Origin of the sequence: Thermococcus chitonophagus, assembly GCF_002214605.1 — an archaeon.
Classification (GTDB): domain Archaea; phylum Methanobacteriota_B; class Thermococci; order Thermococcales; family Thermococcaceae; genus Pyrococcus; species Pyrococcus chitonophagus.
In genome coordinates, this window is sequence record NZ_CP015193.1 from 1,330,892 (window position 1) to 1,386,752 (window position 55,861).

At 45.2% G+C, this 55,861-nt stretch carries 63 protein-coding genes and 1 riboswitch (3 of these 64 running past the window's edge); of the genes, 25 read left to right on the top strand and 38 right to left on the bottom strand.

The genetic code is table 11. From position 1 onward, the window contains the following. Positions 1–1,418: the 3' portion of an MGH1-like glycoside hydrolase domain-containing protein gene (locus A3L04_RS07505; RefSeq protein WP_068578397.1), read on the top strand. The gene continues 223 nt to the left of window position 1, outside the view; 1,418 of the gene's 1,641 nt are visible here — the last part of the coding sequence; its start codon lies beyond the left edge, outside the window; it ends in the stop codon at positions 1,416–1,418. On the opposite strand, the gene A3L04_RS07510 is transcribed toward A3L04_RS07505, so the two are convergent. Then, positions 1,399–2,841 (bottom strand): L-fucose/L-arabinose isomerase family protein, encoded by a 1,443-nt coding sequence (locus tag A3L04_RS07510; RefSeq protein ID WP_068578399.1) that lies wholly within the window; start codon positions 2,839–2,841, stop codon positions 1,399–1,401. The genes A3L04_RS07505 and A3L04_RS07510 overlap by 20 nt on opposite strands. 49 nt (positions 2,842–2,890) lie before the next feature. On the opposite strand from A3L04_RS07510, the gene A3L04_RS07515 reads away from it, so the two are divergent. Beyond that, a complete protein-coding gene (locus A3L04_RS07515) occupies positions 2,891–3,820 on the top strand; it encodes a carbohydrate kinase family protein (RefSeq protein WP_068578400.1) in 930 nt (309 codons plus the stop codon). Here the strand turns inward: A3L04_RS07515 and A3L04_RS07520 are convergent. Then, positions 3,807–4,082, bottom strand: coding sequence for a DUF3213 domain-containing protein (locus A3L04_RS07520; protein WP_068578402.1), 276 nt, complete (start codon positions 4,080–4,082; stop codon positions 3,807–3,809). The two genes, A3L04_RS07515 and A3L04_RS07520, sit on opposite strands and share 14 nt — an antisense overlap. Before the next feature lie 5 nt (positions 4,083–4,087). Continuing rightward, positions 4,088–5,851 carry a tetraether lipid synthase Tes gene (gene tes, locus A3L04_RS07525; protein WP_068578404.1) on the bottom strand — a complete coding sequence of 588 codons (1,764 nt, stop codon included), beginning with the start codon at positions 5,849–5,851 and terminating at the stop codon, positions 4,088–4,090. A gap of 204 nt (positions 5,852–6,055) precedes the next feature. Here tes and A3L04_RS07530 point away from each other — a divergent pair, with 204 nt between their 5' ends. The 13 genes from A3L04_RS07530 to nuoI are packed head-to-tail and all read left to right on the top strand — an operon-like array spanning position 6,056 to position 15,706. Further along, entirely contained in the window at positions 6,056–6,562 is a 507-nt protein-coding gene (locus tag A3L04_RS07530) for a Na+/H+ antiporter subunit E (protein ID WP_068578406.1), read from the top strand. Continuing rightward, entirely contained in the window at positions 6,559–6,813 is a 255-nt protein-coding gene (locus A3L04_RS07535; RefSeq protein ID WP_068578408.1) for a monovalent cation/H+ antiporter complex subunit F, read from the top strand. The genes A3L04_RS07530 and A3L04_RS07535 overlap by 4 nt, the downstream gene beginning before the upstream one ends. Continuing rightward, positions 6,810–7,196, top strand: a complete 387-nt coding sequence (mnhG, locus tag A3L04_RS07540; RefSeq protein WP_068578410.1) for a monovalent cation/H(+) antiporter subunit G — start codon at positions 6,810–6,812, stop codon at positions 7,194–7,196. Before A3L04_RS07535 ends, mnhG (A3L04_RS07540) begins: the two co-directional genes overlap by 4 nt. Continuing rightward, on the top strand, positions 7,193–7,477 hold the full coding sequence (locus A3L04_RS07545) for a DUF4040 domain-containing protein (RefSeq protein WP_068578412.1): 285 nt from the start codon (positions 7,193–7,195) through the stop codon (positions 7,475–7,477). Before mnhG (A3L04_RS07540) ends, A3L04_RS07545 begins: the two co-directional genes overlap by 4 nt. Before the next feature lie 3 nt (positions 7,478–7,480). Further along, positions 7,481–8,188, top strand: a complete 708-nt coding sequence (locus A3L04_RS07550) for a Na(+)/H(+) antiporter subunit B (RefSeq protein WP_068578414.1) — start codon at positions 7,481–7,483, stop codon at positions 8,186–8,188. After that, positions 8,185–8,529, top strand: coding sequence for an NADH-quinone oxidoreductase subunit K (locus tag A3L04_RS07555; RefSeq protein ID WP_068578417.1), 345 nt, complete (start codon positions 8,185–8,187; stop codon positions 8,527–8,529). The genes A3L04_RS07550 and A3L04_RS07555 overlap by 4 nt, the downstream gene beginning before the upstream one ends. After that, on the top strand, positions 8,526–10,007 hold the full coding sequence (locus tag A3L04_RS07560; RefSeq protein ID WP_068578419.1) for a proton-conducting transporter transmembrane domain-containing protein: 1,482 nt from the start codon (positions 8,526–8,528) through the stop codon (positions 10,005–10,007). Before A3L04_RS07555 ends, A3L04_RS07560 begins: the two co-directional genes overlap by 4 nt. Further along, the gene (locus A3L04_RS07565; protein ID WP_068578421.1) at positions 10,004–11,857 is read left to right on the top strand and encodes a proton-conducting transporter transmembrane domain-containing protein; all 1,854 of its coding nucleotides are present in this window, start codon (positions 10,004–10,006) and stop codon (positions 11,855–11,857) included. The genes A3L04_RS07560 and A3L04_RS07565 overlap by 4 nt, the downstream gene beginning before the upstream one ends. Before the next feature lie 3 nt (positions 11,858–11,860). Further along, on the top strand, positions 11,861–12,790 hold the full coding sequence (locus A3L04_RS07570) for a respiratory chain complex I subunit 1 family protein (RefSeq protein WP_068578423.1): 930 nt from the start codon (positions 11,861–11,863) through the stop codon (positions 12,788–12,790). A gap of 10 nt (positions 12,791–12,800) precedes the next feature. Beyond that, positions 12,801–13,379: a NuoB/complex I 20 kDa subunit family protein gene (locus tag A3L04_RS07575; protein ID WP_068578425.1), complete on the top strand. Its 579-nt coding sequence runs from the start codon at positions 12,801–12,803 to the stop codon at positions 13,377–13,379. Beyond that, the gene (locus A3L04_RS07580) at positions 13,376–13,900 is read left to right on the top strand and encodes an NADH-quinone oxidoreductase subunit C (protein ID WP_068578427.1); all 525 of its coding nucleotides are present in this window, start codon (positions 13,376–13,378) and stop codon (positions 13,898–13,900) included. The genes A3L04_RS07575 and A3L04_RS07580 overlap by 4 nt, the downstream gene beginning before the upstream one ends. A 10-nt stretch (positions 13,901–13,910) precedes the next feature. Then, positions 13,911–15,086, top strand: a complete 1,176-nt coding sequence (locus tag A3L04_RS07585; protein ID WP_068578429.1) for an NADH-quinone oxidoreductase subunit D — start codon at positions 13,911–13,913, stop codon at positions 15,084–15,086. A 5-nt stretch (positions 15,087–15,091) separates the two neighbouring features. Continuing rightward, entirely contained in the window at positions 15,092–15,706 is a 615-nt protein-coding gene (nuoI, locus tag A3L04_RS07590; protein WP_084448894.1) for an NADH-quinone oxidoreductase subunit NuoI, read from the top strand. Here the strand turns inward: nuoI and coaBC are convergent. Further along, on the bottom strand, positions 15,698–16,903 hold the full coding sequence (gene coaBC / locus A3L04_RS07595) for a bifunctional phosphopantothenoylcysteine decarboxylase/phosphopantothenate--cysteine ligase CoaBC (RefSeq protein WP_068578432.1): 1,206 nt from the start codon (positions 16,901–16,903) through the stop codon (positions 15,698–15,700). The two genes, nuoI and coaBC, sit on opposite strands and share 9 nt — an antisense overlap. Positions 16,904–16,970: 67 nt before the next feature. Between coaBC and A3L04_RS07600 the strand changes: the two genes are divergently transcribed. Together A3L04_RS07600 and A3L04_RS07605 are read left to right on the top strand one after the other, a co-directional pair. Beyond that, positions 16,971–17,312, top strand: coding sequence for a DUF4870 domain-containing protein (locus tag A3L04_RS07600; protein ID WP_068578434.1), 342 nt, complete (start codon positions 16,971–16,973; stop codon positions 17,310–17,312). Between the two features lie 51 nt (positions 17,313–17,363). Then, entirely contained in the window at positions 17,364–19,274 is a 1,911-nt protein-coding gene (locus A3L04_RS07605) for a S16 family serine protease (protein ID WP_068578436.1), read from the top strand. Here A3L04_RS07605 and A3L04_RS07610 read toward each other — a convergent pair. The 15 genes from A3L04_RS07610 to A3L04_RS07680 all read right to left on the bottom strand — a co-directional run bounded on the left by A3L04_RS07610 (position 19,261) and on the right by A3L04_RS07680 (position 28,671). Continuing rightward, positions 19,261–20,544: a phosphoadenosine phosphosulfate reductase domain-containing protein gene (locus tag A3L04_RS07610; protein WP_068578438.1), complete on the bottom strand. Its 1,284-nt coding sequence runs from the start codon at positions 20,542–20,544 to the stop codon at positions 19,261–19,263. The genes A3L04_RS07605 and A3L04_RS07610 overlap by 14 nt on opposite strands. A gap of 80 nt (positions 20,545–20,624) precedes the next feature. Next, the gene (locus tag A3L04_RS07615; RefSeq protein WP_068578442.1) at positions 20,625–21,050 is read right to left on the bottom strand and encodes a 4Fe-4S dicluster domain-containing protein; all 426 of its coding nucleotides are present in this window, start codon (positions 21,048–21,050) and stop codon (positions 20,625–20,627) included. Continuing rightward, positions 21,047–22,012, bottom strand: a complete 966-nt coding sequence (locus A3L04_RS07620; protein WP_068578444.1) for a respiratory chain complex I subunit 1 family protein — start codon at positions 22,010–22,012, stop codon at positions 21,047–21,049. Before A3L04_RS07620 ends, A3L04_RS07615 begins: the two co-directional genes overlap by 4 nt. Then, positions 22,009–23,301: a hydrogenase large subunit gene (locus A3L04_RS07625; protein ID WP_068578446.1), complete on the bottom strand. Its 1,293-nt coding sequence runs from the start codon at positions 23,299–23,301 to the stop codon at positions 22,009–22,011. Before A3L04_RS07625 ends, A3L04_RS07620 begins: the two co-directional genes overlap by 4 nt. After that, complete coding sequence (locus A3L04_RS07630) at positions 23,301–23,819, bottom strand: NADH-quinone oxidoreductase subunit C (protein ID WP_068578448.1); 519 nt, start codon at positions 23,817–23,819, stop codon at positions 23,301–23,303. Before A3L04_RS07630 ends, A3L04_RS07625 begins: the two co-directional genes overlap by 1 nt. Beyond that, complete coding sequence (locus A3L04_RS07635; RefSeq protein ID WP_068578450.1) at positions 23,816–24,337, bottom strand: NADH-quinone oxidoreductase subunit B family protein; 522 nt, start codon at positions 24,335–24,337, stop codon at positions 23,816–23,818. The genes A3L04_RS07630 and A3L04_RS07635 overlap by 4 nt, the downstream gene beginning before the upstream one ends. A 4-nt stretch (positions 24,338–24,341) precedes the next feature. After that, positions 24,342–24,689 (bottom strand): hydrogenase, encoded by a 348-nt coding sequence (locus A3L04_RS07640; RefSeq protein WP_068578452.1) that lies wholly within the window; start codon positions 24,687–24,689, stop codon positions 24,342–24,344. A gap of 1 nt (position 24,690) precedes the next feature. Beyond that, positions 24,691–26,223, bottom strand: a complete 1,533-nt coding sequence (locus tag A3L04_RS07645; RefSeq protein ID WP_068578454.1) for a proton-conducting transporter transmembrane domain-containing protein — start codon at positions 26,221–26,223, stop codon at positions 24,691–24,693. Further along, on the bottom strand, positions 26,220–26,573 hold the full coding sequence (locus A3L04_RS07650; protein ID WP_068578457.1) for an NADH-quinone oxidoreductase subunit K: 354 nt from the start codon (positions 26,571–26,573) through the stop codon (positions 26,220–26,222). The genes A3L04_RS07645 and A3L04_RS07650 overlap by 4 nt, the downstream gene beginning before the upstream one ends. Next, entirely contained in the window at positions 26,570–27,016 is a 447-nt protein-coding gene (locus tag A3L04_RS07655; protein ID WP_068578459.1) for a Na(+)/H(+) antiporter subunit B, read from the bottom strand. Before A3L04_RS07655 ends, A3L04_RS07650 begins: the two co-directional genes overlap by 4 nt. Continuing rightward, on the bottom strand, positions 27,009–27,308 hold the full coding sequence (gene mbhE / locus A3L04_RS07660; protein ID WP_068578461.1) for a hydrogen gas-evolving membrane-bound hydrogenase subunit E: 300 nt from the start codon (positions 27,306–27,308) through the stop codon (positions 27,009–27,011). Before mbhE ends, A3L04_RS07655 begins: the two co-directional genes overlap by 8 nt. Continuing rightward, positions 27,305–27,562 (bottom strand): DUF4040 domain-containing protein, encoded by a 258-nt coding sequence (locus A3L04_RS07665; RefSeq protein WP_068578462.1) that lies wholly within the window; start codon positions 27,560–27,562, stop codon positions 27,305–27,307. Before A3L04_RS07665 ends, mbhE begins: the two co-directional genes overlap by 4 nt. After that, on the bottom strand, positions 27,552–27,920 hold the full coding sequence (mnhG, locus tag A3L04_RS07670) for a monovalent cation/H(+) antiporter subunit G (protein WP_068578464.1): 369 nt from the start codon (positions 27,918–27,920) through the stop codon (positions 27,552–27,554). Before mnhG (A3L04_RS07670) ends, A3L04_RS07665 begins: the two co-directional genes overlap by 11 nt. After that, positions 27,917–28,171, bottom strand: coding sequence for a cation:proton antiporter (locus A3L04_RS07675; RefSeq protein WP_014734422.1), 255 nt, complete (start codon positions 28,169–28,171; stop codon positions 27,917–27,919). Before A3L04_RS07675 ends, mnhG (A3L04_RS07670) begins: the two co-directional genes overlap by 4 nt. Next, a complete protein-coding gene (locus tag A3L04_RS07680; RefSeq protein ID WP_068578466.1) occupies positions 28,168–28,671 on the bottom strand; it encodes a monovalent cation/H+ antiporter subunit E in 504 nt (167 codons plus the stop codon). Before A3L04_RS07680 ends, A3L04_RS07675 begins: the two co-directional genes overlap by 4 nt. A 240-nt stretch (positions 28,672–28,911) precedes the next feature. Here A3L04_RS07680 and trxB point away from each other — a divergent pair, with 240 nt between their 5' ends. Further along, complete coding sequence (gene trxB / locus A3L04_RS07685) at positions 28,912–29,904, top strand: thioredoxin-disulfide reductase (RefSeq protein WP_068578469.1); 993 nt, start codon at positions 28,912–28,914, stop codon at positions 29,902–29,904. 95 nt (positions 29,905–29,999) lie between these two features. Next, entirely contained in the window at positions 30,000–31,364 is a 1,365-nt protein-coding gene (locus A3L04_RS07690) for an acetyl ornithine aminotransferase family protein (protein ID WP_068578471.1), read from the top strand. On the opposite strand, the gene A3L04_RS07695 is transcribed toward A3L04_RS07690, so the two are convergent. Next, a complete protein-coding gene (locus A3L04_RS07695) occupies positions 31,358–32,047 on the bottom strand; it encodes a phosphoglycolate phosphatase (protein WP_068578473.1) in 690 nt (229 codons plus the stop codon). The genes A3L04_RS07690 and A3L04_RS07695 overlap by 7 nt on opposite strands. Positions 32,048–32,162: 115 nt before the next feature. Then, positions 32,163–32,243: riboswitch (Fluoride riboswitch) on the top strand. A 21-nt stretch (positions 32,244–32,264) separates the two neighbouring features. On the opposite strand from A3L04_RS07695, the gene A3L04_RS07700 reads away from it, so the two are divergent. Genes A3L04_RS07700 through trm5b form a run of 4 tightly spaced genes read left to right on the top strand, consistent with a single transcriptional unit; the run spans position 32,265 to position 34,794 of the window. Beyond that, entirely contained in the window at positions 32,265–33,119 is an 855-nt protein-coding gene (locus A3L04_RS07700) for a prenyltransferase/squalene oxidase repeat-containing protein (RefSeq protein ID WP_068578475.1), read from the top strand. Next, positions 33,119–33,430, top strand: coding sequence for a hypothetical protein (locus A3L04_RS07705; protein WP_084448895.1), 312 nt, complete (start codon positions 33,119–33,121; stop codon positions 33,428–33,430). The genes A3L04_RS07700 and A3L04_RS07705 overlap by 1 nt, the downstream gene beginning before the upstream one ends. After that, the gene (locus tag A3L04_RS07710; RefSeq protein WP_068578479.1) at positions 33,405–33,824 is read left to right on the top strand and encodes a hypothetical protein; all 420 of its coding nucleotides are present in this window, start codon (positions 33,405–33,407) and stop codon (positions 33,822–33,824) included. The genes A3L04_RS07705 and A3L04_RS07710 overlap by 26 nt, the downstream gene beginning before the upstream one ends. Beyond that, complete coding sequence (gene trm5b, locus A3L04_RS07715; protein ID WP_068578481.1) at positions 33,793–34,794, top strand: tRNA (guanine(37)-N1)-methyltransferase Trm5b; 1,002 nt, start codon at positions 33,793–33,795, stop codon at positions 34,792–34,794. Before A3L04_RS07710 ends, trm5b begins: the two co-directional genes overlap by 32 nt. On the opposite strand, the gene fen is transcribed toward trm5b, so the two are convergent. The 18 genes from fen to amrS all read right to left on the bottom strand — a co-directional run bounded on the left by fen (position 34,781) and on the right by amrS (position 54,882). Further along, entirely contained in the window at positions 34,781–35,806 is a 1,026-nt protein-coding gene (gene fen, locus A3L04_RS07720) for a flap endonuclease-1 (protein WP_068578482.1), read from the bottom strand. The two genes, trm5b and fen, sit on opposite strands and share 14 nt — an antisense overlap. A 93-nt stretch (positions 35,807–35,899) precedes the next feature. Next, positions 35,900–36,277: a phosphate-starvation-inducible PsiE family protein gene (locus A3L04_RS07725; protein ID WP_068578484.1), complete on the bottom strand. Its 378-nt coding sequence runs from the start codon at positions 36,275–36,277 to the stop codon at positions 35,900–35,902. Between the two features lie 27 nt (positions 36,278–36,304). Then, complete coding sequence (locus tag A3L04_RS07730; RefSeq protein ID WP_068578486.1) at positions 36,305–37,285, bottom strand: ABC transporter ATP-binding protein; 981 nt, start codon at positions 37,283–37,285, stop codon at positions 36,305–36,307. 10 nt (positions 37,286–37,295) lie between these two features. Continuing rightward, entirely contained in the window at positions 37,296–38,276 is a 981-nt protein-coding gene (locus tag A3L04_RS07735) for an ABC transporter ATP-binding protein (protein WP_068578488.1), read from the bottom strand. Then, complete coding sequence (locus tag A3L04_RS07740; protein ID WP_068578490.1) at positions 38,269–39,426, bottom strand: ABC transporter permease; 1,158 nt, start codon at positions 39,424–39,426, stop codon at positions 38,269–38,271. The genes A3L04_RS07735 and A3L04_RS07740 overlap by 8 nt, the downstream gene beginning before the upstream one ends. A 13-nt stretch (positions 39,427–39,439) precedes the next feature. Continuing rightward, positions 39,440–40,438, bottom strand: a complete 999-nt coding sequence (locus A3L04_RS07745) for an ABC transporter permease (RefSeq protein ID WP_068578492.1) — start codon at positions 40,436–40,438, stop codon at positions 39,440–39,442. 168 nt (positions 40,439–40,606) lie between these two features. Beyond that, positions 40,607–42,727 carry an ABC transporter substrate-binding protein gene (locus A3L04_RS07750; protein ID WP_068578494.1) on the bottom strand — a complete coding sequence of 707 codons (2,121 nt, stop codon included), beginning with the start codon at positions 42,725–42,727 and terminating at the stop codon, positions 40,607–40,609. A gap of 229 nt (positions 42,728–42,956) precedes the next feature. Next, on the bottom strand, positions 42,957–43,634 hold the full coding sequence (gene pyrH, locus A3L04_RS07755; protein WP_068578496.1) for a UMP kinase: 678 nt from the start codon (positions 43,632–43,634) through the stop codon (positions 42,957–42,959). Between the two features lie 127 nt (positions 43,635–43,761). Then, positions 43,762–45,087 (bottom strand): pyridoxal-phosphate dependent enzyme, encoded by a 1,326-nt coding sequence (locus A3L04_RS07760; protein ID WP_068578498.1) that lies wholly within the window; start codon positions 45,085–45,087, stop codon positions 43,762–43,764. Positions 45,088–45,091: 4 nt separating this feature from the next. After that, complete coding sequence (locus tag A3L04_RS07765; protein WP_088859122.1) at positions 45,092–47,038, bottom strand: beta-CASP ribonuclease aCPSF1; 1,947 nt, start codon at positions 47,036–47,038, stop codon at positions 45,092–45,094. 12 nt (positions 47,039–47,050) lie between these two features. Then, a complete protein-coding gene (gene psmB, locus A3L04_RS07770; protein ID WP_068578502.1) occupies positions 47,051–47,674 on the bottom strand; it encodes an archaeal proteasome endopeptidase complex subunit beta in 624 nt (207 codons plus the stop codon). Positions 47,675–47,750: 76 nt separating this feature from the next. Further along, entirely contained in the window at positions 47,751–48,359 is a 609-nt protein-coding gene (gene trmY / locus A3L04_RS07775) for a tRNA (pseudouridine(54)-N(1))-methyltransferase TrmY (RefSeq protein ID WP_068578504.1), read from the bottom strand. 4 nt (positions 48,360–48,363) lie between these two features. Further along, positions 48,364–49,260, bottom strand: a complete 897-nt coding sequence (locus A3L04_RS11480) for a hypothetical protein (protein ID WP_068578506.1) — start codon at positions 49,258–49,260, stop codon at positions 48,364–48,366. Positions 49,261–49,326: 66 nt separating this feature from the next. Continuing rightward, positions 49,327–50,121 (bottom strand): FKBP-type peptidyl-prolyl cis-trans isomerase, encoded by a 795-nt coding sequence (locus A3L04_RS07785; protein ID WP_068578508.1) that lies wholly within the window; start codon positions 50,119–50,121, stop codon positions 49,327–49,329. A gap of 55 nt (positions 50,122–50,176) precedes the next feature. After that, positions 50,177–50,950, bottom strand: a complete 774-nt coding sequence (locus A3L04_RS07790) for a hypothetical protein (RefSeq protein ID WP_068578510.1) — start codon at positions 50,948–50,950, stop codon at positions 50,177–50,179. A gap of 42 nt (positions 50,951–50,992) precedes the next feature. Next, positions 50,993–52,846: an S-layer protein gene (locus A3L04_RS07795; RefSeq protein ID WP_068578511.1), complete on the bottom strand. Its 1,854-nt coding sequence runs from the start codon at positions 52,844–52,846 to the stop codon at positions 50,993–50,995. Between the two features lie 187 nt (positions 52,847–53,033). Further along, positions 53,034–53,834 (bottom strand): hypothetical protein, encoded by an 801-nt coding sequence (locus tag A3L04_RS07800; RefSeq protein ID WP_068578513.1) that lies wholly within the window; start codon positions 53,832–53,834, stop codon positions 53,034–53,036. Between the two features lies 1 nt (position 53,835). Then, positions 53,836–54,882, bottom strand: coding sequence for an AmmeMemoRadiSam system radical SAM enzyme (gene amrS / locus A3L04_RS07805; RefSeq protein ID WP_068579612.1), 1,047 nt, complete (start codon positions 54,880–54,882; stop codon positions 53,836–53,838). 67 nt (positions 54,883–54,949) lie between these two features. Here amrS and A3L04_RS07810 point away from each other — a divergent pair, with 67 nt between their 5' ends. Beyond that, positions 54,950–55,861 carry the 5' portion of a 2-dehydropantoate 2-reductase gene (locus A3L04_RS07810; protein WP_068578515.1) on the top strand. Its footprint extends 6 nt past the window's final position, so only the first 912 of its 918 coding nucleotides appear in the window; it begins with the start codon at positions 54,950–54,952; its stop codon lies off the right edge, out of view. After that, on the top strand, positions 55,845–55,861 hold the 5' end (the start) of the coding sequence (locus tag A3L04_RS07815) for a TIGR00153 family protein (protein WP_068578517.1). It continues 622 nt past the right edge of the window; 17 of the gene's 639 nt are visible here — the first part of the coding sequence; its start codon is at positions 55,845–55,847; its stop codon lies beyond the right edge, outside the window. The genes A3L04_RS07810 and A3L04_RS07815 overlap by 23 nt, the downstream gene beginning before the upstream one ends.

Below are 55,861 nucleotides of genomic sequence, written 5' to 3' on the forward strand. Positions count from 1 at the left end.
ATATATTTGAGGTCCGGGGAATAGCAACCCCACTTAAGAGGAAAATCGAGGTTTCTGAGAGAAGGTATACCTACAGAGGTGTCGACGGATTTGAGAGATGGTTCAAACTCTCCATGGAGGGAGATGCAGAGGTTAGGCCAAAGTCCTTTGGAGAGGTCAAGGTAAGGGTGACCTTCGAGACAAATCTCCCAATAAAAATGAGGAAGTATAAGCCCAAGATCAAGGGAAGAGGGCTAAATGGACTACTAGAAAAAGCAATCACTCACATTTCAATGTTGAGCGTCCAAGTTGATGGAAATCCAATACTGCTCGCTGGAATCCCCGACTATTACTGCATCTTCGGAAGGGATTCCATAATCTCCTCCCTCTTCCTCCTGCCATACGCCCCAGAGTACGCCAAAGGCACCCTCAAGGTGCTAGCAAGGCTCCAAGGAAAAGATGTCAATGAAAAAACATTGGAGGAGCCGGGCAAAATACCTCACGAGTTCAGGTTAGGAGAGTTGTCGCTCTCGGGAAAAATGCCCTTCTCTCCCTACTACGGCTCGATAGATGCAACACCCCTCTATATAATCCTCGCATGGGAGTACTTCAAAGCAACTGGCAACGAAAAGCTAATCAGAGAGATAAAGTGTGCGATTCTTGGGGCTTACGAGTGGATTCTAGCAAAGCTTAAGGAGGACTTTGTTCAGTACGAGTACGCAAATCCCTTTAAGCCTATGAATCAGGGATGGAAGGATTCTAAAGAGGGAGTTCCTGGAGCAAAACCTCCAATAGCACTTGTGGAAGTGCAGGGATATGCATATGGGGCCCTCATGGGAGTATATAACCTGTTAGGAATAGGAGAAGCCAGGGAAAAAGCGAAAAAGCTGAAACGAAGATTCAAGAGGGAATTCAAGGGGAAGAAGGGCTACAAGCTTACCCCAGACTCAGATGTCCTGGCGTCAAATCAAGGCCATCTACTGCTCACGGGGATAGCAGATGACACAGATAGTGTAGTTAAGGGCCTATTTTCACGAGAGTTGATGACCAGATGGGGGATAAGGACCCTGGGTGAGAATGAAGAAGCCTACGATCCCTTCAGCTATCACAATGGGAGCATATGGCCGCACGACAATGCAATAATAGCCCTGGGCCTTTCTAGGGCGGGGGAAAAGGAGAGGGCAGATGAAATCGGGAAGAGAGTTATGGATGCACTTTGTAGCCTCAACAAGATCCCAGAGCTGTACGCAGGCCTTGACTCACCCGTTCCCTTCGAAGTCGAGAGGGCAAATGAGCCACAAGCCTGGGCTGCAGCGGCAATATTCGCCTTCATAACGGTGGCCGTGGAAAATGGAAAAACATCGCTTCCAGACTTAAAGCTGAAGTCTAGGGTAAACGTTGAAGTTAAAGATGGAGAAGTTAAAGTAAAAACTCCCTGACGTCAAGGGGATCAGCAAGGTCAACGGCTTTAATCCCCCAAATCTTTGCAACTAACTTCAGCTCCTCGGTGTAGTCTCCAGGAACGAGGCTTAAGTGGTTTGCACCCATAACATTTATGAATTCTTGGGCATCGAGGGGGTTCTTTATTGCAGTGTGTGGCCACTGCTTGCCCCACTTGAGTTTCTTCTCAATCTCCTCTGTTATCTCAACTCCCTCAGCTAGGAAGTACAGCAGGTAGTATTCGCCGTTCCTCCTTATAAGCCTCGCAACAGTAAACTCAGCGGGAGGTGTTCTGTACGTTAAGGCCCCTCCGCTCTTCCCCTGACACTGACCCTGTATAGTTACGGCCCTGAGGTTTTCCTCCGGATCCTCACTGAGCTTAGCGTAGTAGAGGGAGGAGGCACCACAGTTGGCTATTATCACTATCTCGTCATCCACGTACTTTATATCGCCGAACAGAGGAGGCTTTCCGCTCAGGTAGTACAGAAGAGAGGAGCTTATTGTTCCCTTGACATCACCCTCGCAGGTGGCCGGGACTATCGGCTTCTCCCCGAATGCATCGGCATTGAACGGGAAGAGAGCCGGGATTAGACAGGCCGTGGTTCCATAAATCTCGCTTAGCTCCGGCTGGCACTTTATCGAGACCCCCGCAACTTCACCCTTATACCTCTCCCAGACTTTTTTGGCGCCTAGATAAATCCTTATCTGCCTCTTTAGTGAATCAGGAGTGAGCATTTTTTCATCGAACTTAACATTTGTCTTCTCAAGCAGCCAGCCGTAGAACCTCTCGACGTCCTCTTCACTCACATCCTGGTGGAGTATTACGTACTGATCAAGCATTATGAAGTCCCCGATGAATTCCTTAAGCCTTGGAAGATCGTCCATTAAATGCTCCATTCCGAGCGTGTATGGACTCCCAAAGAGCAGAAGCCTCTTCCTTGAAAGCTCACTCACCGCCTCAACTGCCCTAGCCCAGGATTTAACTAGCTCGACATCCCCAATAACTCTAGAGTGCCTCAAAGCGTGCTCATTAACACTGCTCTCCCAGAGGGAAGCTCCAACGGATGTAACGCAGGTTGCCCCGGCCCAAGCTGGATCCCCATCCGAATAAAGGAGAACTGGCAAGTTCGCTTCCTTAAGGAAGTACGTGACTAAGTTACTCTCGGTCCAGTGCCACAGCCCCAGGATAACTCCAGAAATGTCCTTGGATTTAGCTATCCTCCCAGCCTTTATAGCTTCTTCAATGCTGTTTATTCCAAATATATCCCTTTCGTATTTCCCGAGCACGGCGTTTATATCAAGGACTTCAAACTCATTAGATAATTCTTTAATTAAGGAATTATGTTTTTGTTTAATTGCTTCCTCTCTTTCCTTGGATAGGGCCGTTGGTCTTGGGTCAGTAAATGTGACTATTCCAATCATGGCAATCCCCTTTAATAGTTGGGAGGGAAGATAAATAAATGGTGGTACCATGATAACCTCGGTCGGAGAAGTTCTCATAGATATGATAGCAGCTGAGGAAGGAGATTTAAAGGATGTTGGAAGGTTTGAAAAGTATCCTGGAGGCGCGCCGGCTAACGTTGCCGTTGGGGTTTCTAGACTAGGCGTGGAGGCCTCTCTGATAAGCAAAGTAGGAGATGATCCCTTTGGAAGATTCCTGATCGAAAGGTTGAAAGAGGAGGGTGTAAGCATAAATGGCATTGCCATCGATACTGAAAAGCATACAGGAGTTGTATTCGTCCAGCTTAAAGGTGCTAAGCCGTCCTTCATACTCTACGATGGCGTTGCATACTTCAACCTGAAGAGGGAGGATATAGATCTGAAGATCCTTGATGAGTCGAGAATAGTTCACTTTGGTTCCGTTCTACTGGCGAGAAGCCCAAGCAGGGAAACAATGCTATGGGTAATGGGAGAGCTCAGAGACAGGGCAGTTATCAGCTTCGACGTTAACATAAGGAGGGATCTATGGAGAAATAGAGAGGAGGAGATGTTCAAAACAATTGAAAAGGCCATAAAACTCACCGATATACTTAAGGTCAGCGATGAGGAGCTAAAACTATTGGAAGGAGAAGGAATAAAAGCAGAGGGGAGGTTACTGACCGCAATAACACTCGGAAAAAAAGGATGCATTTTAAGGACTCAAGAACATGAAGTTGAAATCCCAGGATATCCAGTGAAACCCATCGATACAACAGGTGCAGGAGATGCCTTCACATCAGCACTTCTTGTAGGTATCATTGCATTTAGGGAGTACTTTACTGAAAGCACTTTAATGAAAATCGGAAGGTTTGCAAACCTAGTCGCTGGCCTATCAACAACTAAAAGAGGCGCATGGAGCGTTCCAAGAAAAGAGGAATTAATGAAATATAGTGAGGCAAGAGATATAGTCAATAGGCTTTAAGCTTGTGGTTCCAACTCATGCTCTCCTCTATAACTTTTTCTAGGCTAACTTCCTCCATCCCTGTGACGTTTGGCTGGAAGTCCTTAAGCTTTTCAAGTATTTCCTCGAGCTTTATCTTTGAGTCATCAAAAGTTATCCTAGCCTCCCTGAGGTACGGATTTATGAATACCCTGTAGATTGCATCGTTGAGGGAAAGCTCGTATTGAAGCCTCATAGCATCTTCCTCGCTGATCTTAGCAAGCTTTATCGTGATTCTCTTCATATAAATCACCTCGCGAAGTAGTTTTCGATGTCGATGTACGTCTTCCTGTAGAGCTCACTCTTCTTCATTTTCTCAACAAACTCCTTAGTTCTCACGTACTTGTCCTTCCTGTACTCCCACTCTGGATGTAGCTTCTTCCACTCCTCCCATGAGTAGCTAAACTGTCTCTGAACCTTATCCCTGTATATCTCAGGGATAACGTTGAACGTACAGAACGGAACTATCCTCCCGTCGGGCATTGCATAGTGAATGACACACCTCTCGACTCTCTCAACGTCATAGTTGTACTCGTCCATGAAGTGCATCATTCCAAGGAACAATGTTCTAGTGTGGAACTTACCGAGAGCATCGTAGTTTCCGTACATGAATGCATTCTTGATTAGCCCTAGGACATCGAGACCCTTGGGAGCGTACTTTTCATCGTAGAACTGCTTGAACTTAAGGAATACTGTCTCCCCTATTGCTTTAAGCTTTGCAAGTCCCTTAAACCTAGCCTTTTCGATTTCATCGGCCTTCTCTAGTAGGAACTCAACGAAGCCCTCTACATCTAAGAACCTTGGAATTGGGATTACCTTCTTCTCTTCTTTGTCAAGGAATACATAAGTTGCAGCACCGCACGCAAAGTGGCTTGTCATATAATACTTTCTTTCAGTAAATATCTCAAAGAACCTAGCTATGTGGCCAGCAATTGGAATCGGATACCAGTCTTCCTTTGCTATTGCACCGTTGGTTTGCTCCTCTATCTTCTTTATTGCTCCTGCTATCGTAATCCTGAACCTCTGCCTCTCCTTCTTTGGAACTCTACCAACGAGAGATATTGGCTGGAAGTTAACTCCCCTGACTATGTCGAGATGGTTAAGACCGAAGTTAATTATGGCCCCCGCCTCGTGGTCGTTTACGTTCCTTATAAGAGTTGGAACGAGAACTATTCCAGGTCCTCCAGCCTTTCTCACGTTCTCAAATATCAAAGGTATCTCCCAGTGGTTCTTCCAGTTAGTTTGGGGCGTCATTCCATCGTAGCTGAGATAGAGCGTGTTCACGCCAGCTTCCCTTATCTTTTTCACGAGCTCTGGCTCAAAGGCAAGCCTTATTCCATCGGTGTTTAGCTGAACATGGTCATAGCCTTCCTCCTTTGCTATCTTAATTATCTCAATTAAATCATCCCTAAGGGTTGGCTCCCCACCAGTGAATTGAACTGCATTAGCTCCTATTGGATGCTCCTTCTTCGCATTTCTAAGCATCATTCTAATCTGGTCAAGAGTTGGCTCATAAATTGGTTCTCCTTCACGGGCATAGAAGAAACAATACCAGCAATTTAAGTTACATCTGTTCGTTAGGACAATGTTCAAAAGGCTAGTATGGGAGCGGTGTCTTGCACAAAGACCACAGTCAAAGGGGCAGTTGACACCTGTATTCTCAACGTTCACGGAGAACAACTTTTTCTCTTCAAACTTCCATCTTGAGAATCTGTAATATAACTCCACATCTTCGTAATATAGATCAGTTATCATGCCCTCTGGACACTTTTTGGTTATCCAAACCATGCCATCTTTTTCCCATACAACAGCTGGAACAACCCTTCTACTTTCGGGGCATAGCGAGTATGTCCTGTGAGGTAGAGAGCTACCATAACCCCTGCTTGCACTCTTTAGCATTTTTTCAAACTCTTCTTCGGTTATCTCCGGGAATTCAATTATCTCACGCATTCTTCTGGTGAGAGTTTCGAATTCTTTTTCACCGCTAGGGATCTCTCCCACGTTTTCAGCCATACCACCACCTGCCGAGTTTTCTAGCCCAAAGTATAAAAAGTTTTGCGCATATATGAAAAATTAGCTTCATAGGTCTGCATTAGTACATAACTCATGGTTTTAAACTTCAATATTCGGGGCAAACATTTATAAAAGTTTGTTCTAAACCAATGGTGTATTTAATGGAAAAAATTTTCATGCAATGACCATTTTGGAGGGTCAAAAATGACAGAGGCAAGCCGAGTTAGCAAGTACTTGTACACATTCATCGTTTTATTCGTAATATGGCTTTTCTTAACGGCAAGCCTTGATCCCCAAGAACTCCTCATTGGGGCAATATTTTCTGCAATCGTTGCATTGCTCACGTATGACATCTTTACAACCAGAGGACTTGCAAACCTTCACCCAAGAAGAGTTGCCTACTTCATAGCGTATATCCCCTACTTCCTATGGGCCATGATCCTTGCAAACCTTGACGTAGCGTACAGGGTTCTGCACCCAAAGAGGCCGATAAACCCAGGAATCGTCGAGTGCAGGACAGAGCTTAAGAACAACGTAGGCAAGTTAGCGTTAGCCAATTCAATCACGCTGACCCCAGGAACGATAACCCTTGATGTCGATGGCGACAAGTACTTCATACACTGGATAGACGTAAAGGATGCCTCAGTTGAAGGGGCATCGGAGAACATTACGAAGCCTTTTGAAAAGTTTCTAAAGGTGATCTTCGAATGATGGGGATTAATATTTACCTTGCTTTGATAGCGATAGCAACCCTCCTAAGCATGTATAGGGTCTTTAGAGGGCCAACAACAGTCGACAGGCTCGTTGCTGTAGATATCATGACTACTATAACTGTCGGCCTTATGGTACTATTCTCCCTGTACTACAAGAGGGCAATCTTTCTCGATGTGGCACTGGTCTACGCGATCCTATCGTTCGCGGGAGTCATAGCGTTCGCGAGGTATCTGGAGGGAGGCCTATGAGCGTTTTGGCTTGGATTGGGGAATTTTTGGTACTGTTTGGAACGATATTCTACTTCCTCTCAACTTTAGGTCTCATCAGGATGCCAGACGTTTACAACAGAATGCAGACTGCTACGAAGAGTGCAACGCTTGGTTCCTTGGGCGTTATAGTGGGAACAGGCCTCTGGGCCGTGGGGAAGGGATTAAGCATTGCATGGCTAACTAAGGCAATAGTGATTGGGGTATTCCTCCTTCTCACGAACCCAATAAGCGCCCATGCCCTAATCAGGGGAGCTTACAAGTCAGGAATCCCCCTATGGGAAGGTAGCGTTGTTGACAAGTACAGAGAGCACCTCGAAAAGAAGGCTTCCGAAAAGAAGGAAGTTGAGGAGGGAGAGGAATGAACTGTATAGCGTGTATAGAGTACGTTATAATAGGCCTCATGATTATTTCAGCAATTCTCGCAGTTGAATGGAGGGATTTGCTAGCTGCAGCAGTTGGTATGGCAGCTGTAAGCCTGTTCGCATCGATACTGTTCTTCTTCCTCCAAGCCCCTGACGTCGCAATGACTGAGGCAGCCATCGGAGCAGCACTCAGCGGAGCGGTGTTCATCTTCGCAATCAAGAGAACGTATAGGTATGAGACCGAGGAAGAAGAGAAGCCCGGCTGGTGGGTGAGGTGGTGAGCTATGCTGAAAAGGGCACTTGCCATAGTTGTCATTCTCATCATAGGGTACTGGCTCGCCCAAGGATTATCCCAGGTTCCCTTCGGTCAAGATAAGATGCTCGTAGGAAAGTACTACTTGGAGCATGTAAAGGAGCAAACTGGAGCGGTAAACGCGGTAACTGCCGTTGTAGTTAACTACAGAGGTTTCGATACTCTCGGTGAAGTCACAGTTTTGTTCATAGCTTCCACCGGAGTTGGCGCCCTTCTCTGGAGGAAGAAGAGGAAGAGGACCGCAAAGACCGAGGGATCTGTCGTGCTTACTACGGGCTCAAAGCTACTGTTCCCGTTCATAATGCTGTTTGGAATGTACATATTCATCCACGGTCACCTCACCCCGGGAGGAGGTTTCCCAGGAGGAGCAACGATAGCTACAGCGTTCCTCCTAATGTACATGGCGTTCACCATCTACGAGATCCCACACAAAGGCTTCGAGGTTACGGAGGGGTTCGCAGGAATGGGCTACGTTGTCGTTGGCCTTATAGGATTAGCAATTGGTGGGTACTTCCTCTTCGATTGGATATGGCAGACGTGGCACCTTGGAACTAGCAACATAGGAAGGCTGTTCAGCGGAGGCTTCATCCCCGTAATCTACACGATCATTGGAATTAAGGTTGGAACGGAGCTCAGCGGGATTATAGACAACATGCTCAAGGAGGAGGTGAAAGAATGATTTCAGCGTATTACTTTGGAGCAATAGCTCTAATACTCATAGGGCTCTACGCTGTCCTAGTAAAGAAGAACCTCCTAAAGATACTCGTCGGGCTGAGCATAATGGAGACCGGTGTAAACCTGCTCTTAATAAGTATTGGTTACATTTCCGGAAAATCCGCCCCAATTCTTAGCGAAGGCATAACTCCTTCTCAAGCTGTAGATCCAATTCCACAGGCCCTAGTTCTCACCGCGATAGTTATAGGAGTTGCTACAACCGCAATGGCGCTTAGCGTTGCCATAATCCTGTATGAGAAGTATGGAACCCTCAACATAGAAGAGATAAGGAGGTTGAGAGGATGAGCCAGGTTGCATCACTATTAATAGCTCTCCCTCTCATCAGTGCATTCTTCGTCCCCGTGCTAAAGCAGATAAGCAAGTCGCTGATAAAGCCATACCTCGTTCTCATCACGTTAATTCAGGCTGGAATAGCCGGATGGGTGTTCAAAGAGGTGTATACAACCGGTAAACCAATAATAATCTACGCCGGTGGCTGGAGACCCCCAATAGGGATCAACCTCTACATAGGGCACTTTGCGGCGCTGTTCGTCCTGATAATAGCGGTCGTTAGTTTCATCATGGCTATCTTCAGCCTTAAAGCAGTAACAGTTGAACCAATAGACAAGTACGCAATGCTCTTCCTCCTGCTGATGCTTGGAGCAACTGGAATGATTGCCACGGGAGATATATTCAACCTATTCGTCTTCATGGAGATCACTGCAATAACGGCCTATGCCTTAACCGCCTACAATAAGACCGGAGAGGCAGCAGAGGCCTCAATGAAATACATAGTTCTAGGGGGAATAGGATCAAGCTTCTTCCTCATAGGTGTGGCTCTCCTCTATGGAGCCACAGGAACGCTCAACATGGCTCAACTAGCTGAACTTGCAAGCTCAATCAACCCAATAGTGGCCCAAGTAGGGTTAGCCCTCATAATGTTCGGGCTTGCAGTTGAGGCTGAGCTGTTTCCACTAAACGCCTGGGCACCTGATGCCTATCAGGCAGCCCCACATCCTGTAACTGCAATGTTCTCCGCCTTCGTAGTCAAGGCCGGAATATATGCCTTGGCAAGACTACTCTACCTCCTACAAAAGGCCAGCGGCTGGAGTTCACTTCTCAGGCTGCTCGTAATAATGGCGACTCTAACGGTCGTGTTTGCCGAACTCTCGGCGTTAAGACAGAAAGACGTTAAGAGGATGATAGCATACTCAAGTATAGGCCAGATAGGCCTAATAGCATTGGCATTCTCCCTGGGAACACAGGCTGGAGTTGATGCCGGAGTTTTCCACATGGTCAACCATGCAATAGTGAAGGCCCTTCTCTTCCTGGCCATAGGGTACGTTGGGATTACAGTAGGTGGAACGACCATGGAGAACTTTGAGGGACTAGGCAAGAGGATGCCGCTTACAGCACTAGCTATAACCGTGGCGGGAGTAGCAACGGTTGGGGTGCCACTATTCAACGTATTCTGGAGCAAGCTCAAAATTATCCTAGCAACCCTTCAGGCAGGATTCTTCTGGGCTGCAGTGCTAGTGCTGTTCGCGAGTGTGGTTGAAGCCGTCTATTACTTCAGGCTTATCCACAGAATGTGGTTCATGGGTGGAGGAACTAGAATCAAAGAAGGAACTATAGCAGGTATTCTGATCATACTGGCAGCAATCATAATCATCATAGGAATTAACCCAGCGCCTGTATGGAATATCGTCGTTAAGGCGGGAAGCGACATATTCAACGTGGCCAACTACGTTAAGAACGTTCCTCTCATGGGGGTGGGAGCATGAATGAGTTGCCAATCATTGTTGTTTCACCCCTAATTGCTGGATTCCTAGCCTGGCTTCTAAGAGTTAGGGGGATAAGAGAGATAATTGGCGTTGCAGGCTCACTGGTTCCTTTAGCATTACTCATCAAGCTGTACCCCTCACTTGGAGGGAGGCTTGAGTTCACGATAAACGTTGCAGGGTTTAAGCTTGGTCTAATGCTCTCCCACTTGACATGGGTATTTTCAATGATAGCCGCCGTTGTTGGCTTCACCGCTATCCTGGGAATGGTATCAACTGCGAGGGACAACTGGGAGTGGCTCTTCGCCCTGATGAGCCTTACCGGAGTCCTTGGAGTATTCATGGCTTATGATTTAGTAACGTTCTTCATATCTTGGGAAGTCATGACGTTCGCAAGTTTCATGATGGTTCTGAGGTACAATAGGCACGCCTCATTGAAGTACTTCATACTCAGCATAGTTGGAGCTTACGCGATGCTGATTGCGATAGGCCTAATATACGCCAAGACCGGAACGCTGACATTCCCCGAGGTCTCAGCGATATTCTCCCAGGATGCCATGACGAAGATGATGGGAGGCCCCGGACTGTTCACAAAGACCGAGACAATGCTAATCTACGGCCTGTTCCTCTTGGCCTTTGGTGTTAAAGCGGGAATGTTCCCGCTTCACGTCTGGGCACCAGATGCCTACAGCGAAACCAACCAGAGCTATACAGCAATGTTCAGCGGAGTCTTGAGTAAAGCTGGTGTTTACGGGTTCATACTCCTCTACATTCTCATGTATGGGAAGCTCATAGTTGAGTTCGGCCACTTCAGAAGCGCACCAACGTTCGGCTACATAATAGCATTCCTAGGCGGTCTAACTATCATCGTAGGGGGAATTCTAGCAGCACTACAGGAGGACATAAGAAAGCTCTTTGCCTACTCGAGTATAAGCCAGATAGGGTACATACTAGTTGGTCTAGGCGTTGGAACGGCATTAAGCATCGAGGCTGCAATATACCACGCTATAAGCCACGCTCTCTTCAAGGGACTGTTCTTCCTGATAGTGGCAACCTTAATCTACAGGACAGGAAAGACCGAGTTCAAGGACTTTGGTGGATTGGCGGAGAAGATGCCCTACACGTTCGCTATGGCGTTCATAGCGATCCTCAGCTTAGCCGGAATTCCACCGCTAGTTGGATTCACGAGCAAGTGGCTCATATTTGAAGCCGTAATCCATGAAAATCTCCCAATACTCGGTGGAATGGTGTTCTTTGGTAGTGCAATAGGTTTCGTCTACCTGATTAGGTTTACCTACGCAGTGTGGTTTGGTCAGAGACCAAGCGATATCGAGAACACGAAAGATGCCCCCCTGCCGTTGGCAATTGCCATGGGGATTCTTGGAGCCCTTAATGTAATATTCGGCGTTGCCCCAGGATTAGTCGCCCAAGAACTGAACAAGATATTTGGCAAAACGATAATTGCTGGCAATATATGGGAGCTCGATCTGGGCTTTGGTAGATACAATGGGCTTCTCCTCACGATATGGATGACCATTGGGCTGCTAATTGCCGCGATAATCTACTTCATGGGAGCTAGGGTTAGAAGAGTTCCAGTTACCGACACGTACCAGTCAGGTAACCCAGTAACAATGGAGTACAACCTCACGATAAGGAGGAACTTCTTCCTTCCGCTTAAGGAAGCCATGGCATTCTGGCTGAGAATCAGCTTTGACAAGCTTTACCACGACATATGGCAGAGCATTGAGGACTTCGCCGAGACCGCGAGGAATTATATTTACAACGGGAATGTTCAGGCCTATGCGTGGTACCTTGCTATAATATTGATAATACTCGCCGCGATGGGGGTGTGAAAGATGCTTGAGGCGTTCCTTAAGGCCCTCCTCATAATTTTATACGCAACCTTTGTAGGGTTCATGTTCATGGGAATAATCAGGAAGGTCACCGCAAGGATACACAGGAGAATTGGACCTCCAATATACCAGCCCATAATCGATACCATCAAGTTCTTCAGTAAGAAGGAGAACATTACCCACGGCGTCATCTACGACTTCGGAATAATCTTTGCGCTTGGAGCCACGATACTCGCTCTGATGTTCATTCCCCTTGGCGGAGTTAGCATACTAAGGGCTTATGGAGATCTCATATTGATCACGTTCCTCCTCGAGATACCAATGTTAGGAATCATGTTTGCGGCCATGAGCTCAGGAAACCCCTATGCAGGAATCGGTGCACAGAGAGCCTTGTTAACCCTGCTCGCAATTCAAGTCCCCCTGGGATTTGCGATAGTTGCGCTGGCAGAGTACTACGGAACGTTCAGCACGTACGAGATAGTTATGGCCCAGCAGATCCACGGATGGAGTATATTCCACCTACCGTTACTGCTTGCGGCCATAGCCTACGATATAGTCCTCCAAGCCATGTTCGGAAAGGAGCCCTTCGACATCATGATAGCCCCAGGTGAAATATCCCTAGGTCCAATGGTTGAGTTTGGAGGAAAGCACATGGGTATCCTCCAGATACAGCATGCCATTGGCCTATTTGCAGAAACACTGTTCTTCTCGAACATATTCCTGGGAGGAGCAGTGGTTATGACATTCGCCAGCCCAATACTCAACACACTCGCAACTCTTGTCATTCTGCTGATTAAGCAGCTTGCGGTACTCCTGATAGCGATATTCATAAGCACGATATTCCCCAGGTTCACCATCGATCAGGCTGCGAGGTTCTACTGGAAGTGGCCAACGATAATTGCAGCTTTGGGTGCAATACTAGCGAGCTTGTGAGGTGAGGAAAATGGTGGATTGGAGGTTGTTTGAGCCACTGTTCAACTGGGCGAGAAAGAAGAGCCTTTGGATTGTGTCATTCTGTACAGGATGCGGTGGAATAGAGATGCCTCCGCTCATGACGTCAAGGTACGATATCGAGAGGTTTGGAATAATCCCGGATCCAAGTCCAAGACAGTATGATTTGTTCCTCATAACAGGTTACGTAACCCCAAAGACCCTCAAAAGGATAATAATAACCTACGAGATGGCCCCAGATCCAAAGTGGGTCCTAGCTCACGGTTCCTGTCCATTGAATGGTGGAGTGTACTGGGACTCCTATAACGCGATAAAGCACCTTGACAAGTACATCCCAGTTGACGTGTTCATAGCGGGTTGTATGCCAAGGCCAGAGGCAGTTCTTGACGGAATACACAAGCTGATGGAGATGATAGAGAGCGGAGAAGCCGATGGATGGAAGAGGTACAGGGAGAACTATGAATGGTACAGGAAGAACCAAGACGAACTCTTAGGTGAAGGGTGGAGGGAGAAAGAGGCAAGAAAGTGGATACCTTGGCTAATGGACAAGAGAAAGGAGGTTAAAGAATGACCTGGGAAATCGGCGAAGAGATCATAAAGAAAATCCTAGAGAAGGCACCGTACGCAGAAGGTAAGGTTAGAAGGGAGAGAAGGCTTGAATTCAAGATTCCGGCAGAGAGAATAAGAGAGTTCCTGATGATCATGAAAGAAAATGGATTCCCCCTAATGTTGCAGATATCAGCCGTGGACTGGATAAAGGAAGGGGAGATAGAGCTGGTGTACCACCTAATGAATATCGAGCTAGGAACCCATGCAATGGTTAAAGTTAGAATCCCCAGGGATCTAGATAAGGCGAAAATGCCAACTGTTAGGGATATTTATCCAGCGGCTGAAACCTACGAGAGAGATGTCCACGACTTCTTCGGCGTTTACTTTGAGGGCAACGACAAAATGGAGATGCCATGGATTCTCGATGATCCAGAGAGAGGGCTTTATCCCCACAGGAAGGACTTTGACATGCTCGGCTACGTGAAGAAGAAGTATAAGATCCTCGATAGGTTCGACGAGAATAAGGACAAGTACGTGATCTGAGGTGATATTAATGGTCACTCAAGAGGAGTTAATTAGGGAAGCGAGAGAGAACGGGATGGAGCTCTATCCAATAGAGAAGGACACTTACGAGCTGTTCTTTGGTCCACAGCACATGGCCACAGAGAACTTCAGCATAATCCTGAAGATGGATGGTAACAGAGTCGTGAAGGCCATAGCAAACCCAGGATTCCTTCACAGAGGTTTCGAAAAGCTTGCAGAATTCAGGCCATGGTACACGAACATAGCCCTCCTTCTCAGAATCTGTGTTCCAGAAGCCGACGTTCCTGAGGCCATATACTCAATGGCCGTTGATGAAATAATCGGCTGGGAAGTTCCTGAGAGGGCCCAGTGGATAAGGACTGTGGTCTTGGAGATGGCCAGAGTTTCAGCTTATCTCTTCTGGATAATGGGATTAAGCTTTAAGTTGGGTGTATACACAGCAGGACAGTGGGCTGCTGCGTACAGAGAGAGGTTTATGAGACTGTTTGAAGAGCTTACGGGAGGAAGGGTCTATCACATCTACACGATCCCAGGAGGAGTTAGAAGGGACATTCCCGGAGACAAGTGGCTGAGGCAACTTAAAGATACTGTAGAGTACATAAAGTCAAAGCTACCAGACTTCGACAACCTGGTCTTTGAGAACTACATAACTTACAAGAGAATGGAAGGAATAGGAGTCATGGACAGGAAGTTCGCATTGGCCGAGGGAGTTACTGGACCAAATTTGAGGGCAACTGGAGTTGCCTACGATGTGAGAAAAGATGATCCTTACCTTCTATATCCAGAGCTGGACTTTGAAGTTCCAACGCTCAAAGAGGGGGATGCACTGGCTAGGGCCCTAGTTAGAAGGTACGAGCTTGAGCAGGATCTCTACATCCTAGAGCAACTCCTTGAAATGGGCCCACCAAGTGGACCATATAAAGTCGAGGATCCCAGATTGAAGAATCTACCTAGGTTCAAGGTTCCAGCTGGAGATGCTTTTGCTCACGTAGAATCGACAAAAGGAGACTTTGGAGCTTACGTTGTTAGCGATGGAGGGAACAAACCCTACAGAGTCCATGTGAGAGGTCCTAGCATTGCTCACGGAATTAGGGTATTAGAACAGTTATTAGTTGGAGCAAGAATAGCGGATGTTCCTGTAATATTGATGAGTCTTGATAACTGTCCACCCGACATAGACAGGTGATGAGTATGCCAGCAAAAGTTGTTGGTGAGGATAAAGTCAAAAAGAGCCCTTCCTATGTGAAGCCCTGGCTTGGCCTTAAATATCTCTTTAAGAAGCCTGTCACGATAAAGATACCTTATGAAAAAATTGAACCAGCTCCAAAGTACAGAGGATTCCATACTTTAGACTGGAAGAAGTGCGTTGGCTGTAACTTCTGCGGCCAGATATGCCCGGCTAGAGCAATAGAGATGACATGGATAGAAATCGATGGTAAAATGGAGAAGAGGCCACATCCAAAGATAGATTACGGAAGGTGCACATTCTGCCAGTTCTGTGTTGATGTATGTCCAACCGGAGCACTAGGATTCATAGAGAGTTATATACTAACGACCACAGGGGAAGAGGAGGAGCTCGTCCTTTACGATTGGGTTCCAATACATCCGGACAAGTTCAAGGAGATCCAGGAGGAGTTTAAGGACTGGAGATATCCCGTAGAAAAAATAGATGTCAATGAAGAGACTGGCGAGGTAACTTACTATCTCAGAAACGGGGAAATATTCAAGTTCAAAATAGTAGGGTATGGTATAAGACCTCCAAAACCCCAAACCCAACCCAAGAAAGAAGAAAAGAAATCAGAGTAGCCTCTCTATTTCATTCCATATTTTTTCTGCAAGTTCCCTCTTCTTCATCTTTGGCAGATCCTTAACTCTACCCTTCGTTACGATAACGACCTTGTTTTCCTCGCTTCCAAAGGCCTCCAGCGTGTTTCCAACAACCATGTCGCTCTTGGCTCTCTCTATCTGCCTCTTTGCTTCATCTACTAGCTTGTCCATGGATGTCTCGGCCTTAAAACCAACTAGGAATACATCTGGCTGAATCTCTTTTATCCTGTCTATTATCTTCGGAGTAGGCTCAAGCTCCAGTAAAATCCTCTGACCGCTCTTTATCTTTTCCTGAGCCTTTACTTTAGGCCTGAAATCACTCACGGCTGCAGCCATTATCACAACATCATACTTCTTCCTCGATAATTCCTCTTCTATTGCGGCGAGCATCTCCTCGACGGTTTCAACTTCCACCTGATTCTCCACGAAGCTGGGGGCGCTACCCTTTGTTTTTATCAACGTAACTTCAGCTCCCCTGAAGTCTGCTTCTTCAGCTAAAGCAACACCCATCTTCCCACTACTGGCATTTGTTATGAACCTTATTGGATCGATGTACTCGCGGGTGGCTCCAGCTGTAACAAGAACACGCTTTCCCTTTAACGTCTTGGGATGCAATTTCCTTATCACCCTATATACTATCTCATCGATAGTCGCTACCTTCGCCTTCCCCTCCTCTATTCTGGGCCCTATAAACTCCACGCCAAGTTTTTTTAGCTTTTCAATGTTTTCTCTAACTATTGGATGCTTGTACATGCTCTCGTGCATTGCTGGAGCTATCATTATTGGGGTATGGGGGAACGCGGTCGTGACAACCGTGGTTACAGGGGTATCATCTATTCCGCAAGCAATTTTACTGATAGTGTTAGCTGTCGCAGGACACACCAAAATTAGGTCAGCCTTGTTCTCATGCTCACCTGCAAGCTCGACATGCTCTATAAAACCCGTAATCTCGGTCACAACGGGATTGCCTGTTGCAAATTCCATCGCGTAGGGGTGAATTATCTTTGTGGCGCTCTCGCTCATCACTGCATGAACCTCAGCTCCATGCCTTATTAGTTCTCTAGCGAGTTTTACACATTCAACTGCAGCTATGCTCCCAGGAATCGCAAGTACGATTTTTTTCCCAACTAGTTTTCTACTCTTCGTTGCGTATATGAGCTTAACATGATGGAGCATTTTATCACCATAAAAAATTCGCAGAAGTATTTTTAAGTAAATCTGAAACCAATAAGGGGGAAGAACCATGAGTGGCAGAACATCACTGGGTTTAGAAGAGAACGTTGAAGCAGCTCTAAGTTACGTTGGGATCTTCGTTACCGGCATAATAATCTTGGCCTTAGAAAAGGAAAGTGAGTTCGTGAGGTTCCATGCTCTCCAGTCAACGATAACGTTCCTAGGTTTGATAATCCTAGGTGCAATTTTCAGTGTGATCCCGATTATCGGATGGGTATTCAATACGATAATAACGGTCATTGCCGTAATAGCATGGATACTTGGAATAATAAAGGCTTATCAAGGAGAGAAGTTTAAATTTCCAATAGTTGGGGATTTGGCCGAATCTTGGCTTCCAAAGATTAACATCTGAAGCGAAACCCGTATATATCTTATACCCATTTCTATTTTTGGTGGGCTGAAAATGAAAAAAGAAGCTATAATATCGCTTTTTATTGCGATAGCCTTTCTTCTTGAGCCAGCTCTTGCCCAGTGTCCATGTGAAGGAAGAACAGTAATCCTAAAGGCGCCTGCAGTTTCAATGACATCTACAGGTGAGATGATAGGTGTCCCAACAGAATTCGTGATCACAGTAGCTCCAGGAAGCGGACATGTATATGTTGAAACATGGCCCCTAACGGAGGTTGATATGCAAGCATCAGCAAGACTTGCAGCAGAGGTTGCAGGTAGGGTTCTTGGCATAGACATGAGCAAATATGATGTCTTCATTCAAGTAAAAGCAGATTCCCCAATAATTGGTGGACCTTCAGCGGGAGGGACAATGACAGTAGGAATAATCGCAGCATTAATGGGATGGAAAGTCAGGAGCGACGTCATGATGACGGGAATGATAAATCCCGATGGTAGCATAGGCCCGGTAGGGGGAATCTTAGAAAAAGCTTCGGCTGCCCATCAGGCGGGAGCCAAAATCTTCCTAATTCCAGAGGGACAAAGGATCCAGGTGGTTACTGAAACCCAGAGAAAGCAGATTGGTCCAATAACACAAATTACAACCACACAGAGAAGAGTTGATGTTGCAAAGTATGCTGAGGAGAGATGGGGATTAAAAGTAATAGAGGTTAGGGACATATACGATGCTGTCTACTACTTCACGGGGCACAAGCTTGAAAGACCCAAACCTAAAGGGAAAGTTATAATAAGTACAAGCTTTCTTGAAAGCGATGCAAAGCAAGACTACCAAATGACACTTAACTATTACAAGAATATTAGTGAGAAACTCAAAAACAGTGATGTAAGTTACTCTACATACAGCTACCTTAAGGCAGCTCTGGATGATGCCTACAAAACACTTCAAGAAGCAAAACAGGCTTTAGATAACGGTAAGTACTACACGGCCATGAGCCTTGACTTCCAAGCAAGAATAATCATAAGGCACGTGGATTGGTATATTGACGTTTATGAAGGAAGAGATCTTGAGGATATATTCCTCGAAGTTAAGAAAGAGATTGATAGTGTTGAAAGTTACGTTTCAAACTTAACGATTAAAGGCGTCACAATGTTACAAGCAGTTGCTGCAAGTGAAACAAGAATAGAAGATGCAAAAGAGTACCTAAAGGAGGCTCAAGCCTCATACTACAAACAGGACTATTGGGATGCTGTAAGTAATGCTGCATACGCATATGAGAGGGCAAAAACTGCCAAGCTTTGGGCAGAGCTCGGGGAGAGATATGCAAGGGGAGAAGTCATCTCACGTGAAGCTATTAAGAGAGCAGCAAGAAATCAGCTCGATAATGCAAGGCTCATAGTTACCTATATAACCTCAATGTTCGGCCAGCAAAACCTGCAGGACTTGATAAACACTCTCAACAAAGGAGAACAGTATTATGAGGATGGTAAATACTCGGCAGCGCTCTTCTCCGCTATGGAGGCTAGGATTAGGGGAGAGGTAATACTGGACACTATAGGAATTGACAATGTAACAGTACTTAAAGACAAGCTAAAGATGATGAAAGAAGAAGCCAAGACAGCAATTGGACTTGCGGAGGAGGGGGGAACAGTCCCCCTGCTCTCGATGGCTTATTATGAGTTTGCAGAGAGCTACGAAGCTAAAGGAGATCCTCAAGATATAATAACTGCAATGATATTCTACCAGTATGCAAAGGAAACGGCGATGGTGTTCCTGGGTTGGAAGTCTAGTAGTGAAAGCACAAAAACTACAACGATATCTTCACCCATAAGCCAAAACAGCACAGAGGTTACAACAACAGTAACAGTGACAAAAACGGAGACGGTAAGTGGAACGGGGACAAAAGTATGCGGGCCCGCGATAATGGTGCTGATAGGAGCTCTAGCGGCAATCTTCAGGCGCCGTTGATTTTCCTTTCTTTCATAACTTTTGGAAGGTAACCAAGCTTGTCAAGCAGATCTATCTCCCACTGGGCCAAGCTCGGGCATACAGTACAACCCAGCCTATAGAACCCCTGATAATACAGGGGATGCAACTCAAATCCATTCATGAGTATGTACAACTGAACCATTGCCCCGCTCCAGAACTTAATCGGCATGACCTCTGTTATCTCTCCTATAGGTGTCTTTCTAGTCACAACAGGTGGCTTAAGTCTTCTTCTAGCACTTTCAGCATCTCTGTCCCCCACGATTAGTATTGGATTCTCAATTTCCTTAACGGCGTTATAGAGGGCTTCAACTTTCATCTTCGTGCACCATCTGTTAGCATGAGTTGGCAGGCCATACTTATGGATAGGCATCGGAACTTCAACTTTCACGAGATTTATCCCAAGCTTTTTTGATATCTCCTCAACATACTCATCGGTAAGGGGCATTTCATATTCCATTTTTACATAGATTGCAGTGACTTCATCAAACACTTTACTTGCCAATATTAGGGTAGCAGTAGAGTCTTTTCCACCACTCCATGGCACTACTGCAGTTTTATCGGCAAAGTCCCTCAGGAAGGAAATACTTGCCCTCTCAAAGGCTTCCATGTATCTTTTATTGGCTTTAATTGTTTCTCTGAGAGAAACTTCCTCAAGTGCAGGTATCCTCCACCTGACCTCGGTTGGTTGACCAAGTACTTTACTAATTTCCGCTATCTTGTTCGGACCAGAATAGTACTCTTCCATGTTCATGGTCTTCCTAAGAACTAAGGATATGTCCCCAGGATCAACTCCCAATAACTCGATCATGTTCCTTCGGAAACCCTCCCCAATTGCAAAATAGAGATCATAGTCTGGATTTATCTCTAAGCCAAGAGGATTATTGGGAGTGAATTTATAATAATTAACGTCCCAAGCAATACCAAGCCTAAATCTGGCCTTTATTTCCTCGATGTGGGAATATAATTCGTCAACTCTCATGTTTCTAACTCTCTTTGTCCTAAGAACCCTTATAAAGTAAGGACCCTTTATCTCACTTGCGATCTCTTCTGCTAACTCTTTTTCCTTTTCCCCAAAAAGAAATATTGGGATGTAAGGATCGCTTAAAGCATCATGAAGGTGATCCTCAACTTCCTCAAACCTCCTCCCACCACCTAAACTCGAGACTCTTAGATATCCACCGTAGTTCCTCTCATTGATATACTGAATTGCCTTAGCATCTTTTCTTGCTCTCACTATTATGTTGAACATCAAGAATTAAAAGAATAAGAAGGGTTTATAATATTTTGAATGATGAGAACTCCCTGACCTGAAGGGTGATGAAGACCGGTTCACTGACTCTTCTTAGCTTTAGCCTGTGCCTTGGCCTTCTTTAGCTCCTCCTGCTTCTTCTTAATCTCCTCAGCTTCCTCTGGAGTTACATAGATGAACTTTGAGTCGTACTTGTCGTAACTTGCTAGCAGGAACTCATCGCTCATTTGTAAGGCTCCCGTTGGACAGACATCAACGCACTGCTTGCAGAATACGCACCTGCCTGTCCATAGTGCAACCTTCCTTATCTCTGGGAGGTACACGAAAACTCCAGCAGGGCACACGGTAACGCACATTCTACAGCCAACACACTTGTCAACGTTGTATACTATCTTGCCCCTGAAGTTCTCAGGGACAGGAACAGGCTCAGTCTTAGGGAAGGGATTGGTTGCCGGCTTCTTGAAGAGGTTCTTGATAACGGTGGATAAGAGAGGAAGTCTTATCATAGGCTCACCCCCATTGCGAGGATTAAGGCTCCGATAACACTTGCGGCAAACACCCTAGTCCACAGCAGGTTTACTGCCTGGCTAATCTTCAGCCTACCAGTAACTGTCCTAAATATCGTCTTTGCAACGAACAGGACTATGAACACCTTGAGGGTGTGGATGAGCAGGTTAACTATGTAGCCCTGAATTCCCGGCATGTTAAGCTGCCATGGGAACAACACTGCAACTACAAGTGAGGCAGCTATAAACTCCTTCATTGACTCGGCGAGCTTTATTATTGCCAGGTACCTACCGCTGTACTCAACAAGGGTTCCCTCGGCAATTTCCTGCTCAGCCTCTGGAATGTTGAAGAATCCTGCCTCTATTTCACTCGCTAACCACGCCATGAAGACGTAAACTAGTATAGCCCCCGCCACCCAAGCCATGGGCCCTAGCTCCCAGATGTTGTGCTCATAGAGGCTTGAAAGACTGAAGGGCTTCTGGACTCCTAGCTTTGAGATGCCCCACATTACAGCGAAAACACCGAGCATCATTGCTGGCTCCCTTGATACAAGCATTGCAACCTCTCTCGATGCACCGATCCTTCCATAGGGGCTTCCAGAACTCATAACACCGACTACCAGGAAGAAGTCCGCGAGGGTTAGCAAGTATATGAACACGATTATATCTCCCTTGGTTGCAAAGAGGGGAGCAAAGCCAAAGGGAGTGTAAGCCAACAAGGCTATTGTCGTTGCGAGCATCAGAACTGGAGCGGCCTTGAACATGAAGTTTGCCGTATTTGGAATTATTGTTTCTTTGCTAACGAGCTTTAGGAAGTCATAGAAAGGCTGCAGGATTGGTGGCCCTATTCTCCTCTGCATTCTCGCGACCAACTTCCTATCAATTCCCGCGAACAATAGTGACATTATGGAAACGTAGATATAGAGGCCAAGTAACCCGAGGAAAGCATAAACTAAGTTCATAGCAACACCCCCCTAGAACACCCAACTCCTGCGGGAGTTGGATCTCCCTTAACTTCGGGATTTATCTCCCTCGTCTTCTTTATAGAAAGCCTGAGGAGATCCTTTTCTGTTAGAACGAACTTCTTCCCATCCTTTACCACGGCGACCCTGTCAGTACAGCTGAGGCATGGATCTATCGATGCAATTGCAACAACAACATCGGCCAGCTGGTTACCCTCTAGTCCCTTGGCTATAGCGAAGAGGTTCGGGAACGTTGGCTCTCTCATCTTCCACCTTACTGGGCCATCCCTTCCCTTCTTGCCCTTAACGTAGTGGACAAGCTCACCTCTTGGAGCTTCATACCTTCCTATACCCTCTCCATCTCCAAGGATCTTCAGCTTTGCAACTAGGACGTTGTCCTTTGGGAATGTCTTAATTTTGCCCTCGGGCATCTGATCTAGAGCGTGCTCTATTAGCTCAAGGCTCTGCCATAGCTCACCTATTCTGACGGCCATTCTGTCATATATGTCCCCCCTAGCCTTTTCCCCAGTGACATCTTCGGGCATCACTGGCTTTATTCCAAGATCTGGGTAGACCCCCAATTTCTCACTCCACCTCGCATCTTCTCTGACCCCTGAACCTCTGCCAGTGGGACCAACTGCCCCCATCTCAATCGCAAGTTTCCTGGGGATTATAGCCGAGTCCCTTAACCTGGCTTCAATCGTTGAATCGTGCAGGAACACGTCTTCAATCTGAGGAAGGACTTCACGGTAGTACTTGATCATTTCAAGCAATAACCTCTTGTGCTTCTCTTCTATATCCCTCCTAACGCCACCAATGGTCATCATCGAATAGTTAACCCTGTTTCCAGTTATCGCCTCGAGCATGTCCATAACTTTCTCCCTAGCCAACCAAGTCAGGTGAAGGACGGTGTCGTAACCTATATCGTGCCCAACGACACCTAGGTTGAGTAGGTGGGAGTGTATCCTTTCGAGTTCCCCTATTATGGCCCTTATGTACTCTGCCCTTTCTGGCACTTCTATTCCTGCCATTTCTTCAACTGCTCTAACGTAAGTGTGATTGTGAGAGAAAGAGCATATTCCACATATTCTTTCAGCTAGATACATTACTTGCACGTAGTTCCTCCTCATTGCTATCCACTGAATGCCTCTCAGATTATATCCTAGCTTAACGTCAACGCTAACTATCCTCTCACCGTCTAGCGTTAGAATGAACTTTTCGGGCTCTTCAAGCCCAGGGTGAATTGGCCCAAAGGGTACTTTAACCCAATATTCCACTTTCTTTGTCATCACTTACCCCTCCTTAGCAGGTAGGGGTGACCTGCGTTCTTCACCATCTCTTCAGGAATACCCTTATCATCAAGTCTCAGAGGGTATATGCCCTCTGGGAAGTCGTCGGGAAGGAATAGCCTCCTCTTGTCTGGAGCATTTTCAAAGTCTATTCCAATCATTTCCATAGCTTCCCTCTCGAACTGAAGTGAAATGGGGAATATGTCGCTTATATCGGGAAGCACCGGATCATCCTTGGGAACGCTTGTCTTGACTATCAATGAAATCGCTGGAGTGTCCTCATACTTTAATAGGAGGTGAATGCTGAAGTCTATGGCATCTCCAACATCTTCCTCTATCGCAATTGAGTAGTGAGCATCTTCATCATACTCTTTCAGGAACTTCATGAAGTCCCTAAAACTCTCCCTAGGTACACTTATCCAAACTCTTCTTCTCCCCCACTTATTCTCCTTGATTTCAACGTTTGCCTCAGGAAACTTCTGCTTAACTATTTCAACAAACTCTTCTTCCTTACTCATTCTTCTCCCTCCTCTGGGGGTGCTTCACCCTTAATCATCTTCGCAAGTTTTTCTAGAGCTAAAACAACCCCATGAAGGATAGCCTCCGGTCTTGGTGGGCATCCTGGGACGAAGACGTCTACTGGAATCACGTTGTCAAGGGGGGCATTCGTGAATGGGCTCTCGTAGAATACGCTTCCTCCCGTTGGACAGGCACCCACAGCAATTACCACCTTTGGATCGGGGGTTTGCTCGTACACTAGCTTTACCCTCTCCAAGCTCTGATTGGTTACCGGCCCGGTGACTATTAGAACATCCGCATGCCTCGGGCTCCCCACTAGCTTTACTCCGAATCTCTCAGCATCATATCGAGGAGTTAAAGCCGCAATTATCTCAATGTCACATCCGTTACAGCTTCCGCTGTTTACGTGGAACACCCAAGGTGATCTTCCGATAAACCTGCAGAGTTGTGCAATTCTCCTTTCAAGCCTCTTCCTTTCCTGGGGATTACCTTGATCAGCGGGGACCTTAATCGTCATTTCCTCACCCCCTAAGCAATATCACGACAAGTATGAACGCGGTGGTCATTAGGAGATAGCTGACGTAGTCAGTAAGCAATCCTGTGTGATCCGCCTTGAGGGTGGCAAAGAACTTCTTTGCTCCATTTATTAAGCCCCACATGGTGTTCTTTCCTGTATGGAAGCCTTCAAGATGCTCGAATCCTGGGATGACTTTGTCGGGATCTTCACCGCTTATAAATATCTTTGTGCCATCGCCGACTTCTCTCGTGCCCATTCCAGCACTCTTAGCCCATCTCTCGAGGAGGTAAGCAAGGATTAAACCGATGATAAAGACGAGGACAAAGTAGAGGGCATCCCAATAACCGAACACTTCAACCACCTCCCATCAGGGTTGCAACATAGCCAAGGATATCCCAGAGGCTCCTCGCCGCGGGAATCATGAACTTGTCGCTTATCTGCCATGGGAAGAATCCCATGACTATTATCGCCAGCACGAGGATGAACATTGGAAGCAACATTGAAATCCCTGGGTCTTTGGCGTTGAGTACTTTCTCGCTTGGCCTTCCAAAGAACGTGAACAGAACCCTTACATAGGCCGCGGTACAGAATGCCGTTCCTATTATCGCTATCGCACCAACTATTGGATTGAAGAGTGCCGAGCTCTCGTAGATCAACCACTTGCTCGCGAAGCCGTTCAGAGGCGGCATACCAACTATCGCCGCGGCACCGATTAAGAATGCAAATGAAGTCTTTGGCATGGTCTTTGCTAAACCGCTCAATTCATTGAGATTCCTCGTCCCAATTTCGTGGATTACCGCTCCAGCTACAAGGAAGAGGAGGGCTTTCATTATCGCGTGATTAACTACATGATATATTGCTCCAGCCAGTGCAACTTCCCCAACCTTCGTTCCATAGGCTACTATTCCTATACCCAGACCGAGGAGTATGTAGCCTATCTGACCGACTGAAGAATATGCAAGTAACCTTTTCATGTCCTCCTGCACCACTGCCATTGCATTTCCCACTATCAGGGTTATGCAGGCGAAGAAGATTATTATCCAGCCAACGGTTACCGGGTTGAGGGCTGGCCAGAATATGCTAAAGATTATCCTTGCCATTGCATATATTCCACCCACCTTGATGACGAGACCTGATAACATTGCTGAAATTGAGCTTGGTGCAGCTGGGTGAGCATCTGCAAGCCACATGTGAACTGGAGAAGCACCACTCTTGAACAGTAGCCCTCCCAAGAATAATGCTAAGGCCACCTTGGCAACTATCGTTGGATTCTGTGAGATCTTAACCGCCAAGTAGCCCATGGTTAATGTTCCATACTGGCCATATAGGAGGGTAATCCCCAGGAGTATGAAGCTACTCGCCAATGAACCCACGAACATGTACTTGATACCAGCCTCAATCCCTTCCCACGTGTCATTTCTGAATGCAACTAGAGCATAGCTTGCAATGCTCATTATCTCAAGGAATACATAGAAGTTGAAGATATCACCTGTTATCGCTATACCAAGCATTCCCAGTTCTAGTATTAGGATCAAAGTGTAAAACTTCTCAAGGCCAGTATCGTGCTTCATGTACTCTATTGAGTACAAAACTGCGAGGAAACTCACAAACGTTATTATGAGCACCATTATTGCTCCGAACTTATCTACCTCCCAAACGATCCTAATTGGGAAGTCCGCCTTGCCGAAGGGACTCTTGGCTCCCAGCGTGTAGAGTAATGTTCCCTTGCTCCACACCTCCCTGAACACCTGAATACCCACTATAAGAGTAGCAAAGCTTATTATTGTAGCCCATGCTTCCTTCGCTTTCCCTTTTAGCAGGCTCACTATTGGCATTGAAAACGCTCCAAATAATGGGATGATTATGAGGAACGGTAACCACATCATCCCCTCAACCTCCTAAGCTTTGTTACATCAAGCGTTCCATAGTGTCTGTAAGCGTTAACAGTAAGAGCGACTGCCAACGAGAGGACACAAACTCCAATGACTATGCTCGTAAGCACTAAAGCCTGGGGAATTGGCGCGACCATGGCTCCACCTTCATAGCCAGTGTAAATTGGGGCGGTTGGTAGAAGACCATTTTCCATCCTGTAGCCTTCGCTGATGAGAAGGAGGTGAATTCCCGAGTCAATTAAGTCAAGGGCCAGTATCAGCTTGATTAGGTTCCTCTTGTATAGTAGGGCATAAATTCCCAGGGCCACCATTATTATAGCTGTCAGATACTGGAAGGCTATCATTCCTTCCACCTCCTAAACAACGAGAGCGCAAATACTGCTGAGACTAGTCCGGTAAACACCTTAAGGCCAACTCCAAGGTTCATTATCGGAAGGAAACCCGCTGAAAGCAATGTCCCAGGCTTTCCATTGAACAGCGGACCGTTGTGCCAGAGCGTGTTGTAGAAGAACGCCACGCTTAAGCCAAGCATTGCCGCACCCAAGAACACCAGCCCACCTACTCCTTCCAATGCTGAATACAGGTTCTTGTTTATCTTCTCTTTTGCCGCCTTGAGTCCAAATGCCACTAGGAAGAGTATTCCAGCGCCGGCGATAGTAGCTCCTCCCTGGAAGCCACCTCCTGGGGTAAGGTGACCGTGCATGACAATGTAAGCACCGAATATACCGATAAATGGAACAAGTGCTCTCGCATTCGTTCTCACAATGAGTCCCATGTCCTCACTCATTTTCCTCCCTCCTCCAAGGCCTTAGAAGGGCAATTGCACCTGCTATTGCCGTAAAGAGAACCGTTGCCTCTCCAAGCGTATCGTAACCTCTGTAGTCAAATACTATGTCAGTAACGATGTTATTTCCTCCAACTTCCTCAACACCATGCTTTATGTAATAGTCATCGGTATAGCGATACTTTAGCCAGTCTTCTCCGCCGAGTCCAAATTTTATTCCGTACTTCGGACTTAAAGCTACCATTAATCCTGCAAATATCACGAGTAGAGACAGAAAGGCTAAAGCTCTCTTCATGGGGCCTCACGCTCCCACCTTTCAGTTTTCGCTATGGCGTAGATAACAACTGCAGTTACAACACCAGCACCAACCGCAGCTTCGGCTATGGCCACGTCCGGAGCATGGAGCATGTAGAATTCCAAGCTAAGGAGGAGACTCATTGCCGCTGCTGCTATCGCTGCTGCCAATAGATCCCTTAGAGTTATCATGAGGACAGATGAAACTATAATACCCAACAGAACTATGAACTGGATGATCATGTCAACATTCATTCTCCTCCCTCCTTTTCATATAGGCATCAACCACTGCTCTCTTCGGCATATATCCACTTAGGTGGGCAGCTTTGGCTATTGCATGGGCTCCAACTGGGTTCGTCATGAGAAGTGCGAACATTGCAACGAAGCTGTGAATGGCCATCTGAAGATACTTAGGATTGCCAGTTTCCTTTAGCCTCACTACTGAGTGAACTATGACCGCGAACACCGCAAACATCGTTCCAAAGGTCGTGCACTTAGTCGCTCCATGCAACCTTGTATACACGTCCGGGAACCTATGAAGGGCTATGCTACCAAGCAAGTTGAACACCACGCTAATCCCGAGGAAAGCCATTATCAGGTAATCAGCTATCATGATAATCCCCCCTGAAGGTACTTCGCTATTATTAATGTTCCAACATAGCTCAGCAGTGCGTAAACTATCGCTATATCAATGTAAATTGCCCTCTCGTACGCTGCCCCCAAGAGAACCATCGCTGCCACAACGAGGGTATTCATGGTATCAAGAGCGACTACCCTGTCTGGAACTGAGGGGCCTAGTATCAGTCGAAGGAGTGTTATTAGACCTGCTATTCCGATGAGAAGAGTTGCATAAAAGAACATCATTCTCCCAACCTCCTAGCCCACTTTTCAAACGGGCCTGAAACAGGTTCAGAGCTTTCGGGCCATTCTTGTCCTTCAGGTATATTGATCCAGTGAACATAGAGGGCTTTCTCATCTGGACAAGCTTCGATTGTTAGAGTTCCTGGGGTCAAAGTTATTGAATTGGACAGAATTGTATACTGGGCATCGTTCTCTAGATCAACAGGAACCCTAACGATCCCTGGCCTTATTTTTCCTGTAATGACTCTATAGGCAACATCAAAGTTTGCCTTGACCATGCCCCAGAAGAGCACTGGGAAGTACGCCATGAACATTATCCACTTCACTGGATTTAAGAACCTCGAGGCCTTTTCTCCAATTATGTCCCTTGTCGCATAAGCCACTATTACTGAGAATATTAAGCCTGCCACTAGTTCCTGTACGTTCCAAAGCATTCCCTTGCTACCAACAGTGAGCACGAGCCAAATGAAATACGCCCACGCGAAAGCCGTAATGAATGACATAACTCAACCCCCTCAACCATTGGTTTGAAACAGTATTTCAAGAGCTTATTTCTTCTCCTTTCAAACCAAGTTGGCTCTAAAATCTTAAAAGGGTTTTTTAAAGCGATGAGTTTTAAACAAAAGTCCCCAACTTTTGGTTAAGTATTTCAGGTTAATTAATGTTACACACCTCTGTCCCAAAATGCTTTTAAATATTCACCAACTATTGTGTGCCAGCGAGAGAAAGGAGGTGAGTTCAAAATGTTCAGTTTAGGGGGACTAACAAAAAGCACTGTCGATGAGAGCAAGGTCTGGGACGTAATAATCATCGGTGCTGGGCCAGCAGGGTACACAGCGGCAATTTACGCCGCGAGATTTGGTCTTGAGACAATAATTATCACAAAAGATCTCGGAGGAAACATGGCCATAACGGACCTAATAGAGAACTACCCAGGATTTCCAGAAGGGATAAGTGGCTCAGAACTCTCCAACAGAATGTATGAGCAAGTTAAGAAGTATGGGGTCGACGTTATATTTGATGAAGTCATTAGGATAGACCCAACTGAATGCGCATATTATGAAGGACCTTGCCACTTTAGTGTTAAAACAGCAAATGGAAAGGAGTATAGATCTAAGACAATAATAATCGCAGTTGGAGCAGAACCTAGGAAGCTAAATGTCCCAGGAGAGAAGGAGTTCACGGGAAGGGGAGTTAGTTACTGTGCAACTTGTGACGGACCGTTATTCGTCGGTAAGGAAGTCATCGTAGTTGGCGGAGGAAATACGGCACTTCAAGAAGCTTTATATCTGCACAGTATTGGAGTTAAAGTTACTCTAGTCCATAGGAGAGACAAGTTCAGGGCAGATAAGATCCTCCAAGATAGACTTAAGGAAGCTGGAATACCAACAATTCTTAATACTGTAGTTACAGAAATTAAGGGGACAAACAAAGTCGAGAGTGTCGTTTTGAAGAACGTTAAGACTGGAGAGATATTTGAGAAAAAAGTCGATGGGGTGTTCATATTCATCGGCTATGAGCCAAAAACAGATTTTGTTAAGCATCTTGGAATTACCGACGAGTACGGTTACATAAAGGTTGACATGTACATGAGGACAAAAGTCCCAGGAATATTTGCAGCTGGAGATATAACCAACGTATTCAAGCAAATTGCAGTAGCTGTCGGCCAAGGAGCAATTGCTGCAAATTCTGCAAAAGAGTTCATAGAAAGCTGGAACGGAAAGAGTATAGAGTGAACTTTTCTTTTCTCTGAAAATTTTTCGAACAAAAATGATCATTTTCGAGCTTAAAGTTAAAAGTCTGTTCTCCAACCTTTTCTGGGTGAGAGCAAATGGAGCTTAGACCAAATGTTAAGGAGATTCCTGGACCAAAAGCAAAAAAAGTAATTGAAGAGCACCACAAATACATGGCAACGACAACAAATGACCCAAACGAGTACTTTCTCGTTATCGAGAAGGCTGAAGGAGTTTACTGGATCGATGTTGATGGAAACGTGATCTTAGACTTCTCATCAGGAATTGGAGTCATGAATGTGGGGCTTAGAAACCCCAAGGTTATAGAGGCTATAAAGAAGCAACTTGACCTCGTTCTCCACGCCGCTGGAACAGACTATTATAACCCCTACCAGGTTGAGCTGGCAAAGAAGCTTGCAGAAATAGCCCCAGGAGATGTTGAGAGGAAAGTATTCCTTAGTAATAGCGGAACAGAGGCTGATGAAGCAGCTTTAAAGATAGCGAAGTGGTCCACGAACAGGAAGATGTTCATAGCCTTTATAGGAGCATTTCACGGAAGAACTCACGGAACTATGAGCCTAACTGCCAGTAAACCCGTTCAGAGGAGCAGAATGTTCCCAACAATGCCCGGAGTAGAGCACGTGCCATATCCGAACCCCTATAGAAACCCATGGCACATCGACGGTTACGAACACCCAGATGAGCTCGTGAACAGGGTTATCGAGTACATCGAGGAGTACCTATTCGAGCACTACGTTCCAGCTGAAGAGGTTGCCGGAATATTCTTTGAGCCAATTCAGGGTGAGGGCGGCTACGTAGTTCCACCGAAGAACTTCTTCAAGGAACTCAAGAAGCTAGCCGACAAGTATGGGATTTTACTAATCGATGACGAAGTTCAGATGGGAATGGGCAGGACAGGAAAGATGTGGGCAATTGAGCACTTCGACATTGTTCCAGATATAGTTACTGTTGCAAAGGCCCTCGGTGGTGGAATACCAATAGGAGCCACGATCTTTAGGAAGGACCTCGACTTTGGAGTCAGCGGAGTCCACAGCAACACCTTCGGAGGCAACGCCGTTGCAGCTGCCGCTGCCTTGGCAGTAATCGAGGAGCTCCAGAATGGATTGATAGAGAACGCCCAGAAGCTCGAGCCACTGTTCAGGGAGAGGCTTGAGGAAATGAAAGAGAAGTACGAGATAATTGGAGACGTCAGGGGACTTGGCCTCGCATGGGGTGTTGAGTTCGTCAAGGACAGGAAGACCAAGGAGTACGCAACGAAGGAGAGAAACGAGATAGTGGTCGAGGCACTCAAGAGGGGACTTGCACTGCTTGGCTGTGGAAAGAGCGCAATAAGGCTCATTCCACCGCTGATAATCAGCGAGGAAGAGGCAAAGATAGGGCTCGACATATTCGAAGAGGCAATAAAGGTAGTAAGCGAGAAGTACGGATACAAGATTCACTGAATCAAGGAGAGTACATGCCTTATCGCCTCTGCTCCTCCCTCCCCATAACTTTTCTTTGTTATGTAGTCAGCTTCCCTCTTTAGGGATTCTGGAGCCTGAGCAACTGCAATTTTATAACCAACAACCTTGAAGGCATCCAGATCGTTCTCCCCATCTCCAATGTGGGCAACTTCTCTCGGCTTTATCCCTAGGATTTCACAGGCTTTCTTTATTCCAGTCCCCTTGTTTATCCAAGGCTTCTTCACATGAATTGCAAAACCAGAATCAACTGCAACCAAGTTAAGGTTGAGCTCTCGTATGAGTGCTCTAACGGTATCAACGTCAATGGTTTCCCTCATTATTACGAGTCCAGCTTTCCTGTCGGGCATCGTGTGACTAGTTCTCGCATTTGGAAATTTCTTTCTTATCTCGTTCCACAAAACCCACTCCTCATCCATTGATGTTAAGAAAATCCTTCTCTTTTTGTATGAAATTGCTCCTCCATCTTCAGCAACTACGGGACCAGATGTCCCCAATAGGATGCTTGCTGCCTCAGCGAACTGAACTGTATTCCCCGTTACGAGCATTATTGGAATTCCTCTAGCCTCGGCTTCCCTTATAGCCTTCAATGCCTCTTCATGCACCTTCCTGTCAGGATAAGTTATCGTTCCGTCAATGTCAATTGATATTGCCCTAATCTTCATCTAACCACCTTTACCACTATTAAACTAAGGTTTTTAAATTAGCATTGAATAGTTTAAAATGGCCGGAACCCAGGAGATGAGCCGAAACCGGCAACGGGAGTAGGTAATCCTTGGGTTCCGTTGGGGCGATGGCGCCCGCCCGGGGCTTCGAGCCCGAACCGCCTCCCGTTGGGAGGCTGATGGCGCCTATTCTGAAAGCTTTACGGGAGGCGAGAGTATGGGCTCGAAGCTGAAGGAGTTTATTAACTTAGAAAAGGTGCTCGAATACGTTGAAAAGAGAAGACACGATGATGGAGGATACTGTTTCGTATCTCAACTCTCAGATACAAACATAAACGACACGTATTATGCCGTAAAGATTTACACTCTACTTGGAATGGAAGTTCCAGAGAAAGAGAAGACAATAGAGTTCCTCTATAACTCGGCACAAATGCAGACAGCAGCCGTTGGAGTCGCAATGGCCATCGAAGCTCTAGCAATTCTAGGGGCTAAGGATTTGGCTAGAGAGAAGCTAGAGCTACTGTTCAAGAAGTACAATCCAGTGGAAGGAAAATTTGCCGTTGGATTAGGGGGAAGTGAAGAGTTCGGAACGGCAACACCACTTGAGGCAACTTACTGGGCTTCCAAGGCCATGGAATCCGTAGACTACAGACCATCTCAGGAAATGAAAGAGAGAATTATGGAGTTCATAATGCAGTACAAAATGGGTGACGGCTTTGGTGTGGAGCACCCGACGACAACGATGACATATCAGGCATTGTACTCACTTAACTTCTTGGGACAGAAAATCGACACTAGACATTTTGAGCTCTGTGAAGTTTGTGGGGACTGGGGAGGCTTCACGGAAGTTCCCAACTCTCTTCCACCATACATAGAGCCAACGTTTTACGCACTGAGAGGACTGCAGATGCTTGGAAAGAGGGCCACATGCATAAGAAGACACATTAAGTTCATAAAAGCCTTGCAGAATCCGAACGGGGGATTCAGGAGAAGCTACGAGCTGGGGATTTCAAACTTCCAGAACACATATAGGGCACTCGCAAGCTTGGATGTACTTGTAAGGTGGCTGTAATGGAGATTTGGGTATCTGAAGAGGATATAGAGTTAATAAAAGCCAATAAGGAGAAGATAGAACAAATACTCAGATCAGAAGACAAACTCAGAGAGCTTCTTCTTTCCCTTAAATTTAAATTTCTTAAAGAACGACAATCTGCTTTAGAAAATAGATTAAGCAGAGTCTCCACAGAGTATGAAAGACTTGTAAAATTCTATGTACAGGCTGAGAATGACAAGATGAAAATGATGGAGCTAAGACTCAAGCTCCATAGAGAGAACGAGAGGTTAAGGAGGCAACTAAATGAAAGTCGTCTTCAAAGCAAGTAGATGGAACAAAGTTTCTATAGACGTTCCCGAAAAAGCCCTAAAAATGATAGAAAAAAGTGATTTTGAACTAATTGAAGTAATAAAAGCTATATGCAATGGAGAACTTGAAAACGAATTCTTGAATGACAATTTCGAAAAGATAGAGAAACTGGAGAAAGAACTCTTTGAGTTGGAAGGTAGATGGTCCTCAATTAGATTCAAAGCCTACCAACTAGCCTTAGATAATAAGAACTTAGCAATTCAACTATCAGGCATGATAGCTGAAAATGCACGACTCAGAAAAATGCTTGGATTAGAAGAAGGAGACTACCGAGAAGCTAAAGAACTTATAAAGAGATACCTAGTATTCAGTGGGACGGAGAATGGTTCTAGCGGTAAAAGTTCCCAGGACTGAGGGAGAGAAAGTTAGGAGGAAGTTACTCGAGCGTGGCGTGCTCGATAGGGGATACAAGATAAAAGTTGAGGGGGACTACATTCTCATCCCCGTAACTTCTGAGGTTGAGGGATTTGATATTGTTGATGTTGAGCTTGAAAAAGCAGAGAGAAGACCACACAGTTATAGAGAGGTAGTAAAGATACCAGAAACCCTACAAAAATTCCTTCCAAGCTCGTTCGACATAATAGGGGACATAGCGATAATAGAGATACCCGAGGAGCTCAAAGGATATGAGAGAGAAATTGGGGAGGCAATAATAAAGGTTCACAAGAACGTTAAGGCAGTATTCATGAAGGGAGGAAATGTTGAAGGAGAATACAGGGTCAGAGAGCTTATTCCCATAGCGGGAGAAAAGAGAACTGAAACCATCCACAGGGAGAACGGGATAAGGCTGAAGCTCGATGTTGCTAAGGTTTACTTCTCCCCCCGCCTAGCAACTGAGAGGATGAGGATATTTAACAGGACAAAAGCCAGAGAAGTTGTTTTCGATATGTTCGCGGGCGTTGGCCCTTACTCAATCTTGCTGGCTAAGAAGGCAAAAATTGTCTTTGCGTGCGATATAAATCCCTGGGCCATAAGATACATGGAGCAGAATATAAAGCTGAACAAGACATGGAACGTCGTTCCAATCTTAGGAGATGCCAGAGAAGTTGCGAAGAAAGTCAAAGCGGACAGGATAATAATGAACCTGCCAAGGTTTGCCAAAGATTTCTTAAGGGAAGCATTCACAAGCGCTAAGAATGGAACAATTATCCACTACTATGGATTCGGACCAGAGAAAGATCCCTTCGAAGACCACATTTGGGCTATTAAGAGGGTAGCCCGAGAATTCAACGCTGACGTTGAAATACTGGATAAAAGGATAATAAGGAACTATGCTCCCAGGCGGTACAACATAGCCATAGACTTCAAGGTCACCTTTTCATAAACCAGCTCTCCAGTGTCGACTGTCTTCCTGCCCTAACTGCCTTTTTAAGCCTCTCTAATCCATTTTTTACTCTCTCCTCGCTGAAGTCATGCTCATCGCAGAGGAACTTTAGAATCCCTTCCTCATCAGGCTCCTTCCACTGCAACTTGTATTCGTCGGTCACGGGAGGATTGAGGAAGAACTCTTTGATGGCATATAGGTCAACTTCACTCTGCTTCTGGAACTTGGCCAAGGGATCCTTCGAGTGCCTAACTATTTCCAATGCCTTCTTTGGTCCTATACCCTTTATTCCCCCAGGGTTATAGTCCGTGCCAACGAGAATGGCCAGCTCAATCAGCTTCTCCCTCGTAAGCTTTAGCGAGGAGAGAACTTCCTCAAGTACAACGAGTTCTGGCTTAACTTCCACGTAAACGTTCTTCCCAGGGAGTTTCCTCTTTCCAGTTATGGTAAGGTTCCTAACTAACCTGGGTGCTCCAAATAGAAGTGAGTCATAATCCTGGCTTGCAGAAGCGTAAACGTGGCCCTTAGATGCCATGTAAGCTGCTTGGGCCTCACCCTCACTTGGGGCTTGAACAACTGGAATGCCCATCAGCTCAAGTAGCTTCTTTGCATCCTCAATCAGCATCTCATTAACCCTAGTGGCCCTCTGGGCGTACTTTCTCGCCTCTTCTATATCACCCTTTGCAAGTGCTTCCCTCCATTTAACTTCTGCCTCTTCCCTAGCCTCCTTTCTCTTCTCTAGCTCCTTCTTTTTGAACTCCGGAGGCTTTCCATCGAAAACGTAAGCTGGCTTAATTCCTGCTTCCATTAGATTTATCGTCCTATAGAAGAGACCACTGAGGTGAGAGGTTATTCTTCCCTTAGAATCCATCAGTGGAGTACCATCTCTCTGCCTTATCGTGGACAGGAACTGGTAAATGGCGTTAAGGGCATCAATAGCAACCTTTTTCCCATATAAGTTCTCAAGCTCTATTTCCTTTCGTGGAATTAGCTCACCTATGGGAACACCCATAATATCACCTCAGCCTACCGGTGTGCTCATCACCTCTCAGATGAGGGGAAGGTTCATCATCTGATCTTATCTTGAATTCCGAGGATTATTAAGTTAATCATTTGGATTATCTTTTGTTAGATTAACGTATATCCATCCAAGCACAAATATTACTGCCGAAAAGCCAATAAGAACCTTGAAGTCATACATTTTCCCTATCATGATCTTTCTAACTATAGCCATTATTCCCAGTTCTGCAATCCTCCTCATGCTTACGTGATGTTCCCTTAAGTAGAGAGATAGGAGTTCATACATCTCAAGTAAGATTAAAACGAGTAGAAAATTCTCAAGTGCCAATTCAAGATTTCCAGAGAGGAGATGGATCACAGTCTTATACAACGCTACACTGATGAATCCTATTACAACTATCTCAAGCAAAGCCACGATAATGTCGAATACTGAAGTGAGCACTGAAACTATACTCCCACGCATTGCAAGGAGAATAAAAAGAGAAGGTATTTAAGCCTTAGCATAAAGCCAACAGGCCACAAAGTGATCCTTTTCAACTTCCACCATTGGGGGCTCCTTTTTATCGCATAGTCCTGCTTTAGCGTAGGGACACCTCGGGTGGAACCTACAACCTTCCGGCGGATTAATGGGGCTTGGTGGCTCTCCTGTAACCTTCATCCTCTTCTTTTTCATTTCTCTCGCGATATCCGGATCTGGTATCGGTATAGCCGAGAGGAGCATCTGGGTGTAGGGGTGTAATGGATTCTCGAAGATCCTATCGGCGGGACCTACTTCAACTAACTTGCCCAAGTACATCACACCAATCCTGTCGCTCATGTACTTAACTACACCCAAGTCGTGACTTATAAACAGGTATGTGAATCCGTGCTTCTCTTGAAGTTCCTTCAGGGTATTAAGGATGTTCGCCTGAACTGAAACGTCCAATGCTGATGTCGGCTCATCCAACACTATGAACTCGGGCTTTAACGCGAGAAGCCTAGCTAAGGCTATTCTCTGCCTCTGACCTCCGGAGAATTCATGAGGATAACGGTAGAGGTGCATCTCATTAAGACCAACACTTTCCAGTAGCTTTATCACGAATTCTTCCGGATCATCAACCTGAATTCCATGAAATCTTACCGGCTCCATGATTATTTGGAAGACGGTCTGCCTTGGATTAAGTGAAGAATAGGGATCCTGGAACATTATCTGAGCCTTCCTTCTGAACCACTTAAGCTCCTCACCTTTTAGCTTTGTAACGTCCTTGCCCATGAATATTATCTTACCATCGGTAGGCTCAATTAGCCTGAGTATTGTCCTTCCGGTTGTGGTCTTTCCACAACCACTTTCTCCTACTAGTCCAAATGTCTCACCCTTTCTTATTTCGAAGCTTACCCCATCAACTGCTTTTACCCATCCGACGGTTCTGAAGAGTCCTCTGACAGGGAAGTATTTCTTTAGATTTTCAACCTTAAGTACAGGCTCGGCCATTTAAATCACCTCAATACAAGTGACAAGCAACAAAGTGACCTGGCTCAATTTCTTTCAACTCTGGAACTTTCTGCTTGCAGATATCCATAACCCTTGGACATCTCGGATGGAATCTACATCCCGATGGAGGAGTTATTAGGTTTGGCACGGTTCCTGGGATAGCCTCAAGCTTCTCTATCTTAGTCATTGGATTAGGAACGGCCTTCAGGAGACCCTGGGTGTATGGATGCAATGGGTTCTTGAATATCTGATCGACGCTCCCTATCTCTACTATCTTTCCAGCGTACATCACTGCAACCCTATCTGCTGTCTCAGCCACTACACCCAAGTTGTGAGTTATCAGTATTATAGTGGCCTTGTATTCTTTCTTCATCTTCTCCAGCAATTCAAGAATCTGAGCCTGAACGGTCACATCCAAGGCCGTTGTTGGTTCATCAGCTATCAGTATCCTGGGATTGTTTGATACCCCAATTCCAATGACAACTCTCTGCTTCATACCACCTGAGAGCTCATGCGGATAGTTGTTTACTCTCCTCTCTGGATCAGGTATCAGGACTGATTTGAGGATTTGAATAGCCTTCTGGATGCCCTCTTTTATACTCTTGATCTTTCCGTGAACTTCCATCGCTTCAGCTATCTGGTACCCAACGGTGTAGAGGGGATCCAAGGAGGAGTGTGGATCTTGGAAAATGTAAGCAATCTCGTTGCCTCTAATCTGCCTTATTTCTTCTTCGCTAAGCTTTAGCAAATCAACAACACTACCATCTTCTCTATGGTAGAGAACTTGCCCCTCAACTATTCTTCCCGGGCTCTCGATCAGTTGCGTTAATGCTCTGGATGTAACACTCTTTCCACATCCTGTTTCACCTACCAATGCGAAGGTTTCTCCCTTGTAAACGTCAAAGGACACCTTTTCTATGGCCTTCACAATTCCTGCGTAAGTGTAAAAGTGAACGGTGAGATTTCTAACTTGGAGGATGGGTTCAGGCACTTTCCTCACCCTCCTTCTTGCTCTTCTTGACCTTGAACTCTATACTCCTTCTAGTCTTTGGATCGAGAATATCTCTCAATCCATCACCAAGCAGGTTCCATCCCAGGGCCGTCAGCAGAACCACTAGTCCCGGATAGAACACCAGCCACCAGCATCTCGGGAAGTACTGAGCACCGTCGTAAACTATCCTACCCCAGTCCGCTATTGGTGGTGTTGCACCTAGACCAAGGAAGCTCAGTCCCGCCTCCATTAGCACTACTCCACCGAAGTCAAGTGTTATGTAAACTAGAATTGGACCGATAATGTTGGGGAGAATGTGTCTGAAGAGTATCGTTCTCGTGGGAAGTCCTATAGCCCTAGCGGCTTCAACGTAGAGCTTTTCCCTCTCGGTTAGTGTCGAACCTCTTGTAATTCTAGCATATCCTGGCCACCATACGATTATCATTGCAACTATAACCGCAAGCAACCTTCCCAGGTTACCGGCCTCTCTCTTATCTAAGGCAAATATTGCAAGTACTATCTTCTCTAGAAGGGGATGACTTGTAATCAACGCCTGAAGCCTATCAGGTAGCACAGCGGAAAATGCTATTGCAAGTATCAATGCCGGGAATGAAAGGAACATGTCCGTTATACGCATTATCAGCTCATCTACTTTTCCTCCATAGTATCCAGCCACCAAACCTAAAATTATTCCCAGTGGGACTCCAAAGGCAATGACTATTATTGAGATGACGAAACTAGTTCTAGCACCTTGCAGAATAAGGCTGAGCAGGTCTCTACCGTAATGATCCGACCCCAGAGGGTAGTATATCACGGTATTGTTGTAATACTCTAATGTGGCCTTGCTCCCTGGGGGAACTAGGTAAACCTGGCTATAGTTAGAGGTATAGAGCGTTGGGAAGAAGTTATACTTCCATGGGGCAAGATATGGACCAAATATACCAACAAATATAAAGAGTATTACAAGGAACAAGCCTATTAGGGCTGGGGGGGATCTATTGAGGGCGTAAAGCATTAATCTCCATTCCTCTAACTTTGATCTGTTCTTTTCCATCCAGCCCTTCTTGAATAAGCTTATGAATTTACCTAAAGCAATTACAAATTTATCAGCGAGCTTGTCTAGTATGCTCTTCTTATATTCCTCTTGCATTCTAACTCACCCCTTAGTATCTAACTCTTGGATCTATGATCGCATACAGTATATCAACAATCAGGTTCGTTATGACGTATATCAGGGCATAGATGAAGGTTATTGCAACCACTACAGGGAAGTCAAGGTTCTGTATCGCCTGCACGGCATAGCTACCCATGCCAGGAAGCCCAAATACCGTCTCTGTAATTGGAGTACCTCCGAGCAATCCTCCAAACTGCAGACCAAGAACCGTTATTATCGGAACTAGAGCATTCTTGAGAGCATGCTTGTATATCCTCATCTTTGGTACTCCTTTTGCTTTCAGGAACTGGACAAAGTCAGAGCTCAAAGCTTCAAGGAAGCTGTTCCTCACAAATCTAGCTGTGACTCCCATGCCAAGAAATCCAAGGGTAAATCCTGGAAGCCAAAATCTTGCTAAGTGTTGCTTAAAGAGATCAAACTGCCCACGCAGGAGAGCATCTATCATTGGCACATGAGTTATTGGCTTTGGTATTGGCGGGACTCCTGCAATTGTCGTTATCCTATATTTAACAAAGAATATGTATAGCATTAGGTATCCTAGCCAGAATGCAGGTGTCGAAACTCCGAGTAGTGCAAATATCCTAACAGCTGTGTCTATCCAGCTGTTCCTCTTTAGGGCTGAAATTATACCCAGAGGAATACCAATTAATAGCATAAATATAAACGCTATTATAGCCAATTGTAACGTTACAGGGAATCTCTTACCAACGTCATACATGACAGGGTTTGATGTCCTTGGATCTATTATCGTATTTGTTAGGAGACCCTTCATGAGGAAGATGTACTGGTCGTACCATGGTTTGTCTAAGTGATATTGCTTCCTTATTAGTTCTATAGCCTCCTTAGTTGCTTTTTCTCCACCAGCCCACGCTTTTACGGGATCTGCTGGGATTTTATATGCGATTAGGAACACTATTAACGTCACTCCAATTATCGTTGGTATAAAAGTTAGCATTCTTCTTATCAGGAACTTTTTTAGGTTCGCCATTTTTGTCCCTCCATGAACATTATCACATGTAAATTCGCATCTAGGAATAGGAACATCCAAATAAAAATAATTTGCTCATCAAAGGTGATAAAACTTTGTCTCTAAGCTTCCTACACTGAAAATATGTTAACTGAAAACTTGAAAAATAAAAATAATATTCAAAGGGAATCAGCTAGAAACCTGAATGTTGACTTCCTTGAACTTCGTTGCGCCATAGAGGAATGGTCCAACCCAGTTATCGGAGTCAAGGTAGTCTGGGACCCAACCGACGATGTAGACGTCGAAGTCACCCTTCTCAGTCTTTCCTAGGTAGACTGGCCACTCATAGCTCTCAACAGTAACCTGGAAACCAAGCTGACTCCAGACGTTCTGGATGAGAGTCATAACCTTTTCACGCTGGGAGTTACCGGAGTTGTAGATTAGCTTGATCTTATACTTGGTCGGATCGATACCAGCCTCTTGCAGTAACTGCTTGGCCTTGGCTATGTTGTAGGTGTACTTGATTATACCGTACTCAGTGTAACCTGGCCATGGCTTGGGTATTGGTCCCCAGTTCCTCTCAAGCAGACCGTTGTATACTACCTTAGCGATCTGGTCGTATGGTATTGCATATGCTAGGGCCTGCCTAACCTTCACGTTGTTGAAGGGCTCTCTCTGGGTGTTGAAGACTATGAATGTAAGTATTGGCTGTAGTAGCTGGGTCTGCACTATTATCTTAAAGTTGCCCTTAGTAACTCCCTTCACGTCCTCAATCTTGTCAGTTGGTATTGCAGCAACATCAGCAGTTCCAGTAGTTAGTAGCTGAACTCTAGCGACAGCGTCATTGTTGATTATGTAAATAACCCTCTTGTGTCCTGGGTTCTTCGTGGCGTTCCAGTAGTATGGATTATACTCGAGAACTATGTAGCTGTTCTCCTGGTAGTCCTTCACGTAGAATGGTCCCGTACCAACTGGGTACTTGTGCATGAGCTGGTGAGTTGGATCATTTGCACCCTTCTGTACATACTTCGCCCACGCTGTTGGATCCTTACCGTAGTTGCTGTCCTTGAGGGCCTGCTCATACTTGTCACCAAGTAAGTACTCCATTGGAACAACACTAAGGAACGGATCGGCTAGGATGTTAAGTACTGCGGCATATGGGTGTGGCAATACTAGCTTGAACACTCCAGCTGTTGGTCCGTTGTATCCGAAGAACTCGAGTAACTCCTTAAGTGACTTAACTTCCTTAGTCTTGCCGTGGTATTCCGCAATGAGTGGGTGCTCCTGTAGGTACTTATCAAACTCATCTTCGGTAAGAGCTATGGAGTGGTTAACATCCATGAATGTTGTGACCATCCAGCTGACTGAGTGACCAAGTCTTGCAACACGCCAGAAGGTGAATGCAACATCGACTGCGTCAATTGGATAAGTCTTATCATGCCATGGGTCATAAGCTTTAACTCCTCCTCTGATGACGAAGTACCACTCAGTACCATCCTTGTTGTGGGCCCAAGCAACTGCAAGGTCTGGACTTACTTCTTCTGTCTCGTTCTTCCAGTATGTAACTAGGGTATCTCCTATCTCATGCCAAATTTCCCATCCAAAGGTCTCATAGGTCCATGCTGGATCGAAGCTCTCTGGCCATCCAATGGTAGCTATAACATATGTCTCAGGATCGTTCTTGTAGTCTCCAATTCCAGTATCAACAACTGGAGCATTCTTGTCTTCCCATAGGAGGTCATACCTCTCTGGGAGGGTTGGGTGGTAGTATCTTCCCTTGACCCAGCTCCAGTAGACACGTAGCTGCCTGTTCTGTCCGAGGATGACTTCAGGTACGTAGTAGTTACCCAGGATGTAGAGAGCCTTAAAGATTTCAGTTCTTATCTCTGGGTTTGTTTCCCTTCTTGCGGCAATAACAAGCGCGTCAACGTTAGTGTCCCTGAAGAACGCTGGATTAATTGCACCGAATCCCTGACCTTCCTCCATTAACTTCTTAACTGGGACGGTATTCTTCTCGTCAACAACATAAGTGACCCTAATAACCTTCTTTCCACTTGGTATTGAAACTGAAGGCTCAGCCCCCTTTGGCCCAACAACAACTATCGCAGTACCAGTATCAACTACTGTAACCTTTCCTAACTCAAGGATGGCATCGGTAACTTTCTTTGGCTGAGTCTGTGTTGGTGTTTGCGTTGGGCTCTGAGTCTGTGTTGGGCTCTGGGTTGTAGTCCCTCCCCCTATACATCCACTAGCAAACGTTCCAAATACGAGAATTCCAACCAATAGAATAGTCAACAAGGCCCTATTCATACCTGCATCACCTCAAGAGCTTCACGAATGAATGTAAGAGTGCATCGGGCTAATAAACTTTTCGTCTAGGTTGAGGCAGTTTGGTAAAAATATAAAGATTAATAGGGAACATATGGAACAAATGAACAAATGAAACATGACATTTAGTGATATCTCTGGAATTAGATATTTAATGTTCAATGAATATAAATAGCATTTTATGACCAAAATTATACATCACTCATCGTGATTAAGGTTCTATCGTTGTTCCATTATGGTTTCCCTTTACAACTTCAAACATTCTCGTAGCATCTTCCTTACCAATCACGTAAGTCTTAATTCCGCCCCTAACTATGACTTTTGCAGCCAATTGATCTATGACAGTACTCGCACCTGCCTTTTCAACTCCCCTGCTGACAAGCTTAAGTAAATCCTCGGCTTTCATTACAGAAATCTTTTTTGCATTTGGATTTTTCTTTGGATCATCTGTATACACTCCATCAACGTTCGTCACGACAACTAAAAGATCTGCTTTCAGAAATTCCGCTAACAATGCAGATACTGCATCCGTCGTATGACCTGGATGTGTCCCACCCATTACTGGTATTTTCTTAAGCTGTATTGCACGCCAGGCCTCCCAGAAATCTTCAACGACCTGGGGATAAGCTCTTTCTTTTAACGCTGCTATCAAAAGCATTGCATTAGCCCTCGTTATCTGGATCCCTATATAGTCTTTAAATGTCTCATTGGCTCCGAACTCTGAGGCAACGCCAATATACTCTCTAGCAACTCTCCCTCCTCCAACTACTATTGCCACTTCATGATCTTCACTGACTTTTATAAGCTCATATGCGAGCTTTTTTATGAAAGAAACATCTGGCTTCTCCGGGACTAGAACTGATCCCCCTATATCAAATACTATCCTCATTTTTAATCACCTCCTTTGCAGGCTGAAATTTCCTTTAGGATGTAGGAAAGTTCGCAAAGTCACTACAATTTACCACCCCTATGAGGGGATCCCCCTATTGTACCCGATAAAGCCACATGCCCGATGGTTAGCTCTCAAAGTTTTCAACGAGTCTAGCTCCTTTCTCCGTAAGCCTATAATATATCCTCTTCCCCCTCCTATAGGCTTCTTCGATGAGACCTAACTCCAGGAGCTCCTTAATATGCTGATGAACAGCTTGATACTTAAGGGGTTTTCCAAGAGCTTTCCATATTTCGTACGCATACATTTCAGTGTCCTTAAGAACCTTAAGGATGTCTAGCTTTGTTCCACCAATTGAGAACTTCTCCCTCCCGCCTCCTCCAGTTTTTAATCCTGATCCAGTGACAACAAGAACGGGCTTATCCCCTTTCTCAATGAAACCCTCCTCAACTAACTTTAAAAGGGCGGGCATGACAACCGCCGACGAAAGTTCAGCAAAGATGCCTTCATTAGCCAGCAACTTCTCTCCTAAGTCTATATCTTCCTCACTGACGATAACTGCTGTCCCATTGCTCTCCTTTATTGCCTCTATTGCCCGAGATTTCATTATTGGATTTCTAACGTAGAGACCCAGGGCTTTAATCTCCTTGCAACTCTTTTCAACTCCTAGGATTTCAGCAGCTATTGGATTGCACTTTTCAACTTGAACGGCAATAAGACGAGGCATCTCCCTAAGGACACCGATTTTAGATAACTCCTTGAACCCCTTATAAATTGAGTATAAGTAACTTCCACTACCCGTAGGAACAATAACGTGGGTAGGAGTCATCTCTTCCCACAATTCATACGCTATCGTCTTCTGTCCTTCGAGACCTACGATGTTATCTTCAGGAGTTACGTTGTAGAGGCCATTAAGCCTGGCAAGCTCCCTTGCGTATTCAATTGCATCATCAACACTCTCCCCATACCTAATTATCCTCGCTCCAAACGCAATCATCTGTATGAGCTTCCCCTTATCCACCTTTTTGGGAACTACAACGAAGGCTTCCTTTTCAGCCCTTGCAGAATATGCAGCAACAGAAGCTGCAGCATTTCCATCACTAGCTATAATAAATCCATTGGTAGTGTAGGGAAGACCATAAGATACTGCAACCGTTGCAAGCCTGTCTCTGAAAGAGCCAGTTGGATTTCTCGTTTCATCTTTTATGTACACATCAATACCCAACTTTTCACTTATCCTAGCCTTTATAAGAGGAGTTCCTCCCTCCCTAAGGGAGATAATCCTTTTTACAGGAGGTAAAAGCTCCTTGTATCTCCAAACTCCAGGGATTCTCCTTCGCCACTTTCTCACGTCAACCGAAGAGTAGTCATAGGTTATTTCTAGTTCCTGCCCACAAATGCAAAAAGGAGGGATTACCTCTACATATTCCCTTCCACATCTTGGGCACTTCATACGGTCACCTCAGCCTTATAGTGTCAAGATTGTTTGGAGCCCTCGTAGAGAGGCCGAACTTCTTGTGTATGCTTGTCGCAAGATCTAGACACTTCTGTGGCTCTCCGTGTACAGTTATGACTCTCTCTGGCCTTGGTCTGACCTTTGCAACATAGTTCATTAACTCTCTCCTATCGGCATGACCTGAAAAGCCATCTATCGTGTGAACCTCCATGTTCACCTTTATGACCTCAGTTCTGCCTTCCTCACCTATCATGGGTATTTCCCTTGCTCCATTTTGAACCTGTCTACCCAACGTTCCCTCAGCCTGGTAGCTCACAAAGATTATGGCATTCTTAGGATCTGGGGCCAGTTGCTTGAAGCACTCAACGCTTGGCCCTCCAACCAGCATACCCGAAGAGGCTATTATTATAGCGGGCTCCTTGCTGTCTATTATGTCTTGCCTCTCCCTGGAATTAGCTACCGGATGGAAGATCTCGCTTAGGAACGGATTGTAGCCCTCCTTGAATATCTGCTCTCTGAGCCTCCTGCTTAGGTACTCTGGATAAGCAGTGTGAATGGCAGTAGCCTCCCAGATCATGCCATCTAAGTAAATTGGAACATCAATTCCACCTATCCTTGCGTACTCCTCGAGAACCATCATAACTTCCTGGGCCCTTCCCACGGCCATTGCTGGAATTAATACTTTTCCTCCTCTCTTTATTGTTTGATGGATAACCTCTATAAGCCTTTTCTCAGCCTCTTCTCTTGGCATCTGAATGTCATTGCTTCCACCATACGTTGACTCCATAATTAGGGTTTCAAGCCTAGGGAATTTTGCATTTGCCGGCTCCAGGAGCCTAGTGGGTATGAACTTAAAGTCTCCTGTAACTGCTATATTATGAAGGCCGTTTCCTATGTGAAGATGAACTATTGCAGAACCAAGAATATGACCAGCGTTGTGAAGCGTCAACCTGATATCTGGGGAGATATCTCTAACCTCTCCATAATCTAATGTTATAGTATGCTTAATGACTTCTTTGATATCCCTAGTTCTGTAAAGAGGTTCTTGGCCGTTACTCTGCTGTATCTCAATGAAGTCTTTCTGAAGGAGAACCATCAAGTCTCTAGTTGGAGGAGTTGTGTATATCGGCCCATCGAACAGATTATACCTAAACAAATAAGGGAGCATTCCGCTGTGATCAAGGTGAGCGTGAGTTATTATTATCGCATCTAGGAGACCCTCTTTAAGGACGTATTGGAACTCTGGAGCGTCGAAGTGGGGGAATGCCTTGTAGGGGTCATTCATAGTAGCAACGTTAACACCAAAGTCTACGAGAACAAAACTCTCATCAGTTTGAACCAAGAGAGCACTCCTACCAACTTCCCTAAACCCACCAAGGCCGGTAATTCTAATCCATCTGCTCTTATACTCGGGCTTCCTGTAAATGTTCCTCCCAACCTGTCTTAGGAACTTCCTCCTGTCTTTGCTCTCGGTCTGAAGGATCTGCCTTATGGAATATATAGTCTGACTTTGGAGGGGAGGCGTTCTAACAACCCTAGGAGCCCACCTAACCTTTTGGGTTATCATTCTAAGGGTCTCGCCGTTTTTTCCTATAACCAGACCGGGCTTCTTCGCCTCAATAAGAACCTCCCCAACGGAGGGATCGAAAGAGATGTTAGTTATCTCAGCCTCCTTAGGGACAATCTCATATATCATTTTCTCAGCTTCTTCAGGAGGAAGCAACACGTCAGGATCGGGCCTTATGCTTATTCTTTTCTTAAGAACCTTAGCTAAATCCTTAATAAGCTCGCCATTTTTCATTATTGCTTCAGGGTTTTTAACGTAAATAACTAGTTCAGGACCTTCAAATTCTATCTCGGTAATCTTGGCTTCCCTGGGAACCATTTGATTCACTATTGCCCTAATATCCTTGAGTATCTGATCAACTTGGGTTTCCCTCTTGATCAAAATACCACCCCCTCACTGCCTTAGAAAAGCCTTGAGCTCTGAATTTGAGAGCTCCTTGTAGCCTTCTTTGGTTATCGTGACCACGAGTATTCCGTCCCCAGAGAAAACATCTCTCTTTATAGCTGAGTTTATTGCCTTAACAGCCAACTTAACACCCTCTTTTACTCCCATATCATCTCTATACTCGGAATCTAAAACTGAATAAGCAAACTCCATACCACTACCAGCAGCAACATACCTATCCTCCGTGACACCACCAGCCATGTCAACCGAGAAAACCCTGGGCTTGTCATCATATCCCCCAACTAAAAACCACACAAAGTATGGGAAGTATTTGGTTCCGTTTAGTATGTTTGCAAGCAATGTCGCTAGGGCCTTGACGCTCATTGGTTTACCAACATTTGCCCTATACAATCTAGCCTCAGCCCTCAGCAACCTTACTAGGTTTAGTATGTCACCAACGTTTCCCGCTCCTGCTATCGCTAAGTGCTCATCTATCTTGTGTATCTTCGTAACGTTCCTAGCGTACACCATGTTACCAAAGCTCGCCCTCATGTCCGCTGCTAGCACCACACCATCCTTACAAACAATGCCCACGGTTGTTGTACCTTTAAGCTTCTCAGTCAAGTGCAACACCCCTTGATGTAGCTGTCCCAGAATAGAAAGAAGACTCCTGAATTTGGATGACACTAAATCTTTATAAAACTTTCGACTATGGGATCCCAAGTCTATCGAGGTAAATATTCACAAAGGATATAACGTGGGAAGTTAGGTATGCCTTCGGCCCTATGCTAATTCTCTGGGCAAACCCTTCTAAAAAAGATAAATCCTCTCTACTCAGTCCTATATGATCTCCTAAGACGAACGCAACGTTGTCTCTGGGGAACTTCGTGCTGAACAAGTCCTCTCCCCCCTCTTCTAGAACATACAAATTAAACCTAGTATTCTTCCTTATAACATCCTCAAACGTCATTCTACTGACGAATACCCCGGGGAAAACCTCTACTTCCTGGGAAGGGCCTCTAATCCCTCCACTGGCTTTAAGAGCTTTCCCTATCAATTTTGCCGTTGAAAGCTCGTCAGGATTCAGAATCTTAGGTTTTATCCTAGAGCCCTCAAATCTTATAGTCTTTGGTGGATCAGGAGGGCCAAGGAAAGTAACGTACACTCGAACATTTTTCCTAAAAGAGTGGGATAAGTGAAAGGCGGCATTCAAAGACCTGCATATGAGATCTATCCTCCCGCTTGTCCCAGGAAGATCCTTCAAGCTGAAGTCAAAGTCTGTATGAGCTTCGTTTGCCTTAATTATGAACACCCTCATGTTTTCACACCAGTAGATTTATTTGAGCCCTGCTGACCCTATCGGAAACTTCAACTCTCCCCTCCCTAAACAATATCCCCAGCTCAAGGGGCCTCTCAGGCCTAGACCTTCTCCTGATTATAATCCCAACTTCATCTTCAACTCTATCGATGTTCATCCTAGATAAGTTGAAGTATAATAGCTGAAGGAAGTTTCTATAGTCATGCATCTCCTCTAAGAACTCCCTATGCTCTGGGGGAAGTTTTGGATAAACGTGTTTCATGAAGAATTCATAGAAATGACCAAATGTATCGAGGGATACAGCAAAAAGCAACCTATAGAAGGCAGCATTTTTAGCATGGAATAGCGAGTCTAAGATAAAGGTTGCCCTTCCAAATATCCGAGAAAGCTGAGATAATGGAATGTTATAAGGTTCTAGCTCAAGAGTTGAACCAATCATCTTCAGCTTAACGAACCTATCCCCTTCAAATTTTAAATACACTTCATCCCCAAGGGAATAAATCTTCCTTGGAGGCTCCCTCATTGCAGGAATTAAATTTGATAGAAGAGAGTACACCCTTCTTAAATTTGCTTTATTTCCAACTAAAAGGCACTCAACACCTCTAATAGATGTTCTCTCAACGAAGTCAGTATCCAAGTGAAAGTCGAATATTCTCTTCCACGCTGGCATGTTTGCATTCGTAATAATTGAGAGATCTATTGGAGAGACAAGAACTTCTTTATCAATACCACCAAGTCTTTTCCTCAATCTTAGCAGGGGATGAAAGTTCCTCGGATAGAGTGGAGAAACAGGAACTGTTGATAACTCCCTAAATGCCAATATAACCTCTCCAGCCTTTCTTATCTCCCTTTCAGGAAGTCTCAAGGCAAGATCCTGGAGCAGTCTCTCAAGTCTCGTCATGATTAAACATCAAAGGTGTCATGTTTAAGAGAGTTACGATAAAAATAGTAGGGGAAATAACAAAAGTCACTCTTCATGGTCACTTGAGCTGGTATTTTCAACATTCTCGTTCTCTTCTTTAGGAGATTCTTCAATATTTTCCTCACTAGTCTGCTCTTTGGGCTTAAGAAGCTCCTCTACAGTAGGCTTGAACTCGACTTTCTCATATCCTATGAACTTTATATCGCTTTCAAGCAAAATTTCCCCCAAGATAAGGGTCTTTGGATCAATATTAACCTTCGTGAAGTCTATCTTTACATCTTTCTCCCCAACTTCAATCATGACATTATCTTTGTCAACCATGGGTAGCCTAAGTTCTATCAGAGCCTTAATTTTCTCTATTGGATCCTCTATCTTTTCAACTATCTCAACCTCGTAAACAAGTGTCTTTCCTGCTAGGGGGTGGTTAAAGTCTACTCTAACCCTTCCACCACTTACAGTTAACACCCTACCCTTTAGTTTTCTTCCATCTTCAGTAGTTACCTCCACCTCCAAGCCTGGGAACGGAACTATGCCTTGCCTTCTGAATTGGCCAAGTGTAAATACTTTGATTAGTTTGGGATCCCTTAGACCAAACCCCTCCTCAGGTGGGACTTCTATCGTGTACTTCTTCCCCACCTCAAGCCCAACAAGCCTCTTGTCGAGTCCTGATATCACATGACCAGCACCAACAGCAATTGGAACCGGTCCATAGATCCCTTTGGGGTTGTAAATTCCGGCCTCTTTAGCAATGTCCTCATAAGTTGTGTCAAAAATTTCTCCGGTCTCCTTAACCTTGCCAGTATAGTGTAGCCTTATAACATCTCCTCTTTCTACCTTCATGACAGCTCCCCTATCCGGCTATTAGGGATTAGCTTTTAAGCTTTCCCGAGAATCCTCACGATGGCATTGTTATATTGAGGAGTCTCTCAATCAGAACAACTTCAGCTCTAAGCGCGGCATCCGTTTTGCCCTTCAAAATTATTAAACCAGGCCTTATAATAAGAATTTCATTAGAATCGGCACCCTCAGCGGGACCCATAAGAACAACGCAGAGGTTATCCTTATTGCCAACCATTCCAAGGCCTATTTCAGCCTTCGTAAGGAAGCTTAGATAACGGATGCTTTTTCTTTTCATAGTCTGCTCAAAAGCATACTTTTTGGCGGATTCATTATCTAAACCTTTTTTCAGGGCTTCCCAATAGTAATACCTCTTAAAGAGCATAGATGTTACCACAGTAATCTCAGAAACTGCGAGTGTCCTCTCTTCACAGCTTCCAGTAAATAAATTGGGATCTGAAGAGCATACCCTAACTTCAGGAGATCCAACAACTATCGTGAATTTATCATACTTCGCTAGCATTGTCATATTTAGATCCACTTCAGGAACTCCAGTAATATAACCTTTAATTGATATCAAATAACCTTTTGATCCAGCAGGAGGCTTCCATCCTTTTACCGTTAAATTGACATACTCAGGTAGAGTCAATACAAGAAATTTCGGGCCAACATCCTTTAGAGGAGGAAGTTGAATAACAACATACTTGCCCACTGGTACTTGTTTTTTTGGATTTATCGTACTGTCAAATTTTGCATACCCATACAGGAGATATCCTAATGCACCGCTAAAGATAACTAGCAACACAAGAACAGCCAGAATACTTTTTTTCAACTCTGAACCTCCAATAATAATTTAGAAAAGGGATGAAGGAAATCAGAGCTCTTCTGAGATGTACTTGAGTAGTGCCTCTGCGGCAGCCCTGGTTCCTTCCCTGTCAGCACCGGCAACTAGGACAACACCGTAGCCACCGATCTTGCTACACTCTGGCTTGTAGATGACAACACCCTCCTTAAGTGTCTCGTTGGCTGCCCACTCCTCGTAGGTCTCTGGGACTCCAAGGGCATCTGCAAGGGCAGCAGTTACCTTGTTGACGACTGGACCACCGACAAGGATGAGGTTGCTCTTGACGTTTTCGAGACCCTGCTCCATGATCTCAGTGTCAAGGACTGTTATTGGCTCAGTAAGCTTGCTTGGTATGTAGGTCTCCTCTGGGCTGAGCTTGACATCGACGCTATCAACTACGTAGCCAGTGTCATCAATCTCATCGCCTTTTGAAACTTCTGCAACGTCATACTGCTTCTCTGCAGGCTCGACGTACACGTATGCAGTTAGAGTTGCATACTCAGTTCCATCGCTAGCCTCCTTCTTCTTGATATCTGCCTTGTAGTCAACTACATACTGGTCAAAGAGCTTGACTGTGTCACCTGAAAGGACATCCTCGTTCTCAAGTGCAAACCACTTGATTGCAGGTCCATCAGCAGTATCAGTAACGTTGAACACTGCCTTCCATCCGGTGAGACCAGGCATGTCATCTCCGCTCTCAAGGACCTTAAGGTTAGTCCATACCTTGATCTTCACTGACTGAGTTCCAGCGACACCTACGAAGGTGTCAAGGAGCACAATTCTAATTCCTCCGTCGAAGAATACCTTCGGCTCATCCTTGTAGAGAGTGTCAGTTATCTCTTCACCGCTTGGGCTCGTTATCTTGACTAATGCCTTCTCTCTCTGAGTGTCAATGTCGAGGATTGTGACCTTATATCCGTCAAAGCTCTCAGTGTCTCCCCTCTCATAGAACTTCTCTTCATACTCGGTACCGTAGGTGAAACAGTTACCACAGCTCTGGTTGGTAATAAGGTTCTTTCCAACTGCTAGGATTGAGAATGTCTGTCCAAACAGCTTGAGAGTGTCACCAGCGTATGTACCGTTCTTGATAATTTCCCTTCCAGTAATCGTATAACCGCTGTAGTCTGAGTAGTACTTTCCTAGGGTTGCATCAGTAAGGTACAGGTTGGTTATAAGATTGTCAGTTGGTGTTGTGGTCTCCTTGGTTATTGGGTCTGTCTCGGGTGAACCCTGGAGGGTGTAGTTGTAGATTACTAATGAAACGTTTGCAACGACACTTGTTATGTTGACCTTGAAGTCCTTGAACTCATCAACCTGGTCAATGTCAGAGGAAGCAAGATTATCTAGTGTGATGTTTGTGAGTGTGAGGTTTGCATCAAGGTCATAGCCTCCGAGAGCACCAATGTCGCTAAGCTTTATGCTAACTGGGGTGGTGTAGGTACCACCGTCCCAAGCTGAGGTAGTATAGTTAACGTTGAAGTATGGGTTACCATTGCTGTCATATGAACCGTTCCACCAAGCATCTACAGTCTTTGGATTTGCATCAGCTTCCATTGCAGGCTGGCTTGCACCGTAGTTGTCGAAGACGGGGATCTTAGCAACTGGCTCAGTGATGTCCTTCTTAACAACAACGCTAACGTCCTCAACCTTTACATCCTTCTCTGTGTAGAGTAAGCTTCCGATAGCAGCCGCAATGTCAGCGGCGCTCACAACATCCATGGCAGCTCCTTCGCTACCAACGACGATCTTAACGTTTGGCTGACCGTCCTTAACGAAGAACTCCTTTGGAATCTCGGGAACCTGAGGCTGAGCTGATGCAAAGCCAAGGGTTGCACCAGCTACTGCGGCACCAACCGCAAGTGCCGCGATCTTCTTAACCTTCATTTCCCAACACCTCCTAAAGTTGTAGTATCTGCCCTAAGTGGGCTCACTTAAATCCTGTCCATGTAAGGTATAAATACTTTTCGGTTCCAGACCCTTTCTTATGATTAAAAAAGCTCGCTAATTGCCGTAATAAATAATAGGAGCTTCTTTCCATGTCTACAGCCATTTCGGTGTTTGCCGATAATATCTACTTATCAATTGCCAAGAAGGGCCTATGGATTAATTCATTGACCATTGTGGCTAATTCTGATAAGGAATTTTGTAGCTCATTTGGGGTTATCTCAATCAACTCGGGTTCAACAATAACAATGCCAATTGGAGCGTATTTCGCTGTTAATATAAAGAGAGACTCTAGGCTTGAAAGTAGCTCAAAGGCTATTAGCAGCTTTACTCTCCTGTTACCCTTGTATTCCCTCTCCTCCACTAATTTGGACGCAAATTTGTTAATATATACACCTTCCAATGAGAGGGCCTTCTTCATGTTCCTCTCAACTTCTTTCTTATCACTTCCAAATGCCTCTATAACGAACCTATACCTAATAAACCCACTATCAATTATCAGCTTTTCAATCTCTTCTTCGCTATAACCAACCTTTGGTTCCGGAACTGTACTTAAATCAGGATAAGCGGCAAGAGTTCCAAAATTTTCCATAAGCTTGCCCATAACGGCTGATACCCTAGCTAGAATTTCTACAAGCTTTTCCGCCTCTATCTCTTCCCCCTTGAGATCCTCAAGCTCAACAATACTCGGTCCGTACTTCAGGATAACATCAACTATGTCAGCAAGATGACCATGAATCTTGGCTTCAAGAACGGCCGAATACTTAAACTTAGGATCTTCGGTCTCTATTACATCTTCCTTTTTAATCGACAATACCTTAATTTTCTCCTGTTTTAGCTTTTCTTCAATTTCAGAAATCGCAGTTTCTACGGCTTTCTTATCGTTTCCCAAAGCCTCAATATAAAAAATGCATGTTAATTCAACCATATTACCACCACATTCCTCTATATTTCTTCCTTTTATAATATCCCACTACAGGAATCCTTTCTCCACAGTATTTGCATCTCCCATCCTGTATCTCATACCGTAGGATCTCGAAACCCCACCTTTCTATCAGCAATCTTCCACACCTTGGACAGTAGGTGTTCTCGCCCTTGTGTCCGGGCACATTTCCTAGGTACACAAACTTCAACCCTTCCTCTTTAGCTATCTTATAAGCTTTTTCCAAAGTTTCGATCGGAGTTGGAGGTAGGTTGAGAAGTTTGTAGTGAGGGAAGAACCTAGAGAAGTGAACTGGAGTATCATTACCTAGGCTACTAACGACCCATCTGACGAAAGCCCTAATTTCCTCCTCCCTGTCGTTTAATGTGGGAATTATGAGGTAAGTAAGCTCAACGTGTATTCCGAATTCTTTCTTAGCAATTTCAGCTGTCCTTCTGCTGGGTTCTCCGCTGGGCACGCTAGCTATCTTCATGTAGAACTCGTCATTGAAGGCCTTTATGTCTATGTTCATGGCATCTATGTAGGGGGCAAGCTCCCTGAAGGGTTCCTCGTTGATGTAGCCGTTGGTTACTAATACATTATATAGGCCTTCCCTCTTGGCGAGCTTCGCGGTATCGAGGACGAATTCGTACCATATAGTTGGCTCGTTGTAAGTGTAGGCTATGCTCTCGCACTCATAGTGTTTTGCAAGTTTAACGATTGCCTCGGGGGTAGCATCTTGCAAGTAGGGAAAAGTTTCATCGGCCTGACTAATTTCCCAGTTCTGGCAGTGCTTACAGTGCATGTTACACCCTACGGTTCCTATAGAAAATGCGCATGATCCTGGCCAGAAGTGGAATAGGGGCTTCTTCTCTATTGGATCGAGAGCTATGGATGAGACTTTACCATAATTCAGAGTGTATAGTCTCCCCCCAATATTCACCCTAACCTTACATGAGCCTCTCTTTCCCTCACTAATTATGCAATTTAGGGGGCAAAGTTTGCACCTAACTCTCCCATCCCCCAGGGGTTCCCAGTATTTTGCCTCCTTCATGACCATGGTATGTTGGTGGTGCACCTTTTAAACCTCATCCCCCCTAAACTTAACTTTGGGGTTGAAGTTGAAGATATACGTGCTCGGGGCAGGAGCTATAGGATCGCTCTTTGGTGGTCTTTTGGCAGAGGCTGGAGAGGATGTTATACTTATTGGAAGAGAGCCACATGTAGGTGCAATAAAGAAAAAAGGATTGATTATTAGAGGCATAGTCGACACGACTGTTCACGTTGAGGCAATGACCTCGGTGCCAAGAGACAGGCCCGATCTTATTATACTTTCAACGAAGGCATATTCAACTGAAGAGGCCCTTAAGTCCGCGGGTGAGATCGTGAAGGGAACGTGGGTTTTGAGTATTCAAAACGGTATTGGGAACGAAGAAAGAATAATTAAGTTTGGAGGTAGAGCAATAGGAGGAATAACGACAAATGGGGTTGTCATGAGCGAGCCGGGAATCATTGAGTGGAGGGGAAAGGGAGTAACAGTTATTGGACTATATCCCCAGGGTCACGATCCGTTTGTAGAAGAAGTGGCCAATACTTTGGAGAGGGCAGGACTCGAAACTCATGTCACTGAGAACGTTCAGGGATGGATATGGTCAAAGGCCATAGTTAACTCCGCAATAAACACTATAGGGACAATTTTAGAAATAAAAAATGAAATAATTATGACTAATGACTACCTCTTGTCGATAGCTATGGAAGTCGTAAAAGAGGGCTGTAAAATAGCATTACAGAACGGGATTGAGTTTGAGGTACCTCCCATGGAGTTGCTCTTTCAAACGTTAGAACAGACAAAAGAAAACTACAACTCAATGCTACAAGATATATGGAGGGGAAAGCAAACAGAAATTGATTATATTAATGGTAAGATAGTAGAGTACGCTAAAGCTGTTAATTTAGATGCTCCTATGAATACATTGTTATGGGCCCTCGTAAAAGCTAAAGAGGAGCTGAAAGGGAATGTTTGGAGAAAAAGA

Excerpts from the sequence above, each read along its gene's own strand:
- A3L04_RS07510 (WP_068578399.1), bottom strand. The coding sequence starts at position 2,841 with ATGATTGGAATAGTCACATTTACTGACCCAAGACCAACGGCCCTATCC.
- A3L04_RS07515 (WP_068578400.1), top strand. The coding sequence starts at position 2,891 with ATGATAACCTCGGTCGGAGAAGTTCTCATAGATATGATAGCAGCTGAG.
- A3L04_RS07520 (WP_068578402.1), bottom strand. The coding sequence starts at position 4,082 with ATGAAGAGAATCACGATAAAGCTTGCTAAGATCAGCGAGGAAGATGCT.
- tes (WP_068578404.1), bottom strand. The coding sequence starts at position 5,851 with ATGGCTGAAAACGTGGGAGAGATCCCTAGCGGTGAAAAAGAATTCGAA.
- A3L04_RS07530 (WP_068578406.1), top strand. The coding sequence starts at position 6,056 with ATGACAGAGGCAAGCCGAGTTAGCAAGTACTTGTACACATTCATCGTT.
- A3L04_RS07535 (WP_068578408.1), top strand. The coding sequence starts at position 6,559 with ATGATGGGGATTAATATTTACCTTGCTTTGATAGCGATAGCAACCCTC.
- mnhG (WP_068578410.1), top strand. The coding sequence starts at position 6,810 with ATGAGCGTTTTGGCTTGGATTGGGGAATTTTTGGTACTGTTTGGAACG.
- A3L04_RS07545 (WP_068578412.1), top strand. The coding sequence starts at position 7,193 with ATGAACTGTATAGCGTGTATAGAGTACGTTATAATAGGCCTCATGATT.
- A3L04_RS07550 (WP_068578414.1), top strand. The coding sequence starts at position 7,481 with ATGCTGAAAAGGGCACTTGCCATAGTTGTCATTCTCATCATAGGGTAC.
- A3L04_RS07555 (WP_068578417.1), top strand. The coding sequence starts at position 8,185 with ATGATTTCAGCGTATTACTTTGGAGCAATAGCTCTAATACTCATAGGG.
- A3L04_RS07560 (WP_068578419.1), top strand. The coding sequence starts at position 8,526 with ATGAGCCAGGTTGCATCACTATTAATAGCTCTCCCTCTCATCAGTGCA.
- A3L04_RS07565 (WP_068578421.1), top strand. The coding sequence starts at position 10,004 with ATGAATGAGTTGCCAATCATTGTTGTTTCACCCCTAATTGCTGGATTC.
- A3L04_RS07570 (WP_068578423.1), top strand. The coding sequence starts at position 11,861 with ATGCTTGAGGCGTTCCTTAAGGCCCTCCTCATAATTTTATACGCAACC.
- A3L04_RS07575 (WP_068578425.1), top strand. The coding sequence starts at position 12,801 with ATGGTGGATTGGAGGTTGTTTGAGCCACTGTTCAACTGGGCGAGAAAG.
- A3L04_RS07580 (WP_068578427.1), top strand. The coding sequence starts at position 13,376 with ATGACCTGGGAAATCGGCGAAGAGATCATAAAGAAAATCCTAGAGAAG.
- A3L04_RS07585 (WP_068578429.1), top strand. The coding sequence starts at position 13,911 with ATGGTCACTCAAGAGGAGTTAATTAGGGAAGCGAGAGAGAACGGGATG.
- nuoI (WP_084448894.1), top strand. The coding sequence starts at position 15,092 with ATGCCAGCAAAAGTTGTTGGTGAGGATAAAGTCAAAAAGAGCCCTTCC.
- coaBC (WP_068578432.1), bottom strand. The coding sequence starts at position 16,903 with ATGCTCCATCATGTTAAGCTCATATACGCAACGAAGAGTAGAAAACTA.
- A3L04_RS07600 (WP_068578434.1), top strand. The coding sequence starts at position 16,971 with ATGAGTGGCAGAACATCACTGGGTTTAGAAGAGAACGTTGAAGCAGCT.
- A3L04_RS07605 (WP_068578436.1), top strand. The coding sequence starts at position 17,364 with ATGAAAAAAGAAGCTATAATATCGCTTTTTATTGCGATAGCCTTTCTT.
- A3L04_RS07610 (WP_068578438.1), bottom strand. The coding sequence starts at position 20,544 with ATGTTCAACATAATAGTGAGAGCAAGAAAAGATGCTAAGGCAATTCAG.
- A3L04_RS07615 (WP_068578442.1), bottom strand. The coding sequence starts at position 21,050 with ATGATAAGACTTCCTCTCTTATCCACCGTTATCAAGAACCTCTTCAAG.
- A3L04_RS07620 (WP_068578444.1), bottom strand. The coding sequence starts at position 22,012 with ATGAACTTAGTTTATGCTTTCCTCGGGTTACTTGGCCTCTATATCTAC.
- A3L04_RS07625 (WP_068578446.1), bottom strand. The coding sequence starts at position 23,301 with ATGACAAAGAAAGTGGAATATTGGGTTAAAGTACCCTTTGGGCCAATT.
- A3L04_RS07630 (WP_068578448.1), bottom strand. The coding sequence starts at position 23,819 with ATGAGTAAGGAAGAAGAGTTTGTTGAAATAGTTAAGCAGAAGTTTCCT.
- A3L04_RS07635 (WP_068578450.1), bottom strand. The coding sequence starts at position 24,337 with ATGACGATTAAGGTCCCCGCTGATCAAGGTAATCCCCAGGAAAGGAAG.
- A3L04_RS07645 (WP_068578454.1), bottom strand. The coding sequence starts at position 26,223 with ATGATGTGGTTACCGTTCCTCATAATCATCCCATTATTTGGAGCGTTT.
- A3L04_RS07650 (WP_068578457.1), bottom strand. The coding sequence starts at position 26,573 with ATGATAGCCTTCCAGTATCTGACAGCTATAATAATGGTGGCCCTGGGA.
- A3L04_RS07655 (WP_068578459.1), bottom strand. The coding sequence starts at position 27,016 with ATGAGTGAGGACATGGGACTCATTGTGAGAACGAATGCGAGAGCACTT.
- mbhE (WP_068578461.1), bottom strand. The coding sequence starts at position 27,308 with ATGAAGAGAGCTTTAGCCTTTCTGTCTCTACTCGTGATATTTGCAGGA.
- A3L04_RS07665 (WP_068578462.1), bottom strand. The coding sequence starts at position 27,562 with ATGAATGTTGACATGATCATCCAGTTCATAGTTCTGTTGGGTATTATA.
- mnhG (WP_068578464.1), bottom strand. The coding sequence starts at position 27,920 with ATGATAGCTGATTACCTGATAATGGCTTTCCTCGGGATTAGCGTGGTG.
- A3L04_RS07675 (WP_014734422.1), bottom strand. The coding sequence starts at position 28,171 with ATGATGTTCTTTTATGCAACTCTTCTCATCGGAATAGCAGGTCTAATA.
- A3L04_RS07680 (WP_068578466.1), bottom strand. The coding sequence starts at position 28,671 with ATGTCATTCATTACGGCTTTCGCGTGGGCGTATTTCATTTGGCTCGTG.
- trxB (WP_068578469.1), top strand. The coding sequence starts at position 28,912 with ATGTTCAGTTTAGGGGGACTAACAAAAAGCACTGTCGATGAGAGCAAG.
- A3L04_RS07690 (WP_068578471.1), top strand. The coding sequence starts at position 30,000 with ATGGAGCTTAGACCAAATGTTAAGGAGATTCCTGGACCAAAAGCAAAA.
- A3L04_RS07695 (WP_068578473.1), bottom strand. The coding sequence starts at position 32,047 with ATGAAGATTAGGGCAATATCAATTGACATTGACGGAACGATAACTTAT.
- A3L04_RS07700 (WP_068578475.1), top strand. The coding sequence starts at position 32,265 with ATGGGCTCGAAGCTGAAGGAGTTTATTAACTTAGAAAAGGTGCTCGAA.
- A3L04_RS07705 (WP_084448895.1), top strand. The coding sequence starts at position 33,119 with ATGGAGATTTGGGTATCTGAAGAGGATATAGAGTTAATAAAAGCCAAT.
- A3L04_RS07710 (WP_068578479.1), top strand. The coding sequence starts at position 33,405 with ATGAAAGTCGTCTTCAAAGCAAGTAGATGGAACAAAGTTTCTATAGAC.
- trm5b (WP_068578481.1), top strand. The coding sequence starts at position 33,793 with ATGGTTCTAGCGGTAAAAGTTCCCAGGACTGAGGGAGAGAAAGTTAGG.
- fen (WP_068578482.1), bottom strand. The coding sequence starts at position 35,806 with ATGGGTGTTCCCATAGGTGAGCTAATTCCACGAAAGGAAATAGAGCTT.
- A3L04_RS07725 (WP_068578484.1), bottom strand. The coding sequence starts at position 36,277 with ATGCGTGGGAGTATAGTTTCAGTGCTCACTTCAGTATTCGACATTATC.
- A3L04_RS07730 (WP_068578486.1), bottom strand. The coding sequence starts at position 37,285 with ATGGCCGAGCCTGTACTTAAGGTTGAAAATCTAAAGAAATACTTCCCT.
- A3L04_RS07740 (WP_068578490.1), bottom strand. The coding sequence starts at position 39,426 with ATGCAAGAGGAATATAAGAAGAGCATACTAGACAAGCTCGCTGATAAA.
- A3L04_RS07745 (WP_068578492.1), bottom strand. The coding sequence starts at position 40,438 with ATGGCGAACCTAAAAAAGTTCCTGATAAGAAGAATGCTAACTTTTATA.
- A3L04_RS07750 (WP_068578494.1), bottom strand. The coding sequence starts at position 42,727 with ATGAATAGGGCCTTGTTGACTATTCTATTGGTTGGAATTCTCGTATTT.
- pyrH (WP_068578496.1), bottom strand. The coding sequence starts at position 43,634 with ATGAGGATAGTATTTGATATAGGGGGATCAGTTCTAGTCCCGGAGAAG.
- A3L04_RS07760 (WP_068578498.1), bottom strand. The coding sequence starts at position 45,087 with ATGAAGTGCCCAAGATGTGGAAGGGAATATGTAGAGGTAATCCCTCCT.
- trmY (WP_068578504.1), bottom strand. The coding sequence starts at position 48,359 with ATGAGGGTGTTCATAATTAAGGCAAACGAAGCTCATACAGACTTTGAC.
- A3L04_RS11480 (WP_068578506.1), bottom strand. The coding sequence starts at position 49,260 with ATGACGAGACTTGAGAGACTGCTCCAGGATCTTGCCTTGAGACTTCCT.
- A3L04_RS07785 (WP_068578508.1), bottom strand. The coding sequence starts at position 50,121 with ATGAAGGTAGAAAGAGGAGATGTTATAAGGCTACACTATACTGGCAAG.
- A3L04_RS07795 (WP_068578511.1), bottom strand. The coding sequence starts at position 52,846 with ATGAAGGTTAAGAAGATCGCGGCACTTGCGGTTGGTGCCGCAGTAGCT.
- A3L04_RS07800 (WP_068578513.1), bottom strand. The coding sequence starts at position 53,834 with ATGGTTGAATTAACATGCATTTTTTATATTGAGGCTTTGGGAAACGAT.
- amrS (WP_068579612.1), bottom strand. The coding sequence starts at position 54,882 with ATGAAGGAGGCAAAATACTGGGAACCCCTGGGGGATGGGAGAGTTAGG.